This window comes from Streptomyces sp. SP18BB07 (assembly GCF_036322545.1).
GTDB lineage: Bacteria > Actinomycetota > Actinomycetes > Streptomycetales > Streptomycetaceae > Streptomyces > Streptomyces deccanensis.
In genome coordinates this window covers 57,337-114,008 of the sequence record NZ_JAQYWT010000360.1, presented here as the reverse complement: position 1 = coordinate 114,008, position 56,672 = coordinate 57,337, and the positions used below count along the sequence as shown (strand labels likewise).

Here is a 56,672-nt window from a genome sequence, read left to right as displayed (position 1 = left end):
CGCCAACATCGGCAACGGTGACGTGCCCGACGTACGTCTGGAGGCCCCCGGGTCGGCGGCGAACGCGGACACCCAGTTCTGGCACGTGGTGACCGAACCCGGCGGTGGCGTGACCCTGTTGAACAAGGCGGGCGGGCGCGCGGCGGCCATCTGGACCGGAAACGCGACGGCCGGGCAGAGGATCGGCCAGTGGGTGGACAACAGCGGCACCGGCAGCTGGAACCTCGTCAGGACCGGTGACGGCTTCTACAGGCTGCAGTCCGTCAAGAACACGAGCCTCTACCTGACCGGCGCGTCCGCCGGGTCCCCGCTGACGCTGCAGCCGACGTCGACGGACGGCTCACAGGACTGGGAGCTGCTCCAGTAACGCCGGGCCGGCGCGAGGGGCCCCCGTCACCGCGACGGCACGCTGCATCCCGTCGTGGTCACGGGGGGGGCGAGCCAAGGCGACGTGATCGTCCAGGTGGACACGGACGCGATCGGGTCGCCGTCGGCGGTCAGCACGCACCCTTCCGTCGCGGATTCAGCATCCGCCCCCGCGCGCGCCCCTTCTTGGACCGCAGCCCCTCGGCACCCCCTATCCGAGGAAGGACAGCCGGACCTGGCGGTGGGGGTTGTCCTTGTTGGTGTCCACCAATCTCCGTTAAGGCAACTGCCAAGATACCGCCAGGCTCCACGAGTCAGCAGAGCCCGTCCGCGTGATCGTCAAGTACAAGGAGACGGCTCGGGGCGGGCTCGCGGTGGCCATCCACCACGTGATCGACGCCTCTCGGGAATCAGGCTTCGACGCCGATGCCCGCGGCTGGTCGCCGTCCTCCTCCGCCTGCTGAGCACTTGGCCGCGGCTCACGACCTCGTTCCGGCCGGTCCGGCCTCCCGCAGGACGGCGGCCGGGTCAGGCATCCTCAAGTCGACCCGTTCCGCTGTCGTTTCACGCACGGTCGCCGGACGCGTCGGCCCTGGCCACCAGGGACGGCGTCGGAAGGAAGCGCTCACCATAGCGGTCGGCCAGTTCCCTGGCACGCGTCACGAAGCCCGCCACGCCTCCCGGGTAGCCCTTGACGTACTGCGCGACGCCCCCGGTCCAGGCCGGGAAGCCGATCCCCAGAAGCGACCCGATGTTGGCGTCCGCCTCGGAGAGGATCACCCCTTCGTCGAAGCACCGCGCAGCCTCCAACGCCTCGGCGAACAGCATCCTTTCCCGCATGTCCTCGAAGGGGATCCGGTGCCGGCCGGAGCCGAAGTGCTCCGCCAGGTCGGGCCACAGCCGAAGGCGCCTGCCGTCGGCGTACTCGTAGAAGCCGGCCCCCGCTGTCCTGCCTCCGCGGTGAAAGTCCCTCACCATGCGGCGCACGACGTCGTCCGCGCCGAAGACGGGCGCGTCCCGCCCCTCCTTCTCCAGGGCCTCGATCGTCTCCTCCCGGACCTTGAGCCAGAGGGTCAACGAGAGTTCGTCCACCAGTTGCAGAGGCGGCGCGGGATACCCGGCCTGGGCGCCCGCCTGCTCGATGGAGGCGGGCGGCAGCCCCTCCCCCACCATGGTCACGGCCTCGTTGACGAACGCCCCGATCACCCGGCTGGTGAAGAATCCCCGGCTGTCGTTGACCACGATCGGGGCCTTGCCGATCTGTCCCGCGAGGTCGATCGCCCGGGCCAGCGTGGCGTCGCTGGTCCGCTCGCCCCGGATGATCTCCAGCAACGGCATCCGCTCGACCGGCGAGAAGAAGTGCAGCCCGATGAAGTCCGCCTGGCGTTCGACACCTTCGGCCAGCCCGGTGATCGGCAGGGTGGAGGTGTTGGAGCCCAGCAGCGCGGCGGGGGCCACGATCTCCTCGATCTCGGCGAACACCTTGTGCTTGAGCTCCTGACTCTCGAACACCGCCTCGATCACCACGTCGCAGCCGGTCAGGTCCGAGGGGAGTGCGGTGGCCGTGATCCTTGCCAGGACGGTGTCGGCGTCGGCCCGGGTCATCCGGCCCCGCTGTACCGCCTTGGCAAGGAGTCCGGCCGAATGGTCCCTGCCCTTCTCCGCGGCCTCGGCCGACACGTCTTTGAGGACGACCTCCAGTCCGGCCAGGGCGCAGACGTGGGCAATGCCCGCCCCCATCATGCCCGCGCCGAGGACACCGACCTTGCGTGCGACCGTCTTCTCGTGGCCTTCGGGCCGAGAGCCGCCGGACTGGATGTGCTGGAGGTCGTAGAAGAATGCTTGGATCATGTTCTTGGCGGTCTGTCCGGTCGCCAGCTCCACGAAGTAGCGCGACTCGATACGCAGCGCGGTATCGAAGTCCACCTGCGCGCCCTCAACGGCCGCCGCCAGGATGGCCCGCGGTGCGGGGATCGGCGCGCCTTTGAGCTGCTTGCGCAGATTCGCGGGCAGTGCGGGCAGGACAGCCGCGAAGGAGGGGGTGGACGGGGTGCCGCCCGGGATGCGGTGTCCCTTGGTGTCCCAGGGCTGCACCGGCTCCGGGTTCGCCCGGAGCCACGCCCTGGCCCTGGGCAGGAGTTCCGCGGCCGTGTCGACGACCTCGTCCACCAGGCCGATGGCCACCGCCGCCTGCGGCCGGTGCTTCTGCCCCTGAAGCAGCACCTTGAGCAGCGCCTCCTGGACGCCGAGCATGCGGACGGTGCGGACGATGCCGCCACCGCCGGGCAGCAGGCCGAGGGTGACCTCGGGCAGGCCGATCCGGCAGCCCGGGGTGTCCGCGACGATGCGGTGGTGGCAGGCAAGGGCGATCTCCAGGCCGCCACCGAGCGCGCTGCCGTTGACGGCGGCGACCACGGGCCTGCCCAGCCGTTCCAGCCTGCGCAACTGGTCCTTGACCTGGGTGGCGGTGTCGAGGACCGACTGCGCGTCCTCGGGGCGTGCGGCCATGATGTCGTGCAGGTCGCCACCGGCGAAGAAGGTCTTCTTGGCGGAGGTGATCACGACTCCGGTGATGGTGTCGCGCTCCGCTTCCAGCCGGTCGACGGCCCGGCCCATGGACGCGACGTAGGCGGCGTTCATGGTGTTGGCCGACTGGCCCGGGGCGTCCAGAGTCAGAACGACGACGCCGTCCTCGTCACGGGACCAGTGAATGGTGTCCTGCTCGCTCATTTCTTGTTTTCCTCTTCCCTACGACGTGATGGACGGCGTCAGACGCGTTCGACGAGGGTCGCCACGCCCATGCCGCCGGCGACGCACAGGGTGACCACGGCCCGCCGGGCGCCACGGCGTTCCAGCTCGTCCAGGGCGGTGCCCACGAGCATGGCGCCGGTCGCGCCGAGGGGGTGTCCCAGGGCGATGGCGCCGCCGTTGACGTTGAGCTTCTCCATGGGCACGCCCAGGTCCCCCGCGTACTTCAGGACTGCGGCGGCGAAGGCCTCGTTCATCTCGAACAGGTCGATGTCGTCGACTGTCAGCCCGGCGCGGGCGAGCAGCCTGTGGGTGGCCGGGATCGGGCCGGTCAGCATGATCGTGGGATCCGCCCCCGAGGTCGCGGCGCCGGTGATCCGGGCGCGGGGGGTGAGCCCGAGGTCGCCTCCCGCCTGCGCGGAGCCGAGGAGCAGCAGGGCCGCTCCGTCCACGACGCCGGAGGAGTTGCCGGCCGTGTGCCGGTGGTCGACGGACTCGACGTGGTGGTACTTCTGCAGGGCGACCGCGTCGAACCCGCCCTCCTCACCGGCCTTGGCGAAGGCGGGCGGCAGCAGGCCCAGGCTCTCCGCGGTGGTCTCGGGCCGCAGGTGTTCGTCGCGGTCGAGCACGACCAGGCCGTTCTGGTCGGTCACCGGGATCACGGAGCCCGTGAACCGGCCCTCCTGCCAGGCCCGTGCCGCTCGCTCGTGCGAGCCCGCCGCGTACCGGTCGAGATCCGCGCGGGTGAAGCCCTCCATGGTGGCGAGGAGGTCGGCGGCGACGCCCTGCGGCACGAATCCCAGGTCGTAGGCGGTGGCCGGGTCGGCCGCGAGGGCTCCGCCGTCCGAGCCCATCGGTACCCGCGACATGGACTCCACGCCGCCCGCGAGGAACAGGTCGTCCCATCCGGAACGGATCTTCTGCGCCGCTGTGTTGACCGCCTCCAGGCCCGAACCGCAGAAGCGGTTCAGCTGGACGCCGGTCACGGTGTCCGGCAGTCCGGCCACGAGGGCGGCGGTGCGCGCGATGTCGGCGCCCTGGTCCGCCACCGGCGTGACGACGCCGAGGACGAGGTCGCTGAGACGGTCGAGGTCCAGGGTCGAGTTGCGCTTGCGCACGGCATCGATCAGCCCGACGACCAGGGAGACCGGTTTGGTGCCGTGCAGGGCGCCGGTGTCCTTGCCACGGCCTCGCGGCGTACGGATCGCATCGTAGACAAAGGCTTCGGTGGTCACTGGCGGCGGCCCTTCCCGGCAGTAGATTTGAATCTTGGATAGATTAGAAAAAATGGGTGCAGGTGACCGCAGGCGGCTTCCGGCCCATGCTGTAGGAGGCTCCGGCGGGTGGGCCCCTCGGTAAGAGACCGGCTGCGCGCGGGGGTCAGACCAGTCGGGTGGCCCGCCCCGCCCAGTACTCGTCCTTCAGCAGGCGCTTCAGGAGCTTGCCGTTGGGGTGCCGGGGCAGTTCCGCTCGGAAGTCCACCGAGCGCGGGCACTTCACGTGCGCCGCGTGGTCTCGGCAGTGGGCGATGAGCCGTGCGGCCACGGCCTCGTCGGAGTCGGGGCCGGGCACCCGTGTGACGACGGCCTTGACCTGCTCGCCGAACTCCTCGTCCGGCACGCCGATCACCGCGACGTCCTCGACGTCGGGGTGGCTCGCCAGCAGGCTCTCGATCTCCTGGGGGTAGATATTCACCCCGCCGCTGATGATCATGTTGCTGAGTCGGTCGGTGAGATGGAGGTAGCCGTCCTCGTCCAGCCTGCCGATGTCGCCCATGGTGGCCAGACCGCCGGGCAGCTGTGCCGACCTGGTCTTGTCCGGGTCCTTGTAGTACTCGAACGGCGGCCCGCCGGAGAAGTAGACGACACCCTCCTGGCCGGGGCCGAGTTCATCTCCACCCACGCCGACGATGTGCACCCGGCCGACCACCGCCCGGCCGACGGTGCCCGGATGCTCCAGCCACTCGGGGGTGGTGCACACGGTCATGCCGTGCCCTTCGGAGCCCGCGTAGTACTCGATGAGGATCGGCCCCCACCAGTCGATCATGGCCTGCTTCACCTGCGGCGGGCACGGCGCCGCCGCGTGAATGGCGAAGCGGTGGGAGGACAGGTCGTACCCGCGCCGTACCTCCTCGGGCAGCCGGAGCAGGCGGGTGAACATGGTGGGCACCCACTGGCTGTGCGTGACATGGTGCTTCGCGATCGCCTCCAGGGCCAGGGCGGCGTCGAACTTCCGCAGGAGGACCACGGTCCCGCCGACGGCCGTGACGCTGCGGGTCCATCTGGCCGGCGCCGCGTGGTAGAGCGGGGCCGGGGAGAGGTACACGGTGTCCTCGTCGACCTGGAACATGGCCAGGGCCGGTGCGGGGATCGGGGGCGTGGTGCCGAGCGGGGCGCCGACCGAGGTCGGCCTGATGCCCTTGGGCCTGCCCGTCGTACCGGAGGAGTACAGCATCTCGGAGCCCTCGACCGCGCCGGGGAGCGGTTCGGCGGGCTGGCCGCTCTTGAGGACGGACAGTTCCTCGGCCCCGTCGTAAGGCGTTGCGTCGAGGGTCAGAACGGCGACGCCGGGGACCGCCGCCCGTACCGCATCGAGGTGGACTGCCGCGGTCGTCGCGGAGAGGACCACGGCGCCGGCCTCGCAGTCCCGGACGATGTGCACCACCTCGTCCGGGGCGAGGTGGGTGCTGATCAGCGTGTAGTAGACGCCCGCGTAGTGCGCGCCCCACACCACCTCGAGGTAGTCGACACGGTTCTCCGCGCAGATCGCCACGTGGTCGCCCGGGGCGAGCCCGAGGCTCCCGAACACGCGCGCGATCCTGTTGGCGGCGTCGTCGAGCTCGCCGTAGGTGAGGACCTCGCCGGTGTCCGCCATGACGACCGCCGGTTTGGTCTCCTTGTCCCCACGGTGCGCTCCGGGGTACCACATGGCTGAGTCTGGCGCTGGGTTGGGCATGGCGTCCTCACTGGGGTGTCGGTTCGGCCGCGGGTCAGAGGATCCGGCGCATCATGCTCAGCGCCTTCTCGGTGTACGGCGGATACATCACGCGGGGGTCGGGTCTGAAGGTCTTGGCCAGTACGGCCTTGCGGTGGCTGAGCCGCTGGAAGCCCCATTCCCCGTGGTAGGCGCCGATACCGCTGGCGCCGACCCCGCCGAACGGCAGGGACGGGACGAGGCAGTGCATCGCGACGTGGTTGACGACGGCGCCGCCGGCGGGGATCTCGTCGACGAGCCGGGTGCGTGCCGCCCTGCCTCTGGTGAAGACGTACAGGGCCAGCGGCTTGGGGCGGCGAGTGACGAACCGTATGGCCTCGTCGGCCGAGTCGACGGTCAGCACGGGAAGGACAGGGCCGAAGATCTCGTCGGTCATGAGGGGTTCGGCGGGGGCCGGGTCCACGACGACCGTGGGCTCGACGGTCAGCGCGGCACGGTCGGTGCCACCCCCGGTCACGACCGAGCCTTCGGTGGCGTCGAGGTAACCGGCGATCCGCTCGAACTGACGCTCGTTGACGATGCGCATCCCGCCGTCCTGGTCGGCGCGGAAGGCCTTCATGGACGCGACGATTTTGTCGACCAGGGCCTCCCGGACCGAACGTTCCACGAGCACGTAGTCCGGTGCGATGCAGGTCTGTCCCGAGTTCATCAGCTTGACCCACGCTATGCGGCGCGCGGCGACGTCGAGGTCGGCGTCGGCCAGGACGATCGCCGGGCTCTTGCCGCCGAGTTCGAGGGTCACCGGGGTCAGCGTGGGAGCCGCTCCGGCCATGATCTTCTTGCCGATCTCGGTGCCGCCGGTGAACAGCACATGGTCGAAGCCCAGGGCGAGCAGGTCCTGGGTCACCACGGCATCCCCCTCGACCACCTTGACCGCCTCGGGGTCCAGGTATCGCGGAACCAGCCGCGCCAGCAGCGCGGAGGTGGCAGGGGCCAGCTCGGACGGCTTGAGCACGGCGCAGTTGCCCGCCGCCACCGCCGCGACCAGCGGGCCCAGGCTGAGGTACACCGGGTAGTTCCAGGGCCCGATGACCAGCACGACCCCAAGGGGCTCGTACTGCACCCAGCCCGAGGCCGGCTGCTGGCTCAGCGGCATGCGCTGTCGCTTCCGCTTCATCCACGAGCGCAGACGCCGACGGGCGTAGAGCGCCTCTCCCCGGGTGGAGGTGATGTCGCCCAGCCAGGACTCCGCGGCGCCGCGCCCGAGGTCCATGGCCAGGGCTTCGGCGATCTCCGCCTCGCGCTCCTCCACGAGCCGCGCGATGCCGTCGAGCTGCCGCTTGCGCCATTCCAGACTCCGGGTGCGGCCGTCGGCGTGGACCGACCGCAGGGTCGCCATCAGTGCGTCGAGTCCGGCCGCCTCCTGGGCGGCCTCGGTGCTCGGTGAGGTGGCCATGTCCATCCGCCCCTCAGACCTGGGGCGCCGGGACGTTGCCGGAGAGGACCGAGGCGGTGATGCCGCCGTCGACGGTCAGTGGGTGACCGTTGATCCAGCGGGCCTGGTCAGTCAGCAGGAACAGCGCGGCGCCGGCGATGTCGTCCGGTGTGGCGTGCCGGCCGAGCAGCGCCTTCACGCCGTCGAGCTGGTCCTTGCCCATCGACTGTTCGAAGTCGGCCAGGATGGGTGTCTCGACCGGCCCCGGCAGTACGGCGTTGATACGCAGGCCCATCTCTCCCAGGGCGAGCGCCATCGCCATCGTGTAGACGGTCGTCGCCTCCTTGGAGAAGTTGTAGGCGTTGCCCTGCTGGGGATGGTCGGCGAACCATCGCGCGCCTTCTTCGAAGGTGTCGGTGGCCAGCAGTTCCCTGATGGCCCCGAGTCGCTCCGGCCACCCGAAGCCGGCGGTCGACGACACGATCACGACACAGCCGCCCGGCTTCAGCCGCTCCAGCAGCGACTCCGTCAGGTGCCGTACGGCCAGGAAGTTCACGGCGAACACGGTGTCGCCCGGAGCCGTGCCGGGGATGCCCGCGATGTTGAGCAGCCCGTCGAAGGTGCCGTCGAGCCGGCCGACCGCCTCGTCGATGGAGGCGGGGCCGGAGAGATCGACCTCGATGTGGGCATGGACCTTCGCCGTGGGCTGGTCACGGTCGAGGCTGTACACCTCCGCGCCGGCGGCGACCAGTTTCTCCGCGACCTCGTGACCGATGCCGGAGGCGGCTCCGGTGACGAGGTAACGCTTTCCCGCGAACTGCGACATCTGACTGCCTCTCAACGCGCTCAGAGGGTGTACGGCATGCTCTTGACGGCACGCACGAAATTGCCGGCGAGGTACACGGGCTCGCCCACCCGAAGAGTCGGAGCGCGGTGCAGCAGCTGGTCGAAGATCTCGGTGAGCTGCATCTTCGCCAGGAAGTTGCCCATGCAGTAGTGCGGACCGCCGCCGCCGAAGGCCAAGTGGTTGTTGGCCGGCCTCATGATGTCGAGGAGGTGCGGGTCCTTGAAGACGCGCTCGTCCCGGTTCCCGGACGCGTACATCATCAGGACCCAGTCGCCCTCCCTGATCTCCTGCCCGCCCAGCACCGTGTCGCGGGTGGCGGTACGGCGGAAGGTCTGGACGGGGGTGACGTACCGGACGAACTCCTCGACGGCCGGGGCGATCCGGCCCCCGAAGTCCTCCAGCAGCAGTGCCTTCTGGTCGGGGAAGTCCTGGAGGGCGCGGGCGGTCACGCTGATCGTGTTGCGGGTGGTGTCGTTGCCGGCCACGGACAGCAGCACGAAGTAGGCGGCGATCTCGTCGTCGGTCAGCCGCCGGCCGTCCACCTCGGCCTGGACCAGGCTGGTCCACAGGTCGTCCTTCGGCTCCGCCCGACGGCGTTCGGCGTGCTCCAGACCGATCTGCAGCAGCGTGACCAGGGCCTCGTTGAGCACCTCGCCCGGCTCGCGCCCCGCGGCGACGTCCTCGTCCGCCCAGGAGACCATGCCGTCGGCGTGATGGGCGGCCAGTTCGCGCTGGTCCTCGGGGAGTCCCATCATCTCGTAGACGGTCCACATGGGCAGCCGCTTGGAGACCTGGCTGACGAAGTCGCCCTCCCGCGTGGCCAGGAGGTCGTCGACGATCGTCGTGGCCTGGCGCCTGATCTGGTCGTTGATCCTCGCGACCTGCTTGGGCGTGAACGCCGAGCTCACCAGGCGCCGGAGCTGGAAGTGACGTGGAGCGTCCATGGCGAGGAACGAGGACGCCGCCTCAAGGATGTCCTCGGGGATCTCCTCGACCATCACTCCGCGTGCCGAGCAGTAGATCTCCGGGTTCTTGCTGACCTCGGCGATGTGCTCGTGCCGGGTGACGGCCCACACGCCGTCGTTCTCCGGGGGCATCAAGGCGCCTTCGAGGGGCGGGTGCCAGCTGACCGGGCGCTCGTCGCGGAGCGTGCGGAACGCCTTCTCCCGCTGCTCCCAGGTGCCGGCCCAGAAGGACAACGGAGAGATGCTGACGGGGTCGTACGCCCGCGACGCGGTTTCGGTGGACTGGATGGCCATGTTTCCTCCGTGGGTGGGGTGGCGGGCCCGGGCGGGCTCAGAGGACGAGGTCGTCCCGGCCGTCGCCGCGCAGGCTGTCGACGTAGAGGGGGAAGAGCTTCTTGCCGAGCGGCGCCAGCTTGAGCAGGCTCGCCACGTTGCCCTCGACCTTGATCCTGCTCTTGGCCATCGCCAGCGGGAGGTTGACCTTGCCCTGCCAGTAGGCGTTGCCGACGTCGGCCGCCATTCTCATGACGGCCTGCGGGGGCGCACCGCCGGTGCCGTCCCCGACGGTGCCCGCCGTCGTGTCCACTTCCACGACCGTGTCCGGCTCGGTGAAGGCGAACTGCAGCACCATTGCGGTGTCCCGGAGCTTGGGCCCGATCTCCGCGTCGGCGAACGCCTCCTCGAAGATGCCGCCGATGTACTTCCTGACCTCGTCCGCGTCCCTGAATCCCACGGTTCCTCCTGACGTCCGCGAGGAAGATCACCCGAATCCGATGGGCGATTCAAATATAAGTTTGATTAGATTTCGCACTCAAACGGGTCCCCGACGGGCAGCACCTCGCGTGCCGCGGTCTCGAAGGGGGGTGCGTTTCGGGAACGTAACATAAGTCTTCTTATGGCGACTAGAGCCCGGCACCGAACTCATGCCCGCGGGGCGCCTACCATGACTTCCCACACCCCCGACCAGGAGTCCGCGCATGCCCGCACGCAAGGATGCCGCCCGCTACTTCGACTGCGCGTTCGCCATCCTCGCCGCACAGGGCTACGGCGGACTCAAACTCGCCCCCCTGTGCGAACGGATGGGCGTGACGACAGGCGCCTTCTACCACCATTTCGCGAACTGGGGCGCCTTCACGGACGCGCTGCTGGAGCACTGGCACCGGGAGCGCACGCGGCAGCTCGTCGAACTGGCCGGACTCGAATCGGACCCTCTGGACCGGCTCCAGGTCCTCCTCGACGCGGCCATGGAGCTCCCGCACGGCGCGGAAGCCGCGATCCGGGTGTGGAGCACGATCGACCCGGCGGTCCACCGGATCCAGGAAAGCGTCGACCTGGAGCGGCACAGCTTCGTCCGGAAGGCGTTCGCCGCCCTGGTCGACGCGGAAGAAGCCGACCGACTCGCCACGCTCGGCATGTACCTTCTGATCGGGTTCGAGCAGGCCGAGTCACTCCGCGACCCGGAAGTGCTCTCGTGGGCGCTGCACGAGCTGAAGAGGACGGCAACCAAGGGAGCGGCACTGCGCTCCGCGCCACGATGACCCGTCCTGCCGTACCCGCCACTTGCGCTGCTCCCGGCCGGGCCGGCCGGAGGCTCTCTCACCCACCTGCATGCAAATTTTAATATACGATAGATAAAATCCTTCGCCGTCAGCATGCAGGAGCACACCGTGGCGCCACCGCTGCTCGAACAACCCGACGACTGGACCGAACCCGGTGCTCACCCCGTGGTGGACCACGTGTACCGCATCCCTCTGTCCCTGCCAGTGGACGGGCTGGCGGCGGTCAACGTCTACCTGATCGAGGACGACGACGGCCTGGTGCTGATCGACTCGGGCTGGGCCGGGCCCGACACCGAGAAGGCACTGACCGAGGCGGTGCAGAGCCTCGGACACCGCCTGGACGACATCGGCCAGATCATCGTGACCCACGCCCACTGGGACCACTACACCCAGGCCCTGGCGTTGCGTGAGTCGATCGGCAGCCGGGTCCGCGTCGGCTGGGAAGAGCGCCACACGATCGAGGGCTTCGATCTGGAGGACGGGGTATGGCCCCGCCAAGTCGAGCTGCTGCGCGAGTGCGGCGCCCCCGAATTGGCGGCCCTGATCGCCGCCGTACCGGTCGAACAGAGCGACCGCGACATGCCGTTCGGGCCTCCGGACGAGTGGCTGAGGGACGGCGAGCGGATCGATCTCGCACACCGCCGCCTGGACATACGGGCCACGCCCGGCCACACGCGGGGGCATGTCGTGGTCGGGGACCCGACCGACGGCCTGCTGTTCTCCGGTGACCACGTGCTTCCGCACATCACTCCGTCACTGGGCTTCGAACGCTCCCCTGAGCGCTACCCGCTACGGTCCTATCTCGCCTCCCTGCGCTTGACCCGACAGCTGCCGGACGCGCTGCTCCTGCCCGCCCACGGCCCCGTGACCAGGAGCGTCCACACCCGGGTGGACCAGCTGATCGCGCATCACGAGGAGCGGCTGGACGAGGTCCTCCGGCAGGTCGCGGCCGGCGCGGACACGGCCCACGCGGTGGCCCGCGCCCTGCCGTGGACCCGTCGACGGAGCGGGCTCGACGAACTTCCGCCGGTGCACCGGATGACCGCGGTGCTGGAGATCGACGCCCACCTGGATGTCCTGGCGCAACTGGGAGCGGTCAGCCCGCAACGCGTCGACGGGGTCCGGCGGTTCACGTCGGCCGCGTGACGGTGCTCCTCATGCGAGCACGACCGCATAGCGCCAGTCCAGGACGGAGCGGGCGGGCTCGTCACCGCCGACGGCGCGGACCCGCGAGCGCAGGTGCGCCAGCCCGCCGTGTTCGCCCAGCGACCGCAGGCGCTCCACGGCCACGGTGCTGTACAGGGTGTCGCCCTCATGGACGGGAGCCAGGTGGTCACAGCCGTGCCAACCCGCCACGGTGACGATGGACGGCAGGGCCCGGGTGGCCTGCGCGAGGGCCACACCGATCGTGTGGCCGCCGTAGACGAGCCGCCGCCCGCCCGCGGCATGCCGGTCGTGATGCACCATGGCCACGTTGAGCGTGAGCCGGGCCAACTCGGGAGCGCCCGACACGACATCCCCGCCGCCGACCTCCCAGACCATGCCCTCGGCCAGATCGGCGAACCGGGGCCCGGCCACGCGCCGAGCGAACCGGTCGAGTTGCCATCCCCGCACCACCGCGGCGAGCGCCGCGTGGTCGGGTTCGGCACCCACGGCGTCGAGGTCGGCCGCGTGGCGGGTACCGGCGTCCGGGTCCCGCAGGGGCAACATGGCGCACCGCCAGAAATCCAGTACCGGGCGATCATGCTGGTCGGTGGTGGTGATCCGCAGGGCGGCCAGACCAGTGGGACGGCGCCCGGGACGGTCCTTGTTGCGACGCAGGGCGACGACCTCTGTGGAGGTGCGCAGCGTGTCGCCGATGAGCGGGGTGCGGCGCAGGACCAGGCCGCGGTAGAAGAGGTTGGCTTTCACATGATGGGTGGCCAGCGTGGACTGGCCGATCGCCATGTCCCAGACCAGGGCGGGGTGGGCGAGGGGGGCCTGGCCCGTCACGGCGCGGCTCAGTTCCTCGTCCAGCGGGAGCGCGAGCCGGTCCCCCACGATCGACTGGTGGGTGGCGGCGTGACCGGAGGTCAAGGTCACCCCGGGCGCCCCGCCGAACACCTGCCCGACGGCCAGTTCGTCGAAGTACGGCCCCTCGGCCGTACGTGCCGCCTCCTCCGGAATCGCCGCGCTCACTCCCGCGCCCCTCTCTTCCTCGGCCGTCGATGACCCGCCTTCAGGAGCGGCGCTCACGCTGTTGCCCTTCCCACGCGGGCGAGTATCCGGCGTGCGGCGACCGCCACGGCCTCGTCGACCATGTGTCCGTCCAGGACGACGGCGCCCTCGGCGCGCGTGTGCCCCCGCTCCAGCGCGGCCAGCACCGTCCGGGCCCTCGCCACCTCCTCGGCCGACGGGGTGAACGCCTCATTGACCTGCGCGACCTGGCGTGGATGGATGACCCATTTGCCGTCGAAGCCGAGGCGCGCGGCACGGCGCACCTGTCCGGCGAACTCCTCGTCGGCGGCCACCCCGAGATACGGACCGTCCACGGCGGCGAGGCCCGCGCCGCGAGCCGCCGTCAGGATCTCGTCCTGCGTGCGCAGCCAGGTCTCCGCCGGCGCGTCGGCGGCCCGCCCGAGCGACGCGGCCAGGTCGGCGTAGCCGATGATCAGGGTGGTCAGACGGGGCGTCGCCGTCACGATCTCGCGCAGGTTGGCCAGTCCCGCCGCCGTCTCGATCAGCGCCTGGACGGGGACCGGGTCGACGCGGCCGACGGCTGCCTCCGCGCCCGCCAGCAGCCGGTCCACGAAGGCGAGGTCACCGGCCGACTCGACCTTGGGCAGCACCAGGGACACCCGCGTGCCCTGCTGCGCGCACGCGACGATGTCCTCGTGACACCACGGCGTCCGGGGCGCGTTCACCCGGACCGCGATCCGCGGACCGGCCTCCGGCGCACGGGCCAGCCAGGCGGTGACGCGTTCCCGTGCGTCCGCCTTGGCCGTGGCCGCGACCGCGTCCTCGAGGTCGAGCACGATCTCGTCCGCTTCTGACGCGAGGGCCTTCGCCATCTTGTGCTCGTCCGAGCCGGGTACCGACAGACGTGCTCTGAGCGCACCCGCCGAAATGTTCGCGGTCACCTCATCCCCTCTCATTATCTAATCTAAATTAGACTATAATCGATCGACGCGAGTCCGGTAGCCGAGTGAGGAGACCTGTATGCCCACCCTGTCCGAGGAGGAACAGGACGTCGTCGATGTCGTCCGGGAGTTCGTCGACCGGGATGTGCGGCCCGTGGTGCGGGAGCTGGAGCACGCCAACGAGTATCCCGAGAAACTGATCGAGCAGATGAAGGCGCTCGGGATCTACGGCCTGGCCGTCCCGGAGTCCTACGGCGGGGCGCCGGTGTCCACGCCCTGCTATGTCGGCGTGACCGAGCAGCTGGCCCGCGGCTGGATGAGCCTGGCCGGGGCGATGGGCGGCCACACGGTCGTCGCCAAGCTCCTCCTCGCCTTCGGCACCGAGGAACAGAAGAACCGCTACCTGCCGAAGATGGCGACGGGGGAAGTACGGGCCACGATGGCGCTCACCGAGCCGGGCGGCGGCTCCGATCTCCAGGCGATGGGCACCGTCGCCCGTCGGCGGCCGGACGGCGACTACGTCGTCTCCGGCGCCAAGACCTGGATCAGCAACGCCCGCCGCTCCGGACTCATCGCGCTGCTGTGCAAGACGGACCCCGACGCCTCGCCCCGCCACAAGGGCATCAGCATCCTGCTCGTCGAGCACGGCCCCGGCCTCACCGTCTCCCGCGACCTGCCCAAGCTGGGCTACAAGGGCGTCGAGAGCTGCGAACTCTCCTTCGACGGCTACCGGGCGCCGGGCGACGCGCTCCTGGGCGGCGTCGAAGGACACGGGTTCGCACAGATGATGAAGGGCCTCGAGACGGGCCGTATCCAGGTCGCCGCGCGGGCACTCGGCGTCGGTCAGGCGGCCCTCGACGACGCCCTGCGCTACGCCCGGGAGCGCGAGAGCTTCGGCAAGCCGATCTGGCGGCACCAGGCAGTCGGCCACCGTCTCGCCGACATGGCCACGAAGCTCGTCGCGGCACGGCAGCTGGTGCTGTACGCCGCGGAACGCCACGACTCCGGGGACCGGTGCGACATGGAGGCGGGCATGGCCAAGCTGTTCGCCTCCGAGACCGCCATGGAGATCGCGCTCGACGCGGTCCGGATCCACGGGGGGTACGGCTACTCCACCGAGTACGACGTCGAGCGCTACTTCCGCGACGCCCCCCTGATGATCGTCGGCGAGGGCACCAACGAGATCCAGCGCAACGTCATCGCCGCCCAGCTGGTCGACAGGGGCGGACTGACGTGAACCGACCACCGCAGTCCACGACCGACCGGAGGACCACGTGAAACTCTCGATGCTGCTGTCCAGGTACACCGGCGATCCGGTGGTCACCGCCGGCTTGGTGCGCGACCTGGAGTCCGCGGGCCTGGACCTGGTGTGGGTCCCGGAGGCCTACGGTTTCGACGCCATGACGCTCGTCGGCTATCTCGCCGCGACGACCGAACGGATCCGGATCGGCACCGGCATCGTCAACGTCTTCAGTCGCACCCCCACCCTCCTGGCCATGAGTGCCGCCGCCGCGGACAGCCTCTCCCGGGGCCGTTTCTCCCTCGGTCTCGGCGCTTCCGGGCCGCAGGTCGTCGAAGGCTTCCACGGTGTGCCGTTCGACCGGCCGATGCGGCGGATCACCGAGACGATCGAGATCTGCCGGAAGACGTGGCGGCGCCAGGAACCCCTCACCCACGACGGCAGGGTCTACCAACTGCCCCTGCCCGCCGACCGCGGGACCGGGCTCGGCAAACCGCTGCGGCTGATCAACCATCCCTACCGCGCCGACATCCCCGTCTACTGGGCCTCCCTGATGGAACGTTCGGTGACCGCGACGGCCGAAGTGGCGGACGGCTGGCTTCCGTTGTTCTTCATGCCGGACAAGGCGGCGGAGGTCTTCGGGCCCGCGCTCGCCGCGGGAACCGCACGCCGCTCCCCCGAACTGCCGCCGCTCGACATCGTCGCCGGCGGCCCGGTCGCCGTCGGGGAGAACCTCCCGGTCGACGACCTGCTCGACCTGGAACGGCCGACGGCCGCCCGGTACATCGGCGGTATGGGCTCCCGCGACAAGAACTTCTACAACGACCTGGCCCGCCGATACGGCTTCGAGGCCGAGGCCGAGCTCATCCAGGACCTCTATCTGGACGGCAGGAAGAAGGAGGCCGAGGCCGCGGTCCCCCGGGAGTGGCTGGCCCGGACCACGCTGATCGGTCCGCCGGGTCTGGTGGCGGAACGGATCCACGCGTACCGGGAGGCCGGCGTGACGACCCTCAACCTGGACCCGGTGGGGCCGGACCCGGCCGGCACCGTGGAGGCCGTCCGGCGGCTGGTCGACGACCTATAGTTGACCCGTGCCTAGAAAATCCGCGGGTAAGCCGCCGGCCGATCCGTCCGACTCCAAGTCGGCGCGCACGCGCGAACGCATCCTGGACGCGGCGGCCCACGTCCTCAGCCGCAAGGGCTACGCCGGAACACGGCTCAGTGACGTGGCGGAGCAGGCGGAGATCCAGGCTCCCGCCATCTACTACTACTTCTCTTCCCGAGAAGTACTGATCGAAGAGGTCATGTGGGTCGGTGTGGCCCGCCTGCGAGAGCATGTGACGGAGGCGCTCGAAGCGCTCCCGCCGGACACCACCCCCATGGACCGCATCGACACCGCCGTGGAGGAACACCTGCGCTTCCAGCTGGCCATCTCCGACTTCGCCACCGCCGCGATCCGCAACGCGGGCCAGGTCCCCGAGGACATCCGCACCCGGCAGCTCGCCGAGGAGCGCAAGTACGGAGACATCTGGCGCACGCTCCTTCACGACGCCCAGAAGGCGGGTGAACTCCGCGCCGACCTCGAACCCCGGGCCGCGCGCATGCTGGTCCTGGGCGCCCTGAACTGGGCGAACGAGTGGTGGAATCCCCGCCAGGGCTCGCTGGACGTCGTGGTACGCACCGCGAAATCCCTGGTACGGCACGGCCTGGAAGTGCCTACCGCGCAGGAGCAGGGCGACGCGCGGCCGTCCCGGGGTTCCCGGGGCCGGCGGGCGGCCACGTCGGCGGGCTGAACAGCCTGAGAGGTACATACAGAGGCCTTCAAGGGCCTTCCCGGCCTCGAAATGTAATCTAATCTAGATTAGGGTAGCCTGTCGGCCCCTACCCGGACCGGACACGCCGAAGGAGTCGACATGGCCACACCCCATCCGTCCGATCCTGCCTTCGCGGAAGCCTATGCGCGGGCCTGGACCAACGATGCCGACGACTTCGTCGGGTCCTTCGCCGCAGAGGGCACGTACACCGATGTCGCCATGGACGCCACGTACAAGGGACACGAGGACATCAGGCGGTTCCATCGCTTCATGCTCAGGTTCGCCGCGGACTCGGTGATCGAGTTCGGAGAGACCCGCTCGGCGGACGGCCGCCTGTACGCCGAGTGGGATTGGAGCGGCTCCTTCAGCGGGCCTCTGCGTCTTCGATCCGGGAGGGTGATCGAGCCGACCGGTGCCAGGTTCAGTGTTCCCGGGATCGCCGCGTGTGCCTTCGGGGCGGACGGCAAGCTGGTCAGTCACCGGGACTACTGGGATCTGACGACCGTGCTCGACCAGGCGGCTGCCGCAGCCATGTGACGAAAAGTCAGGCCTGCACGGCGGCGCCCGACGACAGCAAGCCCTCGGCGTCCTCGACGTCCCACGACTCGAGGACGTCGGCGGTGTGCCGGCCCGGCACCGGCGGGGGCGATCCGAGAGCGGTGGGCGTCGCCGAGAAGCGGGGTGCGGGCGCCGGCTGGAGGACGCCGTCGCGTTCCACCAGTGTGCCGCGGGCCCTGATGTGCGGGTGGTCCGACGCCTCGCGCAGACTCAGTACCGGCGCCACGCACGCGTCCGACGCGGAGAACGCCTTGGCCCATTCGTCCTGGGTACGGCTCGCGAAGGCCGCCGCGAGGCGCTCGCGCAGCCGCGGCCAACCGGTGCGGTCGTGTTGGGCGGCGGGGTCCTCGTCGAGTCCGAGAACGGCCAGCAGTTCCGCGTAGAACTTCGGTTCCAGGGCGCCGACCGCCATGTGACGGCCGTCGGAGGTCTCGTACACCGCGTAGAACGGCGCTCCGCCGTCCAGGAGGTTCACGCCGCGCTCGTCCTGCCAGGTTCCGGTCGCCAGCAGCATGTGGGTGCCGGCGAGCAGATGGGCCGTGCCGTCCACGATGGCGGCGTCCACGATCTGCCCCCGGCCGGTGCGCTCGGCCTCACGCAGGGCGGCCAGGACTCCGATGACGAGGTACGTCCCGCCGCCACCGAAGTCGCCGACGAGATTGAGCGGGATCTGCGGCGGGCCGCCGGCGCTGCCGACGGCGTGCAGGGCGCCCGTCAGGGCGATGTATCCGATGTCGTGCCCGGCCAGTCGGGCCAGCGGCCCGTCCTGGCCCCAGCCGGTCATACGGCCGTAGACCAGGCGCGGGTTGCTGGCGAGGCAGTCGTCGGGGCCGAGGCCGAGCCGCTCGGCGACTCCGGGGCGGTAACCCTCGATGAGGACGTCGGCCCGGGCCGCCATGTCCAGTACGGCCCGCACGGCGTCCGGTCGCTTCAGGTCGAGCAGCACCGACTTCTTCCCCCGGTTGAGGACGTCCACGTGCTCGAAGCCCGCGAACAGCCCGCTGCCGCCTGGGCGGTCGACCCGGACCACCTCGGCACCCAGGTCCGCCAGGGTCATGCCCGCGAACGGGCCCGGGCCGATGCCGGCGAGTTCCAGCACCCTGCATCCCGCGAGCGGGCCGTCTGCCATCTTCTTCCCTCTCATACGTCGGCGGTCTGCCGGGACCTGCTCCGCGACCGGGCGAACGCGAGGCCTTCCTCCCACGAAGCGCCTCGGGCGACGAGTCGCCGGTATTTCATGATCTCGGTGGGCCTGTTGACGGCCAGGGCCCCCACCAGCCGGTCACCCGCGCGGTACAGGGCGACGCCCTGGTGGTCGCGCTCGATGTCGCCGTCGGCCACGGCGATCTCCTCCGCTTCGGGGACGCCGACGAACTGGATACGGGTGTCGTACTGGTCGGACCAGAAGTACGGCACTGTCGCGTAGCCCTTCGCCGCCCCGGGGTTCAGGGCGTTGCGGGCGGCGAGGGCCCCCTGTTCGGCCGCGCTGGTCCAGTGCTCCAGGCGCATGGACCGGTCGAAGACGGGGTTGTGCCAGCGGGCGACATCGCCCGCCGCATACACGTTTTCGGCTCCGGTGCAGAGTGTCTCGTCGCAGACCACGCCGTCGTCCAGGGTCAGGCCGGAACCCTCCAGCCAGTCGGTGGCGGGTACCGCACCGGTGCCGACGACGACCAGGTCGGCGTCGAGCACGCTCCCGTCGGAGAGCCGGACCCTTTCGACCCGGCCCTCCCCTTCCAGCGCGGTGACGCTCAGCCCGCACCGCAGATCGGTGCCGTGGCGCCGGTGCAGGGATGCGAGAGCGCCTCCCATGGTCCGGCCGACAGCACGTACCAGCGGCGTCGCCTGGGCCTCGACCACGACGACGTCCAGCCCGCGTTTCCTGGCGGCGGCCGCGGTCTCGGCGCCGATGAAACCGGCGCCGATCACCACGGTCCGCGCCCCGGCGTCGAGGGCCCGTCGGACGGCGGCCGCGTCGTCCAGGGTGCGCAGCGTGTGAACGCCTGCCAGGCCCTCGGTGCCGGGCAGCCGGCGCGCGGTCGCGCCGGTGGCGATGACCAGGGCGTCGTAGCCGATGGGCCGCTCGCCGACGACGACCGTGCGGGCCGCGGTGTCCAGGCCCGTGGCGGGGGCGCCGAGCAGGAGTTCCGCGCCGAGGTCGGTGCGGAGCACCTCCTCGGTGCGGAAGGTCGGCGGTGCCCCGTCCGCACCGTTCGCGTCGAGGAACTGCTTGGAGAGCGGCGGTCGGTCGTACGGGAGGTGCGGCTCGGCCCCGACGAGGGTGATCCGCCCCTCGAAGCCGCCTTTGCGTGCGGCCTCGACCGCCCGGAGCCCGGCCAGGGACGCGCCGACGACGACCAGTCGGCGGGTCCCCATCAGGGCTCCAGCCGGAGGGCCTCTGTCGGGCAGCCCGCGATGGCTTCCTCGACGTCGGAAAGGGTCCCCGGGGGGACGGTCTGCGTCTTCAGCACGAGTTCGCCCTCGTCGTTCACTTCGAACACGTCGGGTGCCAGGGACTCGCAGATACCCAGACCCGTGCACTTGGAACGGTCAACGGTGATCTTCATCAGTGCTCCCTCGGGGCTCCGGTCGGCTCGGCCGCGACGCCGACCGGGTGGTGTCGCAGGATCTGTTCGACGACGAGCTTCGCGGTCTCCGCGCAGGCCGTGGTGCCGCCGTTGGCGTACTCCTTGACCGCGTCGCCGACGTTCCAGAGGTTGGGGACGGGAGTGGTGTTCGGAAGGTCGAAGCCCGCCACGGCACGTTGCGGAGGCCAGCCGTCGCGGGTGACGACGGTGGACAGGATCCTGGCGCGATCGAAACCTGGGATCTGGTCACGGAGATCGGCCATGAGCAGCTCGGTCTCGGCCGCCTCGTCGAAGTCGCCGACAGCCGGCTGCGGGACGGCCGTACCCACGTAGAGGTGCCAGCCCTCCGGCGCCATCTCCGGGCAGGTCGCGGTGAAGTTGGCGACGTAGCACATGCGGCGGGTACTGGCGAAACTGAGGAGGCCCGGGGCCTCGACCAGGCGCTCCCGGCTGGCGAAGTTGACCGAGATCATCGCGCAGGGCCGGTCGCCGCGCCGTACCGAGGTCAGGTACTCCTCGGAGAAGTGCTCCTCGCCGGCGAGTGTCACGGTGGCGGCCGGCCCGATGTCGCTGACCGCGAACCGGCAGGCGACCTCGGTGTCCTGGCCGTCGCGGGCGACGACGGCGCCGGTGACCCGGCCTGCGTCCACCGTCAGTCTGCGCACCTCGCTGTCCAGCCAGACCTCACCGCCGCCGGCGGTGACCACGTCGGCGAGCGCGCGCCAGATCCCGATGGTGCCGTCGGGGCAGAGACCGAACTTCTTGAAGGCGCTCTTGCGGGTGAAGTAGGTGAGGAAGACGCGGGCGGGCAGTTCCTCGGAACTCACCGCGAAGACCGATCCGCACATGTTGCGGAAGACACCGTGCACGGATTCGTTCTTGGTGTAGCGGCGGATCCAGTCGGCGGTGGACAGTTCGGCGTCGGGCAGGCCGCTGTCCTCGCGGGCGGCACCGAGGCCGCCGAGGAGCTTGGCGCCCTGGCGGGTGAGCTTGGACAGCAGCATGCCCCAGCCGCCGCCGGTCACGTCGATGTCCTTGCCGCGGATGCGGTACAGGATGGGCGGGTTGGCCCGGCGGACGTCGAACTTGGCGCCGACCTCCTGGAAGGTCTGCTCGGTGATGCCGCCCACCTCGATGACGATGGCCCCGTTGTTGACCTTGAAGCCGTCGATGTCGTGGGTGGAGGCGCGCCCGCCCACACGGTCGAGGCGTTCCACCACGAGGGTGCGGTAACCGTGGTGGGTCAGGCGGGCGGCCGTGAACAGGCCGCCCGCGCCGGCGCCGATGACGAGGGCGTCGAAGGATGTCACGAAGGCTGTCTCCTTTCCGGGCTCAGGTTTCCGGGCTCAGGCCAACGGATTGGTGCCGACGGCGGAGCCGTCCATGTCGGTGATGTCGGACCAGCGGTCGGCGACGTCCTGGAGGCTCGGGGTGCCGGCGAAGGTCACCCCCTTGGAGGCGAAGTACGCGACCCGCTGGACGCGGTCGCCGCCGGCGATCAGCACCGTGCCGGTGTCGGTGCATTCGTCGGTCAGCAGATGGGCGACGACGGGTGCCACGAACTCGGCCGGCAGCCGCTCCAGGAGCTCGGCGGGGGCGGCGTCCTCACTCATCCGGGTCCTGGCCAGCGGTGCGACCGCGTTGGCGAGGATGTTGTACTTGCGCCCCTCGACCGCGAGCGTGTTGACCAGGCCGACCAGGCCGAGCTTGGCGGCGCCGTAGTTGGCCTGTCCGAAGTTGCCGTACAGCCCGGAGGTGGAGGTGGCCATGACCACCCGGCCGTGTCCCTGCTCGCGGAAGTGCGGCCAGGCGGCGCGGGTGACGTGGTACCCGCCGAAGAGGTGCACGCGCTGCACGGCCTCCCACTGGTCCACCGTCATCTTCGCGAAGGAGGCGTCCCGCAGGATGCCCGCGTTGTTGACCACGCCGTGCACGGCCCCGTACTCCCGCAGGGCGGTGCCGATCACGCCGGTGGCGCCCTCCTCGGTGGCCACGCTGTCGTAACTGGCGACCGCCTGGCCGCCTTCGGCGCGGATCTCGGCGACGACGGCGTCGGCCATCGCGTTGCCCGATCCGGTGCCGTCCCGCGCGCCACCGAGGTCGTTGACGACGACGCGGGCGCCGTGCCGGGCCAACAGCAGCGCGTACTCGCGCCCCAGCCCGCCGCCCGCGCCGGTCACCACGACGACCCGGTCCTGTACTCCTGCCATGGGGGTACTCCTCGTTGCTCGGATGGGGGATCAGTACGAGTTCGGCAGGCCGAGGCTGTGCTGGGCCACGAAGTTGAGCACCATCTCCCGGCTGACCGGGGCGGTGCGCAGCATCCGGGCGACGAACCACAGGTCGGCCAGGCCGTACTCGCGGGACAGGCCGTTGCCGCCATGGGTCTGGATCGCCTGGTCGAGGGCCTTGAGAGAGGCTTCGGCGGCGGTGAACTTCGCGATGTTGGCCGCTGCCGCGGCGTCCTGTCCGGCGTCGAACAGCTCCGCGCTGCGGGCTGTGGCGAGCCGGGCGAGCTCGACCCCGATGTGCGCTTCGGCGAGGGGGTGGGAGATGCCCTGATGAGCTCCGATCGGAGCGGACCACACCGTGCGTTCGCGGGCGTAGTCGCGGGCCTTGCCCACCGCGTAGCGGCCGATGCCGTTGCTGAGCGCCGAGGCGGTGATGCGCTCGGGGTTGAGGCCGGCGAAGACCTGCCGCAGGCCCTTGCCGCGCTCTCCGATCAGGGCGTCGCCGGTCACCCGGACGTCGTCGAAGAACAGGGTGAACTGTTTGTCCGGGCAGACCAGTTCGGTCTCGATGGGCTGGAACTGCAGGCCGGGCGAGTCGAGGGGAACAACGAACAGGGACAGCGGGCTGCGTCCGGACGCCGAGGGAGCGAGATCGCCGTCCCGGGTGACGACGAGCACGGCGTCCGCCTCGTCCAGGGCGGATATGAAGTACTTGGAGCCCGAGATGCGCCAACCCTCGCCGTCGGAGCGCGCGGTGGTGGTGATGGCGTGGCTGTTGGATCCGGCGTCCGGCTCGGTGATGGCGAACGCCATCCTCCGGCGACCCGTGGCGATGTCCGGCAGCCAGGCCCGCTTCATCTCCGGCGAGGCGTGGGCCGCGAGGATCGAGCCGCAGATGGCGGGTGAGATGACGCTGCTGAGGAGCGGCATGCCATGGGCCGACAACTCCTCAAGGACCACGACGAGTTCGGCGAGTCCCGCACCCCCGCCCCCGTACTCCTCGGGAAGGTGGACGCCCAGCAGCCCGGCCTCCCCCAGTTCGCTCCACAGCTCCTCCACGCCCGCGCCCGTCCGGGCACGTTCGCTGTAGTACGCGTGCCCGTAGCGGGCGGCGATCTTGGCGGTGCTCTCCCGGATCAGCCGATGCTCGTCGCTGTCCGTGATCAGTGCTGTCATCGCTACCGTCCCTGAAACGTGGGCTTGCGCTTGTCGATGAAGGCGGCGACGGCCGCCGAGGCGTCCGATGTCCGGGCGGTGCGGGCGATCGCGTCCGCCTCGGCCGCCAACTGCTCGGCCAGCGTGGCCGACCAGGTTTCGCGCAGCAGGCGGCGGATCTCGCCATGGGCGCGGGTGGGACCGTCGGCCAGTCGCCGGGCGACCGCGAGGGCCTCTTCGGCCAGTTCACCGGCCGGCAGCACGCGCGTCGCCAGGCCCCATTCGACGGCCTCGTGAGCGTCGAGCACCCGTTGTTCGAAGTAGAACTCGGCTGCCCGGCGGGGTCCCACGAGCCTCGGCAGGAACCAGGAGTTGCCACCGTCACCGGACAGCCCGAGCGACGTGAACCCGGAGGCGAACTTGGTGCCCTCGGCGGCCAGCACGATGTCGGCGCAGTACAGCAGCCCCAGCCCGCCGCCCGCGACCGCGCCGTGCGCGGCGCACACGATCGGCGCGTCGAGCCTGCTGAGCAGACGAAGCGCCTCGTGGTACGGCGAGATCATCCTGCGCAACGTGCCGGGCAGTCCGGCGCCGGCGCTGTCCGCGAAGACGGCGATGTCGCCGCCCACGGTGAAGGCGGGACCGTCACCCGTGATCAGTACCGCCCGCACGTCCGGATCGGCGGCCAGGCGCTGGGCGACCTCGTACAGGTCGTCGGCCATGGCCTGGTCGAGGGCGTTGCGGACGTGCGGGCGGTCGAGCCGGAGCTCGGCGAGTCCATCGGTGACGCGGAGGTTCACGGTCGACAGGGCCCGGTCGGTCCCCAGGGCCTCGGACCAGCGTGCGCTGTCCGTCAGTTGGACGAGGCCGGTGATCCGCTCACCCTCGAAGCTCAGGAGGTGGGAGAACTCCGCGTCGAGCTTGCCGCCGCCTTGTCTCGCCTCGCCCACGTACCGGCCGGTGACCAGCAGGTCGCCGTCTTCGAGGTGGCGGAAACCGGCGGGTTCCGCCCGGGCGTCGTAGCTCCTGGCGATCCGGCCCCAGAACCCGCGGCGCATGGCGTCGCTTCCGGTGTACGTCCCGCCCAGGCCCAACGGGAGTCCCTCGGTGGTCCGGCCCTCGAACTCGGGATGCAGGATCCGGTCGAGCCGCTCGCGGTCTCCGTGGGCCAGTGCCCGGTAGAGCTCGGCCGCCACCGCCTCTTTCTCATCGTGTCGCACGCTCACAGCCTCCAGTTTTGAATCTAATATAAATAAGATTCTGACTCCGGGTCAACGCCCCTTCCGCCGGGCGGGACCGGTCACCCCGGGTCGGGACCCACGACCGAGACGAACGAGACGCATCCGCCCGGCCGCCCGCCCAGGTTGTGGGTGAGGCCGAGACGCGGATCCGTCAGCTGGCGCTCGCCCGCTTCACCGCGGAACTGCAGCCAGCACTCGTACAGCATCCGCAGGCCGCTCGCCCCGACGGGATGACCGAAGGACTTCAGCCCGCCGTCGGGGTTCACGGGCAGCCGGCCGTCCAACTCGAAGGCCCCGTCCAGGACGTCCTTCCACGCCTGGCCGCGCTCGGCGAACCCCAGGTCCTCCATCAGCACCACCTCGGTCGGGGTGAAGCAGTCGTGCACCTCGGCGAGCGATATCTGCGTGCCCGGGTCGGTGACGCCTGCCTGCCGGTAGGCGTCGGCGGCGGCGTGGACCACCTCCGGGAAGGTGGTGTAGTCGTAGCCGGGGTCCATGGCTCCCCTGACGGCCCCCGCGACCAGCGACAGACCCTTCACGTACATCGGCCGGTCCGTGTAGCGCAGGGCGTCCTCGGCCCGGACGATCAGTGCGCAGGCGGCGCCGTCGGAGACCCCGGAGCAGTCGAAGACCCCGAGCCGTCCGGCCACCAGCGGCGCCCGCTCGATCGTCTCCTTGGCGACCACGGAGCGGAACTGGGCCTTGGGGTTGCGGGCGCCGTTGGCGTGGTTCTTCCACGCGACGTGCGTCATCGCCTCCCGCATCGCGACCGGATCCACCCCGTACCGCGCGCAGTACGCCGGATCGAGCAGGGAGAAGGCGGCCGGCGCGGTCAGTGACAGCTCGGGCGCCGTGCCGTCGCCCGGCGGGTCGGAGCGCAGCAGCCCGGAGAAGCCGGAGTCCTTCAGTTTCTCCACGCCGACGGCCATCACCCGGTCGTACGCCCCGGAGGCGACCGCGTAGCAGGCGTTGCGGAAGGCCTCCGATCCGGTGGCGCAGTAGTTCTCCACCCGGGTGACGGGCTTGTGATCCAAGGCCAGCGGGCGGCTGAGCGTGAGGCCGGACTGCCCGGAGCCGAGAGTGCCCAGCCAGTAGGCGTCCACGTCCTCGGCCGCCAGGGCCGGGGTCCCCGCGAAGCACTCCCGGGTCGCGTCGAGGAGCAGGTCGTCCGCCGAACGCTCCCAGTGCTCGCCGAAGGAGGTGCACCCCATGCCGACCACCGCGACCTTGTCGCGGATCCCGTTGCTGCTCATGCCGTGCCCTCCCGCTCGCTCGTGTCCGCCGCGGCGGAGGCCTTCGTACCGGCCGTCGCACGAGCCGTCGTACCGGCCGTCGTGCGGGCCTTCCAGAAGTAGTTGTGCACGCCGCCCGCGGTGTGCAGCCGCCGGAAGACCGGCTCGACCCGTACGCCCACGTCGAGTTCGTCGGCCACCGTGTCGGCGATCTCCAGCGTGCAGCGCCCGCCGCCGTCGAAGTCGACCACCGCGTCGATCAGCGGGGGCGAGGGCGAGTGGGCGAGCCGGTCGACGGTGTACGTCGCCACCGTGCCGGTCGTCCCGGCCAGCGGCACGGCCGCCATCGCGTCCACCGCGCCACAGTCCTTGCACACTCGGGCGGGCGGCAGGTGGACGAAGCCGCAGCTCTCGCAGCGGCTTCCGGTGAACCCGAACTTCCACCCCTCCCCGCGTGCCGACGGCGGTCCTGCCGGCCGGTCCGGCTCGGGCCTGCGCGGCGGCTCCCGTTCCAGCCATCCGCGCCAGGTCAGATACGTCGGGTACGGGACGGGCCGGCCCTCGGCGAGTTGCCGGGCGAGGGGGGCGTGTTGCCTGGCCGAGGGGAGGCGGTCGGTGGTCCGCAGCAGGAGGGCGTCGCAGCCGTCGGCGGCGGAGAGCAGCAGGATGGTCTCGTCGGCGCCGGCGCGGTCGAGGACATCGGCCAGGGCGAGCCCGGCGTCGGCCGCGCCGGAATACCCGAGGGGTGAGCCGCTCGCCGACAGACGTGCGGGGAAGACCTTGGGGGCGCGCTTGCGGACGGCCGCGTTCGGCGAGACGAGCAGCACGTGGTCGGGCTGTCCGGTGCCGGCGGCTTTCAGAGCGCGCTGTCCGGTGTCCTCGATCAGCGGCAGGTAGCGTTCCAGGCCGAACCGTTCCTCCCACTGCTCGCCGGACGGGCTCCCCGGGGAGCGCCAGCGGTCGAGGAACTCGGCGGTGGCCGAGGTGTGGGCGAGGATCTCGGCGACCGCCGCGTCCGCCGCGCCGAAGAGGAAGGCCGCCGCGCCGTCTCCCCCGTCCCGCTCGTCGGCCGAGCCGGGGCGCCCGGTGCGGACGTCGGACAGTACGGCGAGACCGCCGTCGAGCCCGGCGGCGCGCAGCGCGGCGATCCCGGAGCGCGCGGAGCCTGCCAGGTCCGCCGCGAAGGTGTCGCGCGGCAGGCCGAGTGCGGCGTGCAGGGCGCAGGCGTTGGTCTTGTCGAGGTAGGCGGGAGAGGTGGTCGCGAAGTACAGCGACGCCGGTGCGGGCGGGGCGGGCCGCAGACGGCGGGCGGCTTCGACGCCCATGGTGGTGCTGTCCTCGTCGAAGGAGGCGGCGACACGGGCGCCGCGGCCCGCGCGGACACCGAGGGCGGTGCCCAGTTCGTCACGCATGACGCGGTGCCGGGGAAGGTAGGTGGCGTAGGAGACGATGCCGTAGGGGCTGCGGGTCATGGTGGTCGTCATGGTGGTCACGCCGCCTCGAAGATCGCGGCCATGCCCTGGCCGCCCCCGATGCACATGGTCTCGAGGGCGTACCGGCCGCCGCGGCGCCGCAGTTCGTGCAGCATGGTCGCGAGGACGCGTACCCCTGTGGCGGCGATGGGGTGGCCGAGTGAGATGCCGGAGCCGTTGACGTTGAGCCGGTCGTCGTCCTCGTCGTACTTGAATCCCCACTCCTTCACGACGGCGAGCACCTGGCAGGCGAACGCCTCGTTCAGCTCGACGAGGTCGAGGTCGTCGAAGCCCAGCCCGGTCCGGGCGAACAGTTTGGCGACCGCCGGCACCGGGCCGATGCCCATGACCGAGGGCTCGCAGCCGGCGGCCGCCCAGCCGCGCAGGAAACCCATGGGTTCCAGGCCGAGTTCGCCGAGCTTGTCCTCGGCGACCACGAGACAGGCCGCGGCGGCGTCGTTCTGCTGGCTGGAGTTGCCCGCGGTGACGGTGCCGTCGGGCGTCAACGGACGCAGTCCGGCGAGGATCTCTTCGGTGGTGCCGGGGCGGATGCCCTCGTCTCGGTAGCACGACAGGGGGTCACCGGGTCGCCGGCGAGGGAGGTCGACCGGCACGATCTCGTCGGCGAAGCGTCCGGCGTCCCGCGCTTCGGCGGCCCGCCGGTGACTGCGGGCCGCGTACGCGTCGGCCTCCTCGCGGGTGATGGCGTAGCGCTCGGCGAGGTTCTCGGCCGTCTCGATCATTCCGCTGATCGGGCCGAACCGCTCCTGCGGCTGCGAGCGTTCCCTCCCCCGGTCGAGGCGGTCGTAGAGCTGTACGGTGCCGGAGCGGCTGCCCCACCGGACGTCCGGGGAGTAGTGCTCGATGTTGCTCATGCTCTCCGCGCCGCCCGCCAGGACCACGTCGGCGGCTCCGGTCTGGACCGTCATCGCGGCGGTGACCACGGCCTGGAGTCCGCCGCCGCAGCGCCGGTCGAGCTGGAAGCCGGGCACCTCAACCGGCAGACCGGCTTGGAGGGCGGCCCAGCGGCCGATGCACGGGGCCTCGGAGTTGGCGTACGACTGGGCGAAGACGACATCGTCGATACGGTGCGGGTCGACACCGGAGCGCTCGACCACGGCCTTGATGACGGTGGCGGCCAGGTCGTGCGCGGGTACGGGGCGCAGGGTGCCGCCGAAGGTGCCGACGGGGGTGCGCAGCGGTGTGACGATCGCGGCGCGGCGCAGGGCTGTCATGCCGGGGCTCCTTGCTCTTCGAGCGCGGCTTCGAGCGCCGCTCGGTGGTCGGGGTGGGCGATGGCGAGCATGCGTTCACGGCGTACGCTCAGCGGCTGTCCGCGCAGGTCGGCCACGCCGTACTCGGTGACGAAGAGTCCCGCGTCGCTGCGGGAGGTGCTGACCGGGCCGGACAGGCGGGCCACGATGCGGCTGGCGGTACCGGCGGTGGAGGGCAGGGCGATGACGGGCAGGCCGCCGGGTGACTGGGCGGCTCCGCGCAGGAAGTCGCCGGCGCCGCCGACCGCGCCGACGTAACTCCCCCTGGCCAGCTCGGAGTTGACCTGGCCGCTGAGGTCCACCTCGATGGCCGAGTTGATGGCGACCAGCCGGTGCTGGGCAGCCAGCGTCCGCGGGTCGTGGGTGTAGGCGGTGTCGCGCAGCTGGATCGCGGGGTTGTGGTGGGCGTAGCGGAACAGCCGCCGGGTGCCCATCAGCAGGCCGCCGACCGAGCGGCCCCGGTCGAGTGTCTTGCGGGCGCCCGTCACCACTCCCGTCTCGATCAGGTCCATGGCCGCGTCGTTGATCAGGCCGGAGTGGATGCCCAGGTCACGGCGGTCCGTCAGCAGCCCGAGCACGGCCTCCGGAAGCCCGCCGACGCCGAACTGGAGCGTGACCCCGTCCTCCACCAGGCCGGCCACGCGGGCCGCCACTTGTGCAGTGACGGCGTCGGACGCGGCGGGCCGGACTTCGGCGGGCGGGCGGGACGTGTGGATCACGACGTCGAGGTCGCAGGCACCCAGCGTGCGGGAGCCACAGGTCTGCGGGACCTGGTCGTTGACCTCGGCGATCACCACCCGCGCGGTGTGCAGGGCCGCGCTCAGGTAGTCGTCGGCCAGCCCCGGGCTGTGGCGGCCGTGCTCGTCCGCCGGAGGGAGCTGGAGAAGCACCACGTCGGCGCGGACGGAGCCCGTGGTGAGCAGACCGGGGAGGCTGGAGTAGGGGGCGGGGAGCACGTCGAGCTTCCCCGCCCGGTGCAGGGCCCGGTTGCCGCCGCTGCCGGTGTAGGAGACGAAGGAGACCATGTCCGTGTGGTCCGGCCGCACGGTGTCGGTGGCCGGGATCCCGAGGAAGCATCTGAAGGGCCCGATCCCGGCGCGCTGACGCATCAGCCGCTCGGTCAGGGTCCGCGGCTCGGCGCACGCCTGGCCCCAGGCAACGGTGTCGCCCGCCCGGACGTACCGGGACAGGTCGAGTTCGTCGGGTGCGATGACATCCATGTGCCGGCCCGTCAGCTGCCGGCGTCTTCGCGCCAGCGGTCCGCCGAGGGGTCGAGCAGTCTGGACAGGTGTCCGTCGGGGAGCCACACCAGGGCTTCCAGTTCGAGCGCGTCCAGGTGTCTGACCCGCCCGGTGCGCCGGTCCTCCAGCCGGAGCCGGGGACCGTTGGCGGTGGTGTCCACGCTCACCGCGACCTCGGCGAACTCGCTGCCCACGATCTCGTTCTCGTTCATCGGCGCCGCCCTCAGATCAGGAAGGACAGAGTCGGCAGCGCTCGGTCGTGGTCGACCAGGACGACCTTCTTGTACGCCAGCCGCAGCCGCCCCTCGACGAGACGCAGCCGGTACGTGGTACGCCCCGCCCATATCTCCTTGCCGCGCTCGCGGGACTCGACCAGCACGAAGTTGGCGCCGACGGTCAGGTCTCCGGGCTCCCGGCCCGGACCGTCGTCGTCGTCGAGGATCTCCACGTTGGAGACGATCCGGCGCAGGTGGGAGGGGGGCGACTGGGCGTACCGCTTGCCGGTCCTGAGCTGCCCCAGCCGGGTGGCGATACGACTGCGGTTGTCGCTGATCACCGACATCTGCTGTACGGGGTCACCGTCCGGGGCACCCGCGGGCACCCAGTAGAGGGCGTCGTCGGTCCACAGCGCCTCCCACGCGTCGTAGTCGTGCTCGTCCGCGTAACGGGCCTCGCGGTACAGGAACTGCTCCACCTGGCGCAGGTCGAGTGCGGTGTCGTCAGTGGTGGCCGGTGCGGTCACTTCTCCGCCTCCATCAGGTTCCGGTAGTGCGACCAGAAGCCCCGCATGCCCGTCTCGTCGGTCGCGGTGCCGATACGGAAGCCGTTGTCGTCGGTGCGTTCGCGGTCCACTCCGCGCCGGATGTCGACCCATTCCGGCTCGCGCAGGGCGACGCCGCGCTGGTTGCGCTCGTACATCTCGGTGTCGTCGGCGAGCAGCATCCCGGCCGGCCCGACCGAGCCGACGCACTGCGACACCATGCGCCGGTTGAGTTCGGGGGCGCCCTTGAGCTGGATGGCGGTGGCGTGCTGGACGCACTCGCCGGCCGCCAGCGGCTGGATGACGAAGAGCTGGATCTCGGCGATGAAGAGGTTGGGGAAGATCATCACGTGCGGGGACCCCTCGACGAGGATCTCCTCGGCGGCGGGGCCGTGGACTTCCCTCATGCGCGCCACGTACTGGGGCACCCGATCCTCGGTGGTGCCGAACCAGCGCATCGGCTCGCCGAAACGGCGGAACTCCGGGCGCAGGTCGTTCTCGCTGTGGCCGCCGCCCAGGTCGCGGGTCACGGCCGTGGAGTTGTCGCTGTACAGGGCGCCGATCGGGCTGCCGGTGACGCTGAAGATGGAGCCGTGCACGAACTGCGGGTGGTAGCCGTCGGTCTCGTTCTCCGCGAGGAGCTTCCAGTTGGCGCGCGTGCGGTGTTTGAGCCAGCCGGCGGTGAGTTCGACCTCGCCCTCCGGGGAGAGCCGTGCGAGACGGTCCAGTTCTCCGGCGGCGGCGCCGAGGTGTTCGGTGAGCGTCGGGCCGTCGGATGCGAAGCTGCCGAAGACGAAGCCCCGGTAAGAGGCGACCCTGGGGAGCCGGCCGAGGCCGAGGGCGAGCTTGCCCTTGCCGCCGTAGCCCTTGTTGTAGGGGTAGCCCAGCAGGTCGCCGTTGTTGCGGTAGGTCCAGCCGTGGTAGGGGCAGCGGAAGGAGTTGGAGTTGCCGCTCGGCGCGTCGCACACCAGGTTGCCGCGGTGGGCGCAGCGGTTGAGCAGCAGGTGCACCTCGCCGTCGCGGTCCCGGGTCATGACGACGTCCTGCGGACCGATGTTCTTGCGTACGTAGTCGCCCGGTTGGGGGACCTCGCTGACATGCCCGACGTAGACCCAGGTGCGGTACCAGATGCGCTCCAGTTCCTCGGCGAAGATCTCCGGATCGGTGTAGAGCGATCCGTGCACCCTGGTCGGCTGGATCAGCCGTGCGTACTTGTCCGTCTGCTCGTGTGCCGTCTGCTGGTGTGCCGTCTTTGGCAGCGTGGCCGTCATGCTTCGCCATCCTCGATTCGCTTCTGGGCGTACTGCGCCAGCCGGAACTTCTGCACCTTGCCGGTCGGTGTGGTGGGCAGTTCGGCGGCGTCCAGGAACAGCACGTGCTTGGGGACCTTGAACCGCGCGAGCCGCTGCTTGCACAGCGCGACGACATCCGCGGCGGAGAGGTCCGCGCGGGGAGCACGGACCACACAGGCGCAGCCGGCGTCGCCCCATCGTTCGTCGGGTACGCCCACCAGGTAGACCTGGCTGATCGCGGGGTGGGCGGTGAGCAGGTCCTCGATCTCCTTGGGCATGACGAGTTCGCCGTCGCTCTTGTACAACTCCTTTGTGCGGCCGGTGACTTCGAGGTATCCGTCGTCCCGGACCCGGCCCAGGTCGCCGGAGTGCACCCAGCCGTCGCGCAGTGCCTTCGCGGTCTCCTCGGGTTTCTTCCAGAAGCCCCGCATGTGCGTCGGGCCCCGGGAGACCAGTTCGCCCTCGGCTCCGGGAGGAAGGTCCTCGCCGGTGAGCGGGTCGATCGCCTTGTACGTGGCGAGCGTGCCGTCGGGCGGTCCGGCCGGACCGGCCAACTTGGGTCTGCCGACGGTGCCGGAGTGCCGCTCCAGCGGATCTTCGGGAAGGGTGAGCGTCATCGCTCCGCCGCACTCGGTCATGCCGTATCCCGTGGTGATCTCCTCCACGCCGAGTTCCGCACGCACCCGCTTCCAGAGCCAGACCGGGGCCGGGGCCGCGCCGGACAGTAGCGCGGTGAGCGAGGAGAGGTCGTGGTCCATGCGTGCGGGGTGTTCCAGCAGGGCCACGGTCATCGTGGGCACGCAGAGGATGTCGGTGGCGCGGTGGCGCTGGATCCCGGCGAGATAACGGACCGGGTCGAAGGCGGTCTGCGGGACGATCGCGCCGCCCACCGTCATCGCGGCGAGCATCCCCTCGACGTAGCCGAACATGTGGTAGCAGGGCAGCGAGAACAGGATCCTCCGGCCGTCCTGGAACTCCCGGGTCAAGGCCGAGGCGTAGGCGGTCCGCAGCACGGAGTCATGGGTGACGAGGACGCCCTTGGGCGAGCCGGTGGTGCCGGAGGTGTAGAGCAGGTCCCCGATCTCGTCCGGCCGGGCAGCTCCGGCGGGGCACCCCCCTCGGTGGCGGTCGCCCAAGTCCGCGAGCGAGGCCACGGTCGGCACGCCGTCGCGCGGCTCGGTACCCTCGGTGGGCAGCAGGACGACCTGCCGCAGATGAGGCAGCGCGGTCGCCGCGCCGGCGTCCCAGCCGGGTGCGACGGCGTCGAGCATGGTCTGGTAGTCGAGGTCGCCGAACGCGGTCATGGAGATCAGGACGGAGCACTCGGACTGGGCCAGGACGTAGGCCAGTTCCTCCTGGCGGTAGAGGTAGTTGAACGGGATCGCCACGGCACCGGTCCGGGCGACGGCGAACTTCAGCGGGGCGAACTCCAGGAAGTTCGCCATCAGCAGCCCCACCCGGTCGCCGGGGCGCACACCGAGCGCGGCAAGACCGTCCGCGAGGCGGGCGGCCCACTCGGCCGTCTCGGCATAGCCGATGGTCCGCTCGTCCGTGATGACGAAGGGGCGGTCTCCGTACCGCGCGGCGCAGTGGTCGAGCCAGTCGTCGAGGGTGCGTGGGGTCCAACGCTGGAACCGGGCACTCAGGTGCTCGCGGCGCCGCTCGATTTCCGATGTCACGAAACACCTCCCTCCTTTTTCTAATTGACGTTAGATTAAATGACGGGGGCGGAGGTAGGCAACCACCGGTTCACGGGACTCACCCCAGTCGGCGCAGGATCCCCGCGGCGGCGGCCTCACGGAGCTTGAACTTGCGCACCTTGCCGGCCGGAGTGACCGGCATCTCGTCGGCGACGTACCAGTACTGCGGGACCTTGTACTTGGCCAGGCGGCCGCGGCAGTGCTCGACCAGGGCATCGTGCAGGCCGTCGTGCACCTGTCCTCGAAGACGTACGACCGCTGCCACGGCCTCGCCCCACCTCTCGTCCGGCAGGGCCACCACGGCTGCCTCCAGCACGGCCTCGTGCCCCAGCAGGCAGGTCTCTATCTCGGCCGGCGCGATGTTCTCGCCACCGCGGATGATCAGGTCCTTCAGCCGTCCGGTGATGGTGATCACCCCGCGCGCGTCCATGGCGCCGAGATCACCGGTGTGCACCCAGCCCTCGGCGTCGACCGTGCGCGCGGTCGCCTCCGGATCGTGCAGGTACCCGATCATCTGCTGGTAGCCGCGGGCGCAGATCTCACCCGGCGTACCGAGCGGCTGCACCTGGCCGGTCACCGGGTGGACGATCTTGCACTCCACCTGCGGCAGCGGCCGCCCCACGGTGTCCCTGACGTCCGTGTCGTCGTCCGTGACCCGGGTGGCGGTCAGGGTGGGGCCCAGTTCCGTCTGGCCGTACAGGTTGTGCACGCGGGCGCCGAACAGTTCCCGGGTCGCCTCGATCAGGGGGGCGGGCACATTGGCGCCGCCCACGAGGACCTTGCGCAGGGCGGGGGCCGGACCACCCGTCTCCCGGGCGGTCTCGTTCAGGGCGGACAGCATGGCGGGCACGCAGAACAGGAGGGAGGCCCGCTCCTCGCGCATCGAGTCCAGTACGGGGCCGGGCCGGAACCGCTCGACCAGTACGAGGCAGCCTCCCAGCCACAGGGTGCCGAGGGTGGCGACCACACACCCGGCCGTGTGGAACATCGGCAGCGGGCTGACGTGCACCGCTCCCGGCTCGGCCTGAACCGTCTCCAGATTCAGTCGCGCGACGTTGACCAGAGACCGATGGGTCAGCAGCACACCCTTGGGCAGGCCGGTGGTGCCCGAGGTGTACTGGAGCATCACCGGTGCACCGGGGTCCTGGACAGCCGCGTCCGGCAGATCCCGCGGCTCGGCGTTCCACCGGTCGTGTTCGGCGAGGGAGACCACGTGCCGCAGCCCGGGGCACCGGGGCCGGACGGTCGCGGCGACGGCCGCGAGGTCGTAGTCGCGGCTGACGTCCGCGTGCAGCAGCGCGACGGCTCCGGAGTGGTTGAGGGCATGGACGAGTTCCTCGGGCCGCAGTACGGGGTTGAGGGCGACCAGGGTCACTCCAGCCAGCGCCGCGCCGTACTGGACGATCGGCCACTCGACGACGTTCGGCGCCCACAGGGCGACGAACTCCCCCGGCCCGGCCAGCCTCAGCAGGGCGGCGGCCACCCGCCGGGCCTCGATGGACAACTGCCCGTAGGTCAGCCGGCGTTCCGCACCACCGCCGTGCGCGACACCTGCCAGGGCCGTGGCGCCGGCGTGGGTCACGGCCCGTTCCGCCAGCAGGGAACCGACGGTGTGGTCGACCAGCGGCACACTGTCGTCCCTCGGCCACAGTGAGGACACCAGTGGTTCTGTCATGTTCAGCATCCCTTGAACTCGGGGCGACGCCGTTCGCGGAAAGCGGCGACGCCTTCGGCGAAGTCCGCCGAGTCGAAGAGCCGGATCTGGTGCTCGACCTCGTGGTCGAGTGCCGCGAGCGGATCGCTCCCGGCGCGGACGCCGAGCATCGCCCGCAGAGCGGAGAGCGCGAGGGGCGGGCCCTCGGCGATGCGTTCGGCGTCGGCGAGCGCCCGGTCCAACGCGGCCCCGGGCTCGGTCAGTACGTCGGCGAGGCCGAGGGTGAGCGTGTCCGGGCCCTGGACCGGGCGGGGCAGCAGGAGCAGCTGCCGAGCGGCGGCCGGACCGGTCCTGGCCGGCAGGGAAACGGTGATCCCCATGTCACCGGCGAGGCCGACGCCGGTGAACGCCGTGCTGAACGACGCGTCGGTCGCGGCGACCACCCGGTCGCAGGCCAGCGCGAGCGCCGCCCCCGCGCCGTACGCGAAACCCTCGACGGCTGCCACCACCGGGGTGGGCCCGTCCCAGATGGCCCGGATCACCCGCTGGGCCGCCTCGGCCCTGGGGCGGGTCTCCTCGGGGCTCTGCCGGCGCATCGTGGAGATGTCCCCGCCCGAACAGAAGGTGCCGGCGCTGCCGGTCAGCACGATCGCCCGTACGGTGTCGTCGGCCATCGCGGACTCCAGCATCTCCGCGAGCACCACCCGCAGCGCGAGGTCGATCGCGTTGCGCTTCCTGGGCCTGTTCAGGGTCAGTACGCGGACGGTGCCGTGGTCCTCGGCCAGCACGATGTCCTCGCCGCTGTGTTGCTCAGTCATGGCGTCTCATCCCCTGTCACCGTCCCGTGAAGACCGGGGGCCTGCGCTCGATGACCGCCGCCAGCCCCTCCCTGGAATCCGCCGTGCCCGACAGTTCGGCGACCGTACGGGCCTCCTCGGCCAGTCGCTCCTCGACGCCGGCGCCCACCCCGCCCCACACCAGCCGCTTGGTCGCCGCCAGCGCCAGGGGCGCCCCCGCGGCGAGGCCGCCGGCGAACGCGAGGGCCTCGTCGAGCAGCCGGTCGTCCGGCACGACCCGGGTGAGCAGCCCCGCGTCCAGCGCCTCGGCGGCGGTCAGGGTGGGGTTGGTCAGCAGGATCTCCATGGCCTTGCGCAGACCCACGAGCCGGGTCAACGTCACCGAGACGCCGGCGTCCGGGGCCATTCCGACCCGGACCGCGCCCGACATGAACCGCGCCGACTCCGCGGCGATGACGAAGTCCGCCGCGCACACCAGCCCGAAGCCACCGCCTCCGGCCGCGAAGCCGTGCACCGCGGCGACGACCGGGGCACGCAGCTGGAGCAGCGCCGAGGTGGTGATCTGCAGCCAGAAGGTGGCCTCCCGCAGGTACTCCGGGAGTTTCTCCCCCCGGTCGGCGAAGGTGTGGACATCGCCGCCCGCGCAGAAGTTGCGACCCTCTCCGGTGATCAGCACCACGCGCGCCGCGTCCTCCGCGTGGCAGCGCATGACGGCCGCGTGCAGTGCGCGCAGGAAGGGCACGTCCATGCCGTTGGACGCCTCCGGGCGGTTGAGCCGCAGCCGTGCGACTCCGTCCGTGTCCAGGTCCAGGAGCACAGGCCCGGAGTCGATCAGTTTGTCCGTCATCTCACTCACCTCTCGCCGTGAAGCTCTCGATTCCGGCACCGGCCGCCGCCCCGCCCAGGTGGTCGAGCACCGCGGCCCGCTCCAGGGCGAGGCCGTCCGCCAGCGGCAGCCGCAGCCCCTCGTACACCAATCGCTTCGCGGTGCCGAGCGCCCGGGGGTCCATACCACCGAGCCGTTCGGCGAACGCGGCGACCGCCTCCTCGAACCCGTTGCCCGGCAGGCACCGGTACGCCAGCCCCCAGGCCACGGCCTCCGCGCCGGACAGGCGGTCCCCGGTGAGGATGTGGGCCAGGGCCCGCTGACGGCCCACGAGGCGGGGCAGCCGCTGGGTGCCGCCGCCGCCCGGTACCTGGCCGAAGTTGGCATGCGTGTCGGAGATCCGGGCGTCCTCGCGCACCAGAGCGATGTCGCAGGACTGCATCAGTTCGAAACCGCCGGCCATGGCGTACCCCTCGACCACAGCCACCACGGGGACCGGCAGGGTCGCGATGAGGGCGCAGGCCCGGCCGAAGTTGTCGAACAGCGGCGCCATCGCCTCCGGTCCGCCGGCCCGCAGCCGCTGCAGCTCCTTGAAGTCGCCGCCGGCGCAGAAATTGCCTCCCGCGCCCCGGATCAGGACGACCCGTGCCGCTGACGCCACCTCCGTCAGGGCGCGCTCCAGCTGTGCGCCGAGTTCGACCGTGATCGCGTTCATCATCTCGGGGCGATCGAGCAGGACGTGGCCGACCGCACCCTCCACGCGCGTGCGCACCAACTGGGTGACCTGGGTACTCATATCGACCGCCCGCCCCCCACCTCTAGAACCGCGCCGGTCGTGTAGCTGGACAGCTCACTCGCGAGAAAGAGGACGGCCCCTGCGACCTCCTCGGGCCGTCCCGCCCGCCTCATGGGCACGTCGGCCTCGCGGGCCGCGAAGACTTCCGGCGGCATCGCCTCGGTCATGGCGGTGCGGATCAGGCCGGGCTGCACCGCGTTGACCCGCACCCCGTGATGGGCGAGTTCCTTGGCCGCCGCCTTCGTCATGCCGACGATCCCCGCCTTGGCCGCGCTGTAGTTGGTCTGGCCGGGGTTGCCGGACTTCCCGGACAGCGAGGAGATGTTCACGATCGAGCCGCTTTTGGCCTCGCGCATCACCGCCGCGGCCGCCCGGACGCCGAGCCAGGTCCCCCTGAGGTGCACGCCGATCACGGCGTCGAAGTCCTCCGCGGTCATCTTTCTCAGCGAGGCGTCACGGGTGATCCCCGCGTTGTTCACCAGTACGTCCAACGCGCCGAACCGCTCGACGGCCCGCCCCACCATGTTCTCGACCGCCGTCTCGTCCGTGACGTCACAGCCGAGAGCCAGTACGGAAGCCGGGTCGTCACCGCCGATGTCGGCTGCGGCCCGCTCCGCGCGTCCGGCGTCCACGTCGGCCACGGTCACCCGTGCGCCGTGCTCGTGCAGCAGCCGGGCGATTGCCAGACCGATCCCCTGGCCGGCGCCCGTGACGATCGCGGACCGGCCCGCCACCAGCCCGCCCATCAGCCGAGATACCGTACGACGGACTCCACGACGCAAGCCGGCTTCGCGCCGCCCTCGATCTCGATGACCGTCGACAGCTTCAGCTGGACCGCGCCGTCGAGCGGTGTGACCTCGGTGATCGTCGAGGTGGCCCGCAGCTTGGCACCGACAGGCACCGGGGCGGGGAAGCGCACCTTGTCGAGCCCGTAGTTCACGGCCATGCTCACCCCCTCGACCTGGTAGAGCCGGTGCAGGAACACCGGCAGCAGGGACAGCGTGAGCAGGCCGTGCGCGATGGTGGAACCGAAGGGCCCCTGGGCCGCGCGCCCGGCGTCCACATGGATCCACTGGTGGTCCCCCGTGGCGTCGGCGAATTGGTCGATGCGCTCCTGGTCCACCTCGACCCAGTCGGTGGTGCCGAGCGACACGCCTGCCGCGGCTGCGAGTCCGGCTAATCCGTTGAAGATCTTCACGTCGCGCTCCGGGGCTGGTCAGAATTTTGAATCTAATCTAGATTCATAAATCGCAACGGGTCAACGGTTGCGCAGCGGGCCGTGCACCACGAGGGAGCGAGCGGATGGATCTGGAACTCGGCGGGGCACGGGTGTTGGTCACCGGTGGTGCCTCGAACATCGGCCGGGGCATCGTGCACGGCTTCGCCGCGGAAGGCGCCCGTGTACTGATCTGCGACATCGACGCGGAGCAGGCCGCCAAGACACGTGCCGAAGCGCTGGAGCGGGGAGCGGCCGGGGCGGAGGTCGCCGTCATCGATCTGACGGCCGAGGGTGCCGGCGCCACGGCCGTCGAACAAATCGTCGCCGCCTGGGGCGGAATCGACGTGCTCGTGAACAACGCGGGGTTGAGCCTGCCGGGGTTCGTCGCCCAGGACGCGGACCGCGACGGCTGGCGGCGGATGGTGGACCTCAATCTGTTCGGTTCCGTCGAGTGCACCCGTGCGGCCCTCGACGCGATGCGGCCCGAGGGCCACGGATCCATCGTGTTCATCTCCAGCGACGCCGCCTTCGGGGAGATACGGCAGGGGGTCTACGGGGCGACCAAGGCCGCGGTGATCGCCTTCGCCCGCACGGTCGCCCGGGAGCACGGCCGGGACGGCATCCGGTCGAATGTCGTCTGCCCGGGACTCGTCGTCCCCCAGAGCCCGGACGCGATCGGGACGGGCAGCCTGTGGAGCCGGGGCGACCAGTCCGCCGTCTTCGACGACCGGCAGATCGAGGCGGTCCGCAAGAACATCCCACTGCGCCGGCTCACCACGCCGGAGGACATCGCGGACGCCGTGGTCTGGGTCTCCTCGGCACGCCGCGCCCGGCAGGTGACGGGCCAGGTCTTCTCGGTCAGCGGCGGCTACTCGATGCCGTAGGAGGCGTGCTCAGTGAACACCACCAGCACAAACACCACCAGCGCACACGGCACCAGGACACCGGCCGTCAAGGCGGCGGCGACCCGAAACCGCATTCTCGCCGCGGCCGCTCGGACGCTGAGTCTCAAGGGCTACTCCGCGACCAGGCTGGCCGACATCGCCGAACGGGCCGGTGTGCGTCCGCCCGCCGTGTACTACTACTTCTCCTCCCGCGAGGAGCTGATCGCCGAGGTGATGGCGGTCGGCCAGCTGCGGCTTCGGGAGCACGTCGAGACCGCGCTGGCCGCGCTGCCCGACGACACTCCCCCGATGGACCGGATCTGTGCCGCCGTAGAGGCGCATCTGCGGGTCGAGCTGGACCTGTCGGACTTCGCGACCGCGGTCAGCCGCAACAGCGGGCAGCTGCCCGAGGACATACGCGCCCGCCTGCGGGCGGACAGCGGCGCCTACTTCGACCTGTGGCGGGACCTCCTGGCGAGAGCCAGGGCCGCGGGAGCCATCAGGAACGACATCGACCTGCGAGCAGCGCGCATGCTCGTCATGGGAGCCCTCAACTGGACGCCGGAGTGGTGGAACCCGCGGCAGGGTTCGCTGACCGGTGTCATCCGCACCGCGCAGAGCCTGGTGCGGCACGGCCTGGGTGTGCCCTGACCCCGGGCCCGCCCTCATCACCCCTTCGCACAGCACACTGGAGGACCGTCATGCCCGAGGCCTACATCGTCGACGCGGTACGCACCCCGGTCGGCAAACGCGGCGGCGGCTTCGCCGGAACGCACCCGGCCGATCTCGCCGCCCACGTCATCCGCTCACTGGTCGCACGCCACGACTTCGACCCTGCCGCCGTCGACGACGTCATTCTCGGCTGCCTCGACCAGATCGGCTCGCAGGCCGGCGACATCGCGCGGACCAGCGCGCTGGCCGCCGGCCTGCCCGAGTCTGTGCCCGGTACGACCATCGACCGGCAGTGCGGCTCGTCCCAGCAGGCGGTCCACTTCGCCGCGCAGGCCGTCATGTCCGGCACGGCCGACCTCATCGTGGCCGGCGGTGTGCAGAAGATGAGCCAGTTCCCCATCCTGTCCGGGTTCACCGCCGGCGAGCCCTATGGGGCGACCGATCCGTGGACCGACTGCAAGGGCTGGCACGCCCGCTACGGCGACCAGGAGATCTCCCAGTTCCGCGGCGCGGAGATGATCGCGGAGAAGTGGGGCGTGGAACGCTCGGTCATGGAGGAGTTCGCGCTGGAGAGTCACCGCCGTGCCCTGACAGCCCAGCGGGAGGGCCGGTTCGACGCCGAGATCATTCCGTTCGAAGGGGTCGTGTCGGACGAGGGTCCACGGCCGGACACCACACTGGAGAAGATGGCCGAACTCGCGACACTGACGCCCGGCGGGCGGCTGACCGCCGCGGTGGCCAGCCAGATCTCCGACGCCTCCTCCGCGATGCTGATCGCCTCGGAGGCCGCCGTGCGCACTCACTCCCTCACGCCCCGGGCCCGCATCCACCACATGTCGGTGCGCGGCTCCGACCCGGTCATGATGCTCACCGCTCCCATCCCTGCCACGGAGCACGCCCTCAAGAAGTCCGGACTCACCATCGACGACATCGATCTCGTCGAGATCAACGAGGCGTTCGCCTCCGTGGTGCTCGCCTGGCAGGCCGACATCGGCGCCGATCCGGCCCGGGTCAACGTCAACGGCGGTGCCATCGCCCTCGGTCACCCGCTCGGGGCCACCGGGACACGGCTGATGACCACCCTGCTCCACGAGCTGGAGCGCACCGGCGGCCGCTACGGTCTGCAGACCATGTGCGAGGGCGGCGGTCAGGCCAACGTCACCATCATCGAGAGGCTCGGCTGACCTGATGCGACGGGGCCTGTACACAGACGATCACGAGCAGTACCGGGAGACCGTCCGCGAGTTCCTCGCGCGTGAGGTCGTCCCCCACCACCACCGGTGGGAGGCCGAGCGGTGGATCGACCGCAAGGTGTTCGCCGCGGCTGCCCGGCAGGGTGTCTACGGCCTGCAGATCGGCGAGGAGCACGGCGGCGCCGGCGAGCGGGACTACCGCTATCGCATGGTCGTCTGCGAGGAGATCGCCCGCGTCCACGCGCTCTCCTTCGGTCTCACCGTCTCCCTCCAGGACGACCTGGTGCTGCACTTATCTGCTGGACCTGACCACGGACGAACAGAAGCGGCGCTGGCTTCCGGGCTTCGCCTCAGGCGAGATCATCGGAGCACTGGCGATGACCGAACCCGGGACCGGCAGCGACCTGCGGGGTATCCGCACCTCGGCCCGCCGCGACGGCGACGACTGGGTCCTGAACGGACAGAAGACCTTCATCACCAGTGGCATCATGGCCGATCTGGTGATCGTCGCCGCGCGTACGGATCCCGAAGGCGGCTCGCGGGGCTTCACTCTCCTGGTGGTCGAGCGGGACATGCCCGGCTTCACCCGCGGCCGCAAACTGGACAAGATCGGCCTGCCCGGCCAGGACACGGCCGAACTGTTCTTCGAGGACGTGCGGGTACCGGCCGCCAACGTCCTCGGCCCGGTGGGATCGGGCCTCCAGGAGCTCATGAGCCACCTTCCCCGGGAGCGTCTCGGCGTGACGGCCACGGCCATCGCGACCAGCCGGGCGGTCTTCGATCTGACCCGCGCCTACTGCTTCGAGCGCCAGGCTTTCGGCCACCCCATCGGCAACCTCCAGCACATCCGCTTCGAACTCGCCGAGATGGCCACCGAGATCGACGTCGCCGAGGCCTACGTCGACCGCTCGGTACACGCCTACAACGCCGGTGACCTGACCGCTGTGGACGCGGCGAAAGGCAAGTGGTACGTAAGCGAACTGCAGAAGCGGGTCATCGACCGTTGCCTGCAACTGCACGGCGGCTACGGCTACATGACGGAATATCCGGTCGCCCGCGCATTCGTCGACACAAGAGTCCAGACGATCTACGGCGGCACCACCGAGATCATGAAGGAACTCATCGGACGCGATCTGGCATCCAACGGGTGACGCGCAGAGGCCGGGGAGCAACTGGCCTCCTCGGCTGACCGCCTTCATCGACAAGCGGAGAACTTCGCAGGAGCTCGGCGAGGGTGAGTCCGGCCTGTGGACCGTCGATCTCCCTGGCGAGACGCCGACGACGATGGTGTACGACGACCGGCCCCGAGGCGACCCTCGAAGGTCGGTTCGTCGTTGGATGCGGCGCAGGCCGCTGCGGACAGCTTGGGCAAGGGGGTCGCGGTCACGGACCGTGACTCACGATCGTAGATCGCTCCGGGGACCACGCCCACGCATTTCCCACTCGCGGGCGCGGTAAGCCAAGTCGCCGCAGGAATGGGCGGCTTACGTCCACACGGACCGCTGACAGGTGATGACAAGTCGGCAAAGGGACGACGGCGTGAGCACAGCGGACGAGACCGCCGCGATCAACCGGGGACGCCCAGAGCTACGCGCCTGCGTCGCCCCGTCAAGATCCGGACCATACGCGGGCCGGAGCCCGCCAACTCCCCGACGGACGGTGCATACATCCTGGTCAGAGGCAAGAACAGTTTTTCAGTCCCGCTCCTTGTCTCATTAGGTGCGGCCGGACTTCGCCCCTACAGTCTCACCAGAGCACCTACCCGAGGAAGCTCAACCGCACCCGACGGTTCGCATTGTCGACGTTCGTGTCCACCAGGCACACCGACTGCCATGTCCCCAGTTCCAGGCGTCCGGCGAGGACCGGGAGGGTGGCGTGGGGTGGGACGAAGGCGGGGAGGACGTGGTCGCGGCCGTGGCCCGGGGTGCCGTGGCGGTGCTGCCAGCGGTCGTCGGCGGGCAGGAGGGTGCGCAGGGCGGCGAGGAGGTCGTCGTCGCTGCCGGCGCCCGTCTCGATGATGGCGATGCCGGCCGTGGCGTGCGGGACGAAGATGTTGAGGAGGCCGTCCCGGCCGGCCGCGGCCTCGCGGAGGAACTCCTCGCAGTCGTGGGTGAGGTCGACGACCCGCTCGTGGGAACCGGAGGCGATGTGCAGGACTCGGGTGGTGAAGGCATCGGACATGGTTCCATCCTCGCGCACCGGGACGACGTCGACGGGGACCCCGCGACGCGAGAGCGGCCACCCCGCCCCGGGAGCGGACCACCAGGTGATACACGGCGTCCACGGCGCGAGATCCCATTGACCGTGCGCGGACCGGCTGGCTAATTTCGCCGCATGTCGCGTTCAGCCCTGCTCACTTCGCGCGGTCACATCGACCTGCTGCGGGTGGCCTCCGCCGCGTGTCGTCGCGGCTGCTGACGCCTCTTCAACCCGTTCCCGACGCCCTGGCACCACATCGCAGGGCTGCGCTCAGGACACGGCTCCTCCCCCTCCCCTGATGGGACTCCCGAAACCGGACTCCCTCGGAAGGCTGCAGCGATGGCATCCACGCCCCACGCCGTGCACGTCGAAGGGCTCACCCGTTCCTTCGACGGCCGTGCCGTCATCGACGGGCTCCGGCTCGACGTCCGGCCCGGCGAGTTCGTGGCCCTGCTCGGCCGCAGCGGCTGCGGCAAGTCCACCCTGCTGCGCGTCCTCGCCGGGCTCGACCGCGACATCTCGGGCACCGTCCTGGTACCGCGCCGCAAGGCCGTCGTGTTCCAGGCACCGCGGTCGGTGCCGTGGAAGCGCGTGTGGCGCAACGTCCTGCTCGGGCTTCCGGGCCGGCTCGACCGCACCCGCGCGGAGCGGGCCCTCACCGAGGTCGATCCGGAGCGCCGCTCCCGTCCCGAACTGCTGCTGCTCGACGAGCCGTTCGGCGCCCTCGAAGGGTCGGCCCGCATCAAGGCACAGCGTCTGGTGGGCGAGTTGTGGCAGCGCCGCGGCTGCGCGGTGCTCCTCGCCACGCACGATGTCGCGGAGGCGTTGCTGCTCGCCGACCGTGTCCTGGTGATGGACGCGGGGGTCATCACGTACGAGACGCCGGTCGATTTGGAACGGCCCCGCGACCTCGCCGACCCCCGCTTCGCCGAGCTGCGCGGACGCCTCGTCGGACGGCTGAGGGCCGACGCCGCCGCCGAAGCCGCCTGACCGCCACCTCCGCGCGAAGGCCGAGGCCCGCGTCCCCATCCCGCGCGAAGGCCGATGCCTCCTCCCCGCCCCCGGGAAGATCCGACGCTCCGTGCCCGTTGGTAGGAGCATGAACAGCACGCGTGAGGTCGAGGTGGTCGTCATAGGCGCCGGACAGGCGGGGCTGGCCGCCGCCCATCACCTGCGCCGGACCGGTTTCGAGCCGGAGCGCGACTTCGTGGTGCTGGACCACTCCCCCGCGCCGGGCGGCGCCTGGCAGTTCCGCTGGCCCTCGCTGACGTACGGCAAGGTGCACGGGATGCACGCGCTGCCGGGCATGGAGTTGACGGGGGCCGACCCGACGCGACCGTCCTCCGAGGTCATCGGGGAGTACTTCGACACCTACGAACACACCTTCGACCTGCGGGTGCGGCGCCCCGTGGACGTGCGCGCCGTGCGTGAGGGCGAGGGCGGGCGGCTCGTCGTGGAAACCTCGGACGGGTCGTGGTCGACACGGGCGCTGATCAATGCGACGGGCACCTGGGACCGGCCGTTCTGGCCGCGCTATCCCGGGCAGGAGACCTTCCGGGGGCGGCAGTTGCACACCGCCCAGTACCCGGGGCCCGAGGAGTTCGCGGGACTTCGGGTGATCGTGGTCGGCGGAGGCGCGTCCGCGACCCAGCATCTGCTGGAGATCGCGCCGTACGCCGCCACGACGACCTGGGTGACGAGGCGGCCACCCGTGTTCCGCGAGGGACCGTTCGACGAGGGCGCGGGGCGGGCGGCGGTCGCCCTGGTGGAGGAGCGGGTGCGGCAGGGGTTGCCGCCGAGGAGCGTGGTGTCGGTGACGGGGCTGCCGCTCAACGACGCGATCCGGCAGGGCATCGCGGACGGTGTCCTGGACCGGCTGCCGATGTTCGACCGGATCACCCCGGACGGCGTGGAGTGGGACGACGGCCGCCGTGCGGACGCCGACGTCATCCTCTGGGCGACCGGTTTCCGCGCCGCCGTCGACCACCTGGCCCCCTTGCGGCTGCGCGAACCCGGCGGCGGCATCCGCGTCGACGGCACCCGCGCGGTCGCCGACCCGCGCGTCCATCTGGTCGGCTACGGCCCCTCGGCGAGCACCATCGGCGCCAACCGCGCGGGCCGTGCGGCCGTACGGGACATCCGGCGGCTCCTGACGAACGAACTGGCCGCCGCCTGACGCCCCGCGCCGACCGGCCGGGCCCTCAGCCGGACGGAGTGGCGGTCGCCGGCGAGGGCGACCCGCTGCCCGCCCCGCCCCCCGGGGACGCCGTCCTGCGGTTCTGGTTGAACTCGGCGACATTGCGCAGGTGTTCCTGGTAGTTCGCCGTGAAGCGGGTGTCGCCCGGCTTGACCGTGACGAAGTACAGCCAGTCGCCCTGCGCCGGATTGACGGCGGCACGCATCGCCGCCTCCCCCGGGTTGGCGATCGGTGTCGGCGGCAGGCCCATGCGCCGGTACGAGTTGTACGGGCTGTCGATCTTCGTGTCGTCGACGGTGGTGTTCAGCGTGGAGCGGTTCAGCGCGTAGTTGATGGTGGAGTCCATCTGCAGCGGCATCCCGCGTTCCAGGCGGTTGAAGACGACCCGGGCCACCCGGCCCATGTCCTCCTCGGTGGCCGCCTCGGCCTGGATGATGCTCGCGATGGTGACCGCCTGATAGACGTTCATCGCGTTGCGCTGGGCCCCCGCCGTGACCTGGCCGCCGTTGAACTTCTTGTTCGCGGTCTCGACCATGACCGCCAGCAGGGACTCGGGAGTCGACGTCTCCCGCAGCGGATACGTCGCCGGGAAGAGATAGCCCTCCGGATTGCCCTCGGCGTCCTCGGGCAGCGTCAGCTCGGCCTTGGACAGGGACTTCCTGGTGGATCCGGCAGGTAGCGCGAGCGCCTTGTCGACGGCTTCGTAGACCTGGCCGGAGCGCCAGCCCTCCGGGATCACCAAGGACGTCGGGCGCTCGGCCGCGCCGCCACCGCCCCCCACGCTCAGCAGCGGCACCGCCACGGCGGTGGCCGCCACGACGGCCCCGGCCGCGATGAGGGCGGCCCGGCCCCGACGCGTCAGTCGAATCGTGCTCCGTGGCGGAGTGTTCATCTGCATGCGGGCACGGTAACCCGCATATCACCTCAAACCTGGCATAACCCGGCATATCTTCATCTTGTCGGCTCCAGTTTCGGCACCTTGGCCACTTCCCGACCGGGCTTCAGCCGCGCGTCCCGCCGGACCAGCGCCGCGTACCGCCCACCGCTCTCCAGCAGTTCCTCGTGTGTCCCGCGTTCCACAGCGCGCCCGGAGTCGAGCACGACGATCTGGTCGGCGCCGCGAACCGTGGAGAGCCGGTGCGCGATGGTGACGGTGGTGCGGTTGGCGGAGAGCGCGTCGATGGCCTCCTGCACCGCGTGCTCGGTACGGGTGTCGAGGGCGCTGGTCGCCTCGTCCAGGATGAGGACCGGGGGGTCGCGCAGGATGGTGCGGGCGATGGCGAGACGCTGCTTCTCCCCACCGGAGAAACGGTGGCCACGCTCACCGACGACGGTGTCGTAGCCGTCGGGCAGGGCCGCGATGTGGTCGTGGATCTGGGCCGCCCGCGCGGCCGCGTGCAGTTCCTCGTCCGTGGCGTCCGGTTTCGCGAAGCGCAGGTTGTCGGCGACGGAGGCGTGGAAGAGGTACGTCTCCTGCGAGACGACGCCGATACCCCGGGCCAGCGTGTCGAAGTCCAGGTCGCGTACGTCGACCCCGTCGAGGGTGACCCGGCCGCCCGTGACGTCGTACAGCCTCGGCACCAGGCAGCCCAGCGTGGACTTGCCCGCGCCGGTCGGCCCGACGACGGCGAGGCTGCCGCCGGCCGGAACGGTGAGGTCGATGCCGTCGAGGATCGGGCGCGACGTCGCGCCGCCGCCGGGGCCGTCGGCGCCGTCAGCGTCGTAGCGGAACTCGACGTTCTCGAAGCGGAGTTCGCCCTTGATCCGGTCGAGGTGAACCGGGTGCTCGGGCTCGGTGATGTCGATCGGCAGGTCGAGGTACTCGAAGATACGCTGGAAGAGGGCGAGCGAAGCCTGTATCTGAACGCCCGTGGACAGCAGGCTCACGGTCGGCCGGAACAGGTTCTGCTGCAGCGAGACGAAGGCGACGAGCGTGCCGACGGAGACGGACGGGCCGCCGAACTGGAGCGCGATGCCGGCGGTCCAGTAGATGACGGCGGGCATGGCGGCCATGACGACGGTGATGACGGCCATGCGCCAGCGCCCCGCCATGTTGGCCCTGACCTCCAGATCGACGAGCCCCTCGGACTCCTCGGCGAAGGACTTGGTGAGCGAGTCGGCGCGGCCCATGGTGCGCCCCAGCAGAATGCCGCTGACGGAGAGCGACTCGGTGACCGTCGCGGCCATGGCGGCCATCTGGTTCTGCCGCTGGGTGGTGATCTTCTTGCGCTCGTCGCCGACCCGGCGGCTTATCCACACGAAGAGCGGCAGCAGGAGCAGGGTGACCACGGTGAGGCGCCAGTCCAGGGCGACCATCGCGATGACCGTGGCCACCACGCTGGTGGTGTTGGACACCAGGGAGGTGGCGGTGGAGGTGACGGTCGCCTGCATGCCGCCGATGTCGTTGGCGATGCGGGACTGGACCTCCCCGGTCCGGGTCCGGGTGAAGAAGGCGAGCGACATCCGCTGCAGTCGGCCGTAGACGGCGGTGCGCAGGTCGTGCATGACCCGCTGGCCGACGGTCGTGGAGATCAGCGTCTGCAGGACGCCGAAGATGCTGGTCAGCACCGCGCTCACGATCATGCCGAGCGCCAGCAGGCTCAGCAGGCCGGTGCGACCCTCGGGGATAGCGGTGTCGAGGATCTCCTTGAGCAGGAAGGGCGTGGCGACCGACGCGAGTGACGCGGCGCCTACGAGGAGGCCGACGATCGCGAGCCGACCGCGATAGGGGCGGAAGAGCTTCAGGATGCGGCGCACCTGGCGGGGCTGTTCACGCGTGTCGGCGGAGGGCGCCCAGGTGGGTTCGTGGTCGGGATGCATGGGCTCCTACGGGAGGTGAGGCGGATGGGTGGTGCGAGGTGACGACGAGGACTGCCGACGGCTTCCGACCCTCCCGGGTACCGCCGGGAAGGTCCGGAGACTCGCGGAGCCTAGCTCATTGTTACCTATACTCACAATGAATGGGGTCCTGATATTGTTCCCGGTATGACCGACCCCGACGCCGACGGACTGCTGGCCGATCAGTTGCTGCGGCTCACCCGCCGTGTGCACCGCATCCAGAAGCGCCACCTCCAGCAGAGCGGGTTGGAGATCACCCCGGCGCAGTCGCGACTGCTGCGCGCCCTCGCCCACTACGACACGCCGCCACGGATGGCCGATCTGGCGGAGCGGCTGGAGGTCGTGCCCCGTGCCGTGACGACCCTGGTCGACGCGCTCGAGGAGAGCGGGCGGGTCCGCCGGGCACCCGATCCCACCAACCGGCGGGTGATCCGGATAGAGGTCACGGACGAGGGCCTCAAGGTCCTGCGGGAGCTGCACCACGCACGCCGCTCGGCGGCCGAGGAGATCCTGGCGCCGCTGGCGGACGATCAGCGGAGCGTCCTCGAAGGCCTGCTGGACACGCTGGTCGACGGGGCACCGCCGACGACACGGCGCTGCTGAGCGGCCCCGCCGACGGAACGGCGCCGCTGAGCGTCAGCGCCGAGGAGGCGCACGCGAAGGGCCCGGCGCAGAGTGCTGCGCCGGGCCCTTCGTATCCGGGAGAGCGGAGGAAGAGGGATCCAGGAGGAAGGATCAACTCACTCCGGAGGCGGTTCCCTTGACCTCCGCCTTGGTGAGGGCGGGAACCTCCGCCTCCACGGGCGCGTCGTCCGACTTCACGGGCGCGCCGTCCTCCTCCTGCACGGGCGCGTCGTCCTCCTCCACGAACTCGATCTCGCCGTCGAGCATCTTCTTCGCCCGGTCGGTGTCCAGCGCGCCCTCCCACTTGGACACGGCGAAGACGGCGACACAGTTGCCGAGCAGGTTGGTGACGACACGCATCGAGTCCATGATGCGGTCGACGCCGAGGAGCAGGGCGACGGCACCGGCCGGGATCGCGCCGAGCGAGGACGCGGTCGCCGACAGCGCGAGGAAGGCCGAACCGGGGATGCCGGCCATGCCCTTGCTGGTCAGCATGAGGACCAGGACGACGGTGACCTGCTGGCTGAGACTGAGGTCCACTCCCACGGCCTGCGCGATGAACAGCGTGCCGATGGAGAGGTAGATGGACGCGCCGTCGAGGTTGAAGGAGTACCCGGTGGGCAGCACCAGACCCACGGCGTCGTCACGGGCTCCGGCCTGCCGCAGCTTCTGCATCATGCGCGGCATCACGGACTCGCTGGAGGCGGTGCCCAGCGCGAGCAGCATCTCCGCCCGGGTGTAGCGGACGAACTTCCACAGGCTCAGCCCGGTCATCAGCTTGAGCGCGACGCCCAGCAGCACCAGGAACGCGGCGGCCACGGCGTAGCAGAGGATGATCAGCTTGGCGTAGGTCTTCATGACGCCGAGGCCGTACTCACCGACCAGGTGGACCATCGCGCCGAACACCGCGAGCGGCGCCAGCTTCATGACGAAGCCGACGATCGCGAAGATGACCTCCTGGGCCTGCTCGATGGCGGGCAGGATCTTGGGCACCTTGGTGTGACCGAGGTGCAGCAGCGCGGCGCCGGTCAGGCAGGCGAGCACGAGCACCTGAAGCAGCGCGTTCTCGGCGAACGCGCCGATCGCGCTCTGCGGCAGCGCGTTGAGGATGAACTCGCTCGTCGTCGGCAGCTCACCGCCGGCGGTCTTCGCGTCGACCGCCGAGGTGTCGAGCTTCGACGGGTCGACGTTCATGCCCGAGCCGGGGCCGAACACGTTGGCGGCGACCAGACCGATGAGCAGCGCGGCCGTCGAGGCGATCTCGAACCAGATCAGGGCCTTGAGCCCGATCCGCCCGAAGGCCTTGAGATTGCCGGCCTTGGCGATGCCGACGACGACCACGCAGAACACCAACGGCGAGATGACGGTCTTGATGAGCCGGATGAAACCGTCGCCGAGCGGTTGGAAGGTCGTGGCCGTGTCCGGCCACAACCTTCCGACGACGATTCCGAGCACAAGCGCGACTCCGACTTGCGCGAACAATGAGGTACGCAGCATGCGTGCGACGCGTCGCGGCAGGGACGGTACGGACTGCGGCACGGGCACTCCTCCGAAGGGACTTTCTGTCATGCGGAAAAGTGCTTCCGCGTTGATCACTATCGGGGAGCCGTCGCTCGCACAGAAGACCGCCGTGTTTCACGAACGTAAATCATCGAACGGAGCGCCACATCGCACGCTTGGGGCGTCAACAGCCCTTGCGGTCCTCCGTCAGCACTCCCTGTACGGAGACCAGCGAACGGTCGTAACAACCGCTCGACCCGTACGTTCGGTAGCGCTCGCTCGTCGTTCCGACGGCGTGCCGCTGGTCGCGCGGTACGTTCGCCGTGTACGTGGCGTCACCCGTGTAGGTGTCGTCGAGCCGGGTCCATGCCGTGCGCCGCCCGCCGTGCGTCTCGGTGACCGTCGCCCGGTCGCCGAGTGTGAGAACGGTCCGCAGCCGGTCGCCCGCGCCGAGCGTGGTCGTTCCGTCCATCGTGTACGACCGCTGGACGCGCGTCGTCCGGTCCTGCCCGCGTGCGGCTCCGGCTCCGCGCCCACCGCTCACGGTGACCGTCTCGTCGTCGCTCCACCGCGCGTCGAGCGCGTCGGGGTTCTCGCCGTCCGACCAGGTGTGGGTGGAGGTGTTGACCAGGCTGCGGCGGACGGTGGTCGTGACCCGGCCGTGCGAGGTGTCGACATACCCTGCGACGGTCAGCCGATGACTCCCCTCGGTGTCGAGACGGTGCTCCGAACCCGGTGTGTAGGTGGACGAGTTGACGAAGTCGCCCTCCCGCACCTTGGTGAGGGCGCCGGTGACCTGCTCCTTCTTCTCGTCCTGCCAGACGAGGACGTTGACCGGGGTGCTCCAGCCGCTCTGCCCCTCGGGCACGCCGGCGACGGAGACCTCGATCCGGTGCGCGCGCCCGTCGTTGAGGAGTCCCGCGAAGGGGGTGAGGTCGTAGCGGAGCGGCTGGATGTCGAAGGCGCGGGGGCCGGGGACGACGTACCAGAGGAAGGGGTTGGACCAGCCACCCGTCCACACGTTCGGGAACGGTGCGGCGATTCCGGCCAGTTGACCGTCCACCGAGATCCGCACCTCACGGTAGGGCCCGTGGTCGGCCTTGCAGGAGTACGGCGCCTCGGCGGGCACCGTGAGGTACCAGTACTCCTCGCAACCACCGCCGGAGCCGGTCGCGTACACCTCGGCGATGACGCGTTCGCTGTTGCGCGGGGTGGTGAGGCCGGTGCCGTCCTGGAGGGTGAGGACGCGGTCGGGGACGGTCCTCGCCGTGCTCGCGTCGGGCCGGCCGACGTAGAAGGTCAGCGTGACCTCGACGTCGAGGATCCCGGTGTACGTGTCGTCGACGACGTTGCCGATGAGCATCTCGACCGGCTGCTCGGTGCGCAGGGTGTCGCTGTAGCGCGTGACGTCCTTCTCCACGGACCACTCGATGCCGTCGGGCGAGGGCTGCGGGGTGGACGTCCGGAACACCTCGACGCCACCGATGTGCAGATACCCGAGTCGGTCGAACTGGCGACCCTTCACCTTGCCGTCGAGCCGCAGGACCACCTTGCTCCATCTCTTCCCGCACTCCCCCGGCGGCGCGTAGGTCCCCCGGTACGGCGTGAAGTCCTTGAACTGCGCCTCGGCGACCGTCACTTCACACGACTTCGTGTTCTCGGGCCGGGAGACGGGCGGGGCGGCGGTGATCGGATCGTGCCAGTCGGTACCGAACTCGGCGGGGACGGCAGGGGAGGCGGCGGTCCGGGAGGGGGTGGCGGCCGACTGGGCGGAGGTGGCCGGTTGAGCGGGCGTGACGGCCGGTTGGGCGGGGGTGGCCCCGAGGAGGATGCTCGCCAGGAGTGTCGCTCCGGTGAGCATGGACATGAAGATCCGGCTTCTCATGGCCGGAGTTCTACGGGGAGTCGACAGCCCTCCGCAATGGGATCTCCGGCCACAAGCGAACACAGACGTACCGGGCGCCTCAGGCCTTCAACTCCGTCTTGTCCCCCATGACGATCACCGGGTGCAGGGCCGGGTCGAGGGTGCGCAGCAGGTACTCCATGCCCGACTTGGACAGGCTGACACAGGCCGAGGTGCCGCTGCCGTGGTCCATGTGCAGCCAGATGCTGCCGCCCTTCGACTGGCCCTCAGGACGCGTCGGGTCGATCGGCGAGGTGCCCTTGACCCGGTTGTAGTCGATCGCGATGACGTAGTCGAAGTCGTGCCAGTGCGACTTGGCCCAGTAGTGCGGCGCCTGGAACGACGCCGACCGGCTGTACGGCAGCTTGGCCCCCGGGTCGGCCAGCACCCCGCCCGCGTCGCTCAGTGTGAACACGCCCACGGGGCTGCGCCTGTCGCCCTCCCGATGGTCGGTCGTCCACCCCTTCTTGCCGTTGTGCCCCTCCCAACTGCGGGTCTTCTTCCACGTGGAGCCGCTCTTCGTGTAGAGCACGACCGTGGCGTCGGCGTCGTTCCTGCCCTCCCCGTAGACCGCCACAACCTGGCGGGACTCCGCGGGGATCTGCTTCTGGAGACGGTCGCCGACGCCCGGGACACGGGTCGGGTCCACGGCCTCGACCGGGGCCCGATCCGTCTCGCCCCCGGGCTCCGTGGCGCTGGTGTCGGCCTTGGCTCCGTCGCTCGTCCCGCCCGAACCGCCGCACGCCGCGGCGGACATCACCAGCGCGCCGCAGACCACCACGGCGAGCCCGACACGAGCCCCGCCCCTCCTCGCACCCGCGTCGCCCGCGCCCTCGTCGTCCACACTGCCCACGCCGCCCGCACCGCCCGCATCGCTCACCGTGCCGGTTCGTCCCCGCCTGGTACCGCCTATTCGCATGCGGTCCATCGTCGCACCGCCCATCGGACGCGGGCGCCCGCCGTCGCGCGCGTCGGGCCACCCAGGGGCGGTCCAGGCCGAAACTTTGCCGGGCCCCGGAAAACCGTTTGCTTCCGACCACTCCGCGACGCGAACCTTGCACGGCCGGTCACTGCACCGCGCCGCCCTTTTTCTCCCCACTTCTCCTCCGTCTCCCCACCCTGACACGAGCCTCTGGGACGTCATGCAGATTGAAGACCTTCCGTATGCAGACCCGGGCGTGCCGGACGCGCGCTCGGGCCCCCGATTCCTGTGGTGGCTCGGCCGGAATCAGCTGGGCGGACAGGTCAAGGCACTGGCGTGGGGGCTGTTGCACTTCACCTCCGTGGCCGGACTGCCGTTCTGTGTCGGCTTCGCCATCCAGGCCGTGGTCGACCGCTCCGGCTCCCGACTCGCCCTCGCGGGCGTGATGCTGGTGATGTGCGGGTTCACCATCGCGCTGGGCGACACCTTCCTGCACCGGTCGGCGGTCACCAACTGGATCACGGCCGCCGCCCGCGTCCAGCAGCTGCTGGCCCGCAAGACGGCCCAGCTCGGCTCCGCGCTGACCCGTCGGGTCGCGGCCGGAGAGGTGGTCGCGGTCTCCACCGGCGACGTCGAGAAGATCGGCTGGTTCGTCGAGGCCGTCTCCCGCTTCACCGCCGCCGCCCTCACCGTGGTGCTGGTCTGCGTCGGCCTGGTCGTGTACCAGCCCGCCCTGGGCATCGTCGTCGCCGTCGGAGTCCCCGTCCTCGCCCTGGCCGTGCTTCCGCTGCTGCCCCGCGCGACCCGCCGCGCCGACTTCCAGCGCGAGAAGGCGGGCCGCGCCACCGAGCTGGCCTCCGACACCGTCGCGGGCCTGCGCGTGCTGCGCGGCATCGGCGGCGAGGAACTCTTCCTGGACCGCTACCGCCGCGCCTCCCAGGAGGTCCGGCACGCGGCCGTCCGCAGCGCCCGTATGTGGGCCCTCATCTCCGGTATCCAGGTGCTGCTGCCGGGGCTGCTGATGATCGCGGTCGTCTGGCACGGCGTGGGGCTCGCCCGCGAGGGCCGCATCACGGTCGGCGAACTGGTCACCGTGTACAGCGCGGTCATGCTGCTGACGTACCCGCTCCGGCACTTCGAGGAGATCGCGATGGCGTACTCCTTCTCCCGTCCGTCCGCCAAGCGGGCCGCCCGGGTGCTGTCGCTGGAGCGGGCCACGGACACCGACGGGTCCCGAGAGGCCACCGTGCCCACCGGAGACCTGTACGACCCGGCCACCGGGCTGCTCGCCCCCTCCGGGTGTCTCACAGCCGTGGTGTGCGGTGACCCCGACGCGGCCGGACGACTGGCGGAACGGCTGGGCGGCCACGCCCCCGAGGAGGGCACCTCCGTCCTCCTCGACGGTGTACCGCTCGACGAACTCCCCCTCGACTCGGCCCGCACGGCTGTCCTCGTCCAGGACAAGGACCCGGTGCTGCTCTCCGGCACCCTGCGCGAACTTCTCGACGTCCCCGCCTCGGGCCAGGTCGGCCCCGAGGAGGCGCTGACCGCCGCCCAGTGCGGTGACGTCCTGGAAGCGCTGGTGCAGGGTTCGCTGGACGCCACGGACCCGATGGACGCGCGGATCACCGAGCGCGGACGGTCCCTGTCCGGCGGCCAGCGCCAGCGCCTCGCCCTGGCCCGCTCCCTGATCACGGACCCCAACGTGCTGGTCCTCGACGAGCCGACCTCCGCCGTCGACTCGCACACCGAGGCCCGGGTCGCCGACGGCATCCGCTCGCTGCGGGCTGGCAGCACGACGGTCGTGTTCACCTCCTCGCCCCTCCTGCTCGACCTCGCCGACCGCGTCGTCCTCATCCACGACGGCGAGGTCGCGGCGGTCGGGCTGCACCGCGACCTGGTCCGCAGGGAGCCCCGGTACCGGGCCGTCGTCACCCGCGAGACCGACGAAGAGACCGACGAGAAGGTCAGCGAGACCAGCGAGAAGGCCGCCTTCGCAAGGCGGACGCAGGACCGCAAGACCCCTCTCAGCGAAGTGCTGGACGAACTGGAAGAGATCGAGGAGACCGCATGATCGGCGTGGCGCCCCCGGCCTACGACCCGGCCGCCCCGACGACGGCGAACACCCTGCCCGTCGGCGCCCCCGCGACCGTACGCGCCTACGTGGCCGAACTGTTCCGCCGGCACCGCCGGGCGTTCGTCCTGCTCATCACCGTCAACACGGTCGCGGTCGTGGCCTCGATGGCGGGCCCCTACCTGCTCGGCGCACTCGTCGAACGGGTCTCGGACGGGGCGCGCGAACTCCATCTGGAGGTCACCGCGGCGGTGTTCGTCGTCGCGCTCCTCGTCCAGGCCGTCTTCGTCCGGGAGGTCCGGCTGCGCGGCGCCATGCTCGGCGAGCGGATGCTGGCCGACCTGCGCGAGGACTTCCTCGTCCGGTCGGTCGGCCTGCCTCCGGGTGTCCTGGAACGTGCCGGCACGGGTGACCTGCTCTCCCGCATCACCACGGACATCGACCGGCTCGCCAACGCCATGCGCGAGGCCGTGCCCCAGCTGGCCATCGGCGTGGTGTGGGTGGCCCTGCTCCTCGGCGGCCTCGCCGTGACCGCGCCCCCACTGGCCCTCGCCGTCCTGCTGGCCCTGCCGCTGCTGGTGGTGGGCTGCCGCTGGTACTTCA

Annotated in this window: 53 protein-coding genes and 1 pseudogene (2 of these 54 only partly in view); 18 read left to right on the top strand and 36 right to left on the bottom strand. The window is 70.7% G+C overall.

Going from position 1 to position 56,672, the window contains the following annotated elements; genetic code table 11:
- Both PUR53_RS38915 and PUR53_RS38910 read left to right on the top strand, forming a co-directional pair.
- Positions 1–367, top strand: the 3' end of a protein-coding gene (locus tag PUR53_RS38915) for an RICIN domain-containing protein (RefSeq protein WP_329911491.1). It extends 1,439 nt beyond the left edge of the window; the window shows 367 of its 1,806 coding nt (coding positions 1,440–1,806); its start codon lies off the left edge, out of view; its stop codon occupies positions 365–367.
- Positions 368–698: 331 nt separating this feature from the next.
- Positions 699–830 (top strand): hypothetical protein, encoded by a 132-nt coding sequence (locus tag PUR53_RS38910; protein ID WP_329911490.1) that lies wholly within the window; start codon positions 699–701, stop codon positions 828–830.
- Positions 831–930: 100 nt separating this feature from the next.
- Here PUR53_RS38910 and PUR53_RS38905 read toward each other — a convergent pair whose 3' ends face one another.
- From PUR53_RS38905 to PUR53_RS38875, 7 genes are all read right to left on the bottom strand, one after another.
- On the bottom strand, positions 931–3,096 hold the full coding sequence (locus tag PUR53_RS38905; protein ID WP_329911489.1) for a 3-hydroxyacyl-CoA dehydrogenase NAD-binding domain-containing protein: 2,166 nt from the start codon (positions 3,094–3,096) through the stop codon (positions 931–933).
- A 38-nt stretch (positions 3,097–3,134) separates the two neighbouring features.
- Positions 3,135–4,349 (bottom strand): acetyl-CoA C-acetyltransferase, encoded by a 1,215-nt coding sequence (locus tag PUR53_RS38900; RefSeq protein ID WP_329911488.1) that lies wholly within the window; start codon positions 4,347–4,349, stop codon positions 3,135–3,137.
- Positions 4,350–4,494: 145 nt separating this feature from the next.
- Positions 4,495–6,042, bottom strand: coding sequence for an acyl-CoA synthetase (locus PUR53_RS38895; RefSeq protein WP_329911487.1), 1,548 nt, complete (start codon positions 6,040–6,042; stop codon positions 4,495–4,497).
- 61 nt (positions 6,043–6,103) lie between these two features.
- On the bottom strand, positions 6,104–7,504 hold the full coding sequence (locus tag PUR53_RS38890) for an aldehyde dehydrogenase family protein (RefSeq protein ID WP_329896610.1): 1,401 nt from the start codon (positions 7,502–7,504) through the stop codon (positions 6,104–6,106).
- 13 nt (positions 7,505–7,517) lie between these two features.
- The gene (locus tag PUR53_RS38885) at positions 7,518–8,309 is read right to left on the bottom strand and encodes a coniferyl-alcohol dehydrogenase (RefSeq protein ID WP_329911486.1); all 792 of its coding nucleotides are present in this window, start codon (positions 8,307–8,309) and stop codon (positions 7,518–7,520) included.
- 20 nt (positions 8,310–8,329) lie between these two features.
- Positions 8,330–9,589, bottom strand: coding sequence for a cytochrome P450 (locus PUR53_RS38880; protein WP_329896612.1), 1,260 nt, complete (start codon positions 9,587–9,589; stop codon positions 8,330–8,332).
- Positions 9,590–9,626: 37 nt separating this feature from the next.
- A complete protein-coding gene (locus PUR53_RS38875) occupies positions 9,627–10,028 on the bottom strand; it encodes an SCP2 sterol-binding domain-containing protein (RefSeq protein WP_329911485.1) in 402 nt (133 codons plus the stop codon).
- Positions 10,029–10,272: 244 nt separating this feature from the next.
- Here PUR53_RS38875 and PUR53_RS38870 point away from each other — a divergent pair, with 244 nt between their 5' ends.
- Both PUR53_RS38870 and PUR53_RS38865 read left to right on the top strand, forming a co-directional pair.
- On the top strand, positions 10,273–10,833 hold the full coding sequence (locus tag PUR53_RS38870; RefSeq protein WP_329896613.1) for a TetR/AcrR family transcriptional regulator: 561 nt from the start codon (positions 10,273–10,275) through the stop codon (positions 10,831–10,833).
- Between the two features lie 114 nt (positions 10,834–10,947).
- Positions 10,948–12,000: an MBL fold metallo-hydrolase gene (locus PUR53_RS38865; protein WP_329911484.1), complete on the top strand. Its 1,053-nt coding sequence runs from the start codon at positions 10,948–10,950 to the stop codon at positions 11,998–12,000.
- Between the two features lie 9 nt (positions 12,001–12,009).
- On the opposite strand, the gene PUR53_RS38860 is transcribed toward PUR53_RS38865, so the two are convergent.
- Together PUR53_RS38860 and PUR53_RS38855 are read right to left on the bottom strand one after the other, a co-directional pair.
- Complete coding sequence (locus PUR53_RS38860; protein ID WP_329911483.1) at positions 12,010–13,032, bottom strand: MaoC family dehydratase; 1,023 nt, start codon at positions 13,030–13,032, stop codon at positions 12,010–12,012.
- Between the two features lie 53 nt (positions 13,033–13,085).
- Complete coding sequence (locus tag PUR53_RS38855; protein WP_329911482.1) at positions 13,086–13,973, bottom strand: HpcH/HpaI aldolase/citrate lyase family protein; 888 nt, start codon at positions 13,971–13,973, stop codon at positions 13,086–13,088.
- A 79-nt stretch (positions 13,974–14,052) separates the two neighbouring features.
- Here PUR53_RS38855 and PUR53_RS38850 point away from each other — a divergent pair, with 79 nt between their 5' ends.
- The 4 genes from PUR53_RS38850 to PUR53_RS38835 all read left to right on the top strand — a co-directional run bounded on the left by PUR53_RS38850 (position 14,053) and on the right by PUR53_RS38835 (position 17,564).
- A complete protein-coding gene (locus PUR53_RS38850; protein ID WP_059210173.1) occupies positions 14,053–15,210 on the top strand; it encodes an acyl-CoA dehydrogenase family protein in 1,158 nt (385 codons plus the stop codon).
- Between the two features lie 37 nt (positions 15,211–15,247).
- A complete protein-coding gene (locus PUR53_RS38845) occupies positions 15,248–16,297 on the top strand; it encodes an LLM class F420-dependent oxidoreductase (RefSeq protein WP_329911481.1) in 1,050 nt (349 codons plus the stop codon).
- A gap of 7 nt (positions 16,298–16,304) precedes the next feature.
- Positions 16,305–17,006 carry a TetR/AcrR family transcriptional regulator gene (locus PUR53_RS38840; protein ID WP_329896619.1) on the top strand — a complete coding sequence of 234 codons (702 nt, stop codon included), beginning with the start codon at positions 16,305–16,307 and terminating at the stop codon, positions 17,004–17,006.
- A gap of 120 nt (positions 17,007–17,126) precedes the next feature.
- A complete protein-coding gene (locus PUR53_RS38835) occupies positions 17,127–17,564 on the top strand; it encodes a nuclear transport factor 2 family protein (RefSeq protein WP_329896620.1) in 438 nt (145 codons plus the stop codon).
- 7 nt (positions 17,565–17,571) lie between these two features.
- Here the strand turns inward: PUR53_RS38835 and PUR53_RS38830 are convergent, their stop codons facing one another.
- From PUR53_RS38830 to PUR53_RS38730, 21 genes are all read right to left on the bottom strand, one after another.
- Complete coding sequence (locus PUR53_RS38830) at positions 17,572–18,714, bottom strand: CaiB/BaiF CoA transferase family protein (RefSeq protein WP_329896621.1); 1,143 nt, start codon at positions 18,712–18,714, stop codon at positions 17,572–17,574.
- Between the two features lie 11 nt (positions 18,715–18,725).
- Positions 18,726–19,961, bottom strand: a complete 1,236-nt coding sequence (locus PUR53_RS38825; RefSeq protein ID WP_329911480.1) for an NAD(P)/FAD-dependent oxidoreductase — start codon at positions 19,959–19,961, stop codon at positions 18,726–18,728.
- On the bottom strand, positions 19,961–20,152 hold the full coding sequence (locus tag PUR53_RS38820; protein ID WP_059210178.1) for a ferredoxin: 192 nt from the start codon (positions 20,150–20,152) through the stop codon (positions 19,961–19,963). The genes PUR53_RS38825 and PUR53_RS38820 overlap by 1 nt, the downstream gene beginning before the upstream one ends.
- Positions 20,152–21,483, bottom strand: coding sequence for a phytoene desaturase family protein (locus PUR53_RS38815; RefSeq protein WP_329911479.1), 1,332 nt, complete (start codon positions 21,481–21,483; stop codon positions 20,152–20,154). Before PUR53_RS38815 ends, PUR53_RS38820 begins: the two co-directional genes overlap by 1 nt.
- Before the next feature lie 36 nt (positions 21,484–21,519).
- On the bottom strand, positions 21,520–22,383 hold the full coding sequence (locus PUR53_RS38810) for an SDR family NAD(P)-dependent oxidoreductase (RefSeq protein WP_329911478.1): 864 nt from the start codon (positions 22,381–22,383) through the stop codon (positions 21,520–21,522).
- Between the two features lie 30 nt (positions 22,384–22,413).
- Positions 22,414–23,580 (bottom strand): acyl-CoA dehydrogenase family protein, encoded by a 1,167-nt coding sequence (locus PUR53_RS38805; RefSeq protein WP_329911477.1) that lies wholly within the window; start codon positions 23,578–23,580, stop codon positions 22,414–22,416.
- Between the two features lie 2 nt (positions 23,581–23,582).
- Entirely contained in the window at positions 23,583–24,779 is a 1,197-nt protein-coding gene (locus PUR53_RS38800; protein WP_329911476.1) for an enoyl-CoA hydratase-related protein, read from the bottom strand.
- Between the two features lie 80 nt (positions 24,780–24,859).
- On the bottom strand, positions 24,860–26,053 hold the full coding sequence (locus tag PUR53_RS38795) for an acetyl-CoA acetyltransferase (protein WP_329911475.1): 1,194 nt from the start codon (positions 26,051–26,053) through the stop codon (positions 24,860–24,862).
- Positions 26,050–27,516: an OB-fold domain-containing protein gene (locus PUR53_RS38790; protein WP_329911616.1), complete on the bottom strand. Its 1,467-nt coding sequence runs from the start codon at positions 27,514–27,516 to the stop codon at positions 26,050–26,052. Before PUR53_RS38790 ends, PUR53_RS38795 begins: the two co-directional genes overlap by 4 nt.
- 5 nt (positions 27,517–27,521) lie before the next feature.
- A complete protein-coding gene (locus PUR53_RS38785) occupies positions 27,522–28,739 on the bottom strand; it encodes an acetyl-CoA C-acetyltransferase (protein WP_329911474.1) in 1,218 nt (405 codons plus the stop codon).
- Positions 28,736–29,998, bottom strand: coding sequence for an acetyl-CoA hydrolase/transferase family protein (locus PUR53_RS38780; protein WP_329896630.1), 1,263 nt, complete (start codon positions 29,996–29,998; stop codon positions 28,736–28,738). The genes PUR53_RS38785 and PUR53_RS38780 overlap by 4 nt, the downstream gene beginning before the upstream one ends.
- Positions 29,999–30,009: 11 nt before the next feature.
- On the bottom strand, positions 30,010–30,231 hold the full coding sequence (locus PUR53_RS38775) for a hypothetical protein (protein ID WP_329896631.1): 222 nt from the start codon (positions 30,229–30,231) through the stop codon (positions 30,010–30,012).
- Positions 30,232–30,242: 11 nt separating this feature from the next.
- A complete protein-coding gene (locus PUR53_RS38770) occupies positions 30,243–30,761 on the bottom strand; it encodes an aromatic-ring-hydroxylating dioxygenase subunit beta (RefSeq protein ID WP_329911473.1) in 519 nt (172 codons plus the stop codon).
- Positions 30,758–32,050, bottom strand: a complete 1,293-nt coding sequence (locus tag PUR53_RS38765) for an aromatic ring-hydroxylating oxygenase subunit alpha (RefSeq protein ID WP_329896633.1) — start codon at positions 32,048–32,050, stop codon at positions 30,758–30,760. The genes PUR53_RS38770 and PUR53_RS38765 overlap by 4 nt, the downstream gene beginning before the upstream one ends.
- The gene (locus PUR53_RS38760; RefSeq protein ID WP_329911472.1) at positions 32,047–33,750 is read right to left on the bottom strand and encodes a class I adenylate-forming enzyme family protein; all 1,704 of its coding nucleotides are present in this window, start codon (positions 33,748–33,750) and stop codon (positions 32,047–32,049) included. The genes PUR53_RS38765 and PUR53_RS38760 overlap by 4 nt, the downstream gene beginning before the upstream one ends.
- A 79-nt stretch (positions 33,751–33,829) precedes the next feature.
- On the bottom strand, positions 33,830–35,446 hold the full coding sequence (locus PUR53_RS38755) for a class I adenylate-forming enzyme family protein (protein WP_329896635.1): 1,617 nt from the start codon (positions 35,444–35,446) through the stop codon (positions 33,830–33,832).
- A 2-nt stretch (positions 35,447–35,448) separates the two neighbouring features.
- Complete coding sequence (locus PUR53_RS38750) at positions 35,449–36,243, bottom strand: enoyl-CoA hydratase/isomerase family protein (RefSeq protein ID WP_329896636.1); 795 nt, start codon at positions 36,241–36,243, stop codon at positions 35,449–35,451.
- Positions 36,244–36,259: 16 nt separating this feature from the next.
- Positions 36,260–37,069: an enoyl-CoA hydratase/isomerase family protein gene (locus PUR53_RS38745; RefSeq protein ID WP_329911471.1), complete on the bottom strand. Its 810-nt coding sequence runs from the start codon at positions 37,067–37,069 to the stop codon at positions 36,260–36,262.
- 1 nt (position 37,070) lies between these two features.
- On the bottom strand, positions 37,071–37,844 hold the full coding sequence (locus tag PUR53_RS38740) for an enoyl-CoA hydratase/isomerase family protein (RefSeq protein WP_329911470.1): 774 nt from the start codon (positions 37,842–37,844) through the stop codon (positions 37,071–37,073).
- Complete coding sequence (gene fabG / locus PUR53_RS38735) at positions 37,841–38,590, bottom strand: 3-oxoacyl-ACP reductase FabG (protein ID WP_329911469.1); 750 nt, start codon at positions 38,588–38,590, stop codon at positions 37,841–37,843. Before fabG ends, PUR53_RS38740 begins: the two co-directional genes overlap by 4 nt.
- Positions 38,590–39,042 carry a MaoC family dehydratase gene (locus PUR53_RS38730; protein ID WP_329896640.1) on the bottom strand — a complete coding sequence of 151 codons (453 nt, stop codon included), beginning with the start codon at positions 39,040–39,042 and terminating at the stop codon, positions 38,590–38,592. The genes fabG and PUR53_RS38730 overlap by 1 nt, the downstream gene beginning before the upstream one ends.
- Positions 39,043–39,146: 104 nt before the next feature.
- On the opposite strand from PUR53_RS38730, the gene PUR53_RS38725 reads away from it, so the two are divergent.
- The 4 genes and pseudogenes from PUR53_RS38725 (at position 39,147) to PUR53_RS38710 (ending at position 42,963) form a co-directional block, all read left to right on the top strand.
- Positions 39,147–39,947, top strand: a complete 801-nt coding sequence (locus PUR53_RS38725) for an SDR family NAD(P)-dependent oxidoreductase (protein WP_329896641.1) — start codon at positions 39,147–39,149, stop codon at positions 39,945–39,947.
- A gap of 12 nt (positions 39,948–39,959) precedes the next feature.
- Positions 39,960–40,598 carry a TetR/AcrR family transcriptional regulator gene (locus PUR53_RS38720; protein ID WP_329896642.1) on the top strand — a complete coding sequence of 213 codons (639 nt, stop codon included), beginning with the start codon at positions 39,960–39,962 and terminating at the stop codon, positions 40,596–40,598.
- Positions 40,599–40,648: 50 nt separating this feature from the next.
- Positions 40,649–41,803 (top strand): acetyl-CoA C-acetyltransferase, encoded by a 1,155-nt coding sequence (locus tag PUR53_RS38715; RefSeq protein WP_329896643.1) that lies wholly within the window; start codon positions 40,649–40,651, stop codon positions 41,801–41,803.
- Between the two features lie 4 nt (positions 41,804–41,807).
- Positions 41,808–42,963: pseudogene (locus PUR53_RS38710) on the top strand (acyl-CoA dehydrogenase family protein).
- Positions 42,964–43,570: 607 nt separating this feature from the next.
- On the opposite strand, the gene PUR53_RS38705 reads toward PUR53_RS38710, so the two are convergent.
- Complete coding sequence (locus PUR53_RS38705; protein WP_329911468.1) at positions 43,571–43,993, bottom strand: YjbQ family protein; 423 nt, start codon at positions 43,991–43,993, stop codon at positions 43,571–43,573.
- A 153-nt stretch (positions 43,994–44,146) separates the two neighbouring features.
- Between PUR53_RS38705 and PUR53_RS38700 the strand changes: the two genes are divergently transcribed.
- The 3 genes from PUR53_RS38700 to PUR53_RS38690 all read left to right on the top strand — a co-directional run bounded on the left by PUR53_RS38700 (position 44,147) and on the right by PUR53_RS38690 (position 46,187).
- The gene (locus PUR53_RS38700; protein ID WP_319053403.1) at positions 44,147–44,230 is read left to right on the top strand and encodes a putative leader peptide; all 84 of its coding nucleotides are present in this window, start codon (positions 44,147–44,149) and stop codon (positions 44,228–44,230) included.
- Between the two features lie 120 nt (positions 44,231–44,350).
- Positions 44,351–45,001, top strand: a complete 651-nt coding sequence (locus PUR53_RS38695; RefSeq protein ID WP_329911467.1) for an ABC transporter ATP-binding protein — start codon at positions 44,351–44,353, stop codon at positions 44,999–45,001.
- A 109-nt stretch (positions 45,002–45,110) separates the two neighbouring features.
- Positions 45,111–46,187, top strand: a complete 1,077-nt coding sequence (locus tag PUR53_RS38690; RefSeq protein ID WP_329911466.1) for an NAD(P)-binding domain-containing protein — start codon at positions 45,111–45,113, stop codon at positions 46,185–46,187.
- Between the two features lie 25 nt (positions 46,188–46,212).
- On the opposite strand, the gene mltG is transcribed toward PUR53_RS38690, so the two are convergent.
- Positions 46,213–47,106 (bottom strand): endolytic transglycosylase MltG, encoded by an 894-nt coding sequence (gene mltG / locus PUR53_RS38685; RefSeq protein WP_329897357.1) that lies wholly within the window; start codon positions 47,104–47,106, stop codon positions 46,213–46,215.
- 53 nt (positions 47,107–47,159) lie between these two features.
- Entirely contained in the window at positions 47,160–49,028 is a 1,869-nt protein-coding gene (locus PUR53_RS38680) for an ABC transporter ATP-binding protein (protein ID WP_329911465.1), read from the bottom strand.
- Between the two features lie 165 nt (positions 49,029–49,193).
- Between PUR53_RS38680 and PUR53_RS38675 the strand changes: the two genes are divergently transcribed.
- Positions 49,194–49,649: a MarR family winged helix-turn-helix transcriptional regulator gene (locus tag PUR53_RS38675; RefSeq protein ID WP_329897359.1), complete on the top strand. Its 456-nt coding sequence runs from the start codon at positions 49,194–49,196 to the stop codon at positions 49,647–49,649.
- Positions 49,650–49,781: 132 nt separating this feature from the next.
- On the opposite strand, the gene PUR53_RS38670 is transcribed toward PUR53_RS38675, so the two are convergent.
- The 3 genes from PUR53_RS38670 to PUR53_RS38660 form a co-directional block, all read right to left on the bottom strand.
- Complete coding sequence (locus PUR53_RS38670) at positions 49,782–51,209, bottom strand: cation:dicarboxylate symporter family transporter (protein WP_329911464.1); 1,428 nt, start codon at positions 51,207–51,209, stop codon at positions 49,782–49,784.
- A 145-nt stretch (positions 51,210–51,354) separates the two neighbouring features.
- The gene (locus tag PUR53_RS38665) at positions 51,355–53,055 is read right to left on the bottom strand and encodes a peptide-N4-asparagine amidase (RefSeq protein WP_329911463.1); all 1,701 of its coding nucleotides are present in this window, start codon (positions 53,053–53,055) and stop codon (positions 51,355–51,357) included.
- 79 nt (positions 53,056–53,134) lie between these two features.
- The gene (locus PUR53_RS38660; RefSeq protein ID WP_329897547.1) at positions 53,135–53,830 is read right to left on the bottom strand and encodes a hypothetical protein; all 696 of its coding nucleotides are present in this window, start codon (positions 53,828–53,830) and stop codon (positions 53,135–53,137) included.
- A gap of 385 nt (positions 53,831–54,215) precedes the next feature.
- On the opposite strand from PUR53_RS38660, the gene PUR53_RS38655 reads away from it, so the two are divergent.
- Positions 54,216–56,069, top strand: coding sequence for an ABC transporter ATP-binding protein (locus PUR53_RS38655; protein ID WP_329911462.1), 1,854 nt, complete (start codon positions 54,216–54,218; stop codon positions 56,067–56,069).
- On the top strand, positions 56,066–56,672 hold the start of the coding sequence (locus PUR53_RS38650; RefSeq protein ID WP_329897363.1) for an ABC transporter ATP-binding protein. Its footprint extends 1,175 nt past the window's final position; the window shows 607 of its 1,782 coding nt (coding positions 1–607); its start codon is at positions 56,066–56,068; the stop codon falls past the right edge of the window. The genes PUR53_RS38655 and PUR53_RS38650 overlap by 4 nt, the downstream gene beginning before the upstream one ends.

Coding starts and splice junctions, on each gene's coding strand:
- PUR53_RS38905 (WP_329911489.1), bottom strand. CDS start 3,096: ATGAGCGAGCAGGACACCATTCACTGGTCCCGTGACGAGGACGGCGTC.
- PUR53_RS38895 (WP_329911487.1), bottom strand. CDS start 6,042: ATGTGGTACCCCGGAGCGCACCGTGGGGACAAGGAGACCAAACCGGCG.
- PUR53_RS38890 (WP_329896610.1), bottom strand. CDS start 7,504: ATGGCCACCTCACCGAGCACCGAGGCCGCCCAGGAGGCGGCCGGACTC.
- PUR53_RS38885 (WP_329911486.1), bottom strand. CDS start 8,309: ATGTCGCAGTTCGCGGGAAAGCGTTACCTCGTCACCGGAGCCGCCTCC.
- PUR53_RS38880 (WP_329896612.1), bottom strand. CDS start 9,589: ATGGCCATCCAGTCCACCGAAACCGCGTCGCGGGCGTACGACCCCGTC.
- PUR53_RS38870 (WP_329896613.1), top strand. CDS start 10,273: ATGCCCGCACGCAAGGATGCCGCCCGCTACTTCGACTGCGCGTTCGCC.
- PUR53_RS38865 (WP_329911484.1), top strand. CDS start 10,948: ATGCAGGAGCACACCGTGGCGCCACCGCTGCTCGAACAACCCGACGAC.
- PUR53_RS38850 (WP_059210173.1), top strand. CDS start 14,053: ATGCCCACCCTGTCCGAGGAGGAACAGGACGTCGTCGATGTCGTCCGG.
- PUR53_RS38835 (WP_329896620.1), top strand. CDS start 17,127: ATGGCCACACCCCATCCGTCCGATCCTGCCTTCGCGGAAGCCTATGCG.
- PUR53_RS38830 (WP_329896621.1), bottom strand. CDS start 18,714: ATGGCAGACGGCCCGCTCGCGGGATGCAGGGTGCTGGAACTCGCCGGC.
- PUR53_RS38825 (WP_329911480.1), bottom strand. CDS start 19,961: ATGGGGACCCGCCGACTGGTCGTCGTCGGCGCGTCCCTGGCCGGGCTC.
- PUR53_RS38820 (WP_059210178.1), bottom strand. CDS start 20,152: ATGAAGATCACCGTTGACCGTTCCAAGTGCACGGGTCTGGGTATCTGC.
- PUR53_RS38810 (WP_329911478.1), bottom strand. CDS start 22,383: ATGGCAGGAGTACAGGACCGGGTCGTCGTGGTGACCGGCGCGGGCGGC.
- PUR53_RS38805 (WP_329911477.1), bottom strand. CDS start 23,580: ATGACAGCACTGATCACGGACAGCGACGAGCATCGGCTGATCCGGGAG.
- PUR53_RS38795 (WP_329911475.1), bottom strand. CDS start 26,053: ATGAGCAGCAACGGGATCCGCGACAAGGTCGCGGTGGTCGGCATGGGG.
- PUR53_RS38790 (WP_329911616.1), bottom strand. CDS start 27,516: ATGACGACCACCATGACCCGCAGCCCCTACGGCATCGTCTCCTACGCC.
- PUR53_RS38785 (WP_329911474.1), bottom strand. CDS start 28,739: ATGACAGCCCTGCGCCGCGCCGCGATCGTCACACCGCTGCGCACCCCC.
- PUR53_RS38780 (WP_329896630.1), bottom strand. CDS start 29,998: ATGGATGTCATCGCACCCGACGAACTCGACCTGTCCCGGTACGTCCGG.
- PUR53_RS38775 (WP_329896631.1), bottom strand. CDS start 30,231: ATGAACGAGAACGAGATCGTGGGCAGCGAGTTCGCCGAGGTCGCGGTG.
- PUR53_RS38765 (WP_329896633.1), bottom strand. CDS start 32,050: ATGACGGCCACGCTGCCAAAGACGGCACACCAGCAGACGGCACACGAG.
- PUR53_RS38755 (WP_329896635.1), bottom strand. CDS start 35,446: ATGACAGAACCACTGGTGTCCTCACTGTGGCCGAGGGACGACAGTGTG.
- PUR53_RS38750 (WP_329896636.1), bottom strand. CDS start 36,243: ATGACTGAGCAACACAGCGGCGAGGACATCGTGCTGGCCGAGGACCAC.
- PUR53_RS38745 (WP_329911471.1), bottom strand. CDS start 37,069: ATGACGGACAAACTGATCGACTCCGGGCCTGTGCTCCTGGACCTGGAC.
- PUR53_RS38740 (WP_329911470.1), bottom strand. CDS start 37,844: ATGAGTACCCAGGTCACCCAGTTGGTGCGCACGCGCGTGGAGGGTGCG.
- fabG (WP_329911469.1), bottom strand. CDS start 38,590: ATGGGCGGGCTGGTGGCGGGCCGGTCCGCGATCGTCACGGGCGCCGGC.
- PUR53_RS38725 (WP_329896641.1), top strand. CDS start 39,147: ATGGATCTGGAACTCGGCGGGGCACGGGTGTTGGTCACCGGTGGTGCC.
- PUR53_RS38715 (WP_329896643.1), top strand. CDS start 40,649: ATGCCCGAGGCCTACATCGTCGACGCGGTACGCACCCCGGTCGGCAAA.
- PUR53_RS38705 (WP_329911468.1), bottom strand. CDS start 43,993: ATGTCCGATGCCTTCACCACCCGAGTCCTGCACATCGCCTCCGGTTCC.
- PUR53_RS38700 (WP_319053403.1), top strand. CDS start 44,147: ATGTCGCGTTCAGCCCTGCTCACTTCGCGCGGTCACATCGACCTGCTG.
- PUR53_RS38695 (WP_329911467.1), top strand. CDS start 44,351: ATGGCATCCACGCCCCACGCCGTGCACGTCGAAGGGCTCACCCGTTCC.
- PUR53_RS38690 (WP_329911466.1), top strand. CDS start 45,111: ATGAACAGCACGCGTGAGGTCGAGGTGGTCGTCATAGGCGCCGGACAG.
- mltG (WP_329897357.1), bottom strand. CDS start 47,106: ATGCAGATGAACACTCCGCCACGGAGCACGATTCGACTGACGCGTCGG.
- PUR53_RS38680 (WP_329911465.1), bottom strand. CDS start 49,028: ATGCATCCCGACCACGAACCCACCTGGGCGCCCTCCGCCGACACGCGT.
- PUR53_RS38675 (WP_329897359.1), top strand. CDS start 49,194: ATGACCGACCCCGACGCCGACGGACTGCTGGCCGATCAGTTGCTGCGG.
- PUR53_RS38665 (WP_329911463.1), bottom strand. CDS start 53,055: ATGAGAAGCCGGATCTTCATGTCCATGCTCACCGGAGCGACACTCCTG.
- PUR53_RS38660 (WP_329897547.1), bottom strand. CDS start 53,830: ATGTCCGCCGCGGCGTGCGGCGGTTCGGGCGGGACGAGCGACGGAGCC.
- PUR53_RS38655 (WP_329911462.1), top strand. CDS start 54,216: ATGCAGATTGAAGACCTTCCGTATGCAGACCCGGGCGTGCCGGACGCG.